This is a genomic window from Streptomyces sp. A0958 (genome assembly GCF_004795035.1).
GTDB lineage: Bacteria > Actinomycetota > Actinomycetes > Streptomycetales > Streptomycetaceae > Streptomyces.
This window is the reverse complement of sequence record NZ_SSBK01000016.1, coordinates 1-57,671: the sequence shown is the minus strand read 5'-3', so window position 1 is coordinate 57,671 and position 57,671 is coordinate 1. Positions and strand designations below refer to the sequence as shown.

Genomic DNA, 57,671 nt, shown 5'->3' with positions numbered 1-57,671 from the left:
CAGCTGGGTGACGGACAGGGCGCCCTGGCGGTGCGCGGTGCCGACGCAGTCGGCGCCGGTGTCGCCGCCGCCGATGACGACGACGTGCTTGCCCTCGGCGGTGATCGGGGAGACCGTCAGGTCGCCCTCCCGCACCTTGTTGGCGAGCGGCAGGTACTCCATCGCGAAGTGCACGCCGTTCAGCTCACGGCCCGGGACGGGCAGGTCGCGCGAGACGGTGGCACCGGCGGCGATGACCACGGCGTCGTAGCGGCGGCGCAGCTTCGCGGCGTCGATGTCCCGGCCGATCTCGGTCTCGGTGCGGAACTTGGTGCCCTCCGCGCGCATCTGCTCGATGCGGCGGTTGATGTGCGACTTCTCCATCTTGAACTCGGGGATGCCGTAGCGGAGGAGTCCGCCGATGCGGTCCGCGCGCTCGTAGACGGCGACCGTGTGACCGGCCCGGGTCAGCTGCTGGGCGGCGGCGAGTCCGGCCGGTCCCGAGCCGATGACGGCGACGGTCTTGCCGGAGAGGCGCTCGGGCGGCTGCGGGGTGACGTCACCGCTGTCCCACGCCTTGTCGATGATCGAGACCTCGACGTTCTTGATGGTGACGGCCGGCTGGTTGATGCCGAGCACGCACGCCGACTCGCAGGGGGCCGGGCACAGCCGCCCGGTGAACTCCGGGAAGTTGTTCGTGGCGTGCAGCCGCTCGGACGCGGCGGACCAGTCCTCGCGGTAGGCGTAGTCGTTCCACTCGGGGATGAGGTTTCCGAGCGGGCAGCCGTTGTGGCAGAACGGGATGCCGCAGTCCATGCAGCGGCCGGCCTGCTTGCTGATGACCGGGAGCAGCGAGCCGGGAACGTAGACCTCGTTCCAGTCCTTGACGCGCTCGCTCACCGGGCGGGTCCGGGCGACCTCGCGGCCGGTGGTCAGGAAGCCCTTGGGGTCAGCCATTGGTCGCCGCCTCCATCATCTTCTCGGTGGTCTCCTGCTCGGAGAGACCGGCGAGCTCAGCGGCGTCCTTGGCGGCGAGCACTGCCTTGTAGGTGGACGGGATGATCTTGCTGAAGCGGGCCACCGCGGTGTCCCACTCGGCGAGGAGCTTCCCTGCGACGGTGGAGCCGGTCTCCTCCTGGTGGCGGCGCACGACGTCGTGCAGCCACTGCTCGTCGGTGTCGGTGAGCTCCTCGACGGCGCCGAGGTTGCCGGCGTTGACGTTGTCGCGGTTCAGGTCGATGACGTATGCGACGCCGCCGGACATGCCGGCCGCGAAGTTGCGTCCGGTCTCGCCGAGGACGACGGCGTGGCCGCCGGTCATGTACTCGCAGCCGTGGTCGCCCACGCCCTCGGAGACGACGGTGGCGCCGGAGTTGCGGACGCAGAACCGCTCGCCGGTGCGGCCGCGCAGGAACAGTTCGCCGCCGGTGGCGCCGTAGGCGATGGTGTTGCCCGCGATGGTGGAGTACTCGGCGAGGTGGTCGGCGCCGCGGTCCGGGCGGACGATGACGCGGCCGCCGGACAGGCCCTTGCCGACGTAGTCGTTGGCGTCGCCCTCCAGGCGCAGGGTGATGCCGCTCGGCAGGAAGGCGCCGAAGGACTGGCCGGCGGAGCCGGTGAAGGTGACGTCGATGGTGTCCTCGGGCAGGCCCGCACCGCCGAACTTCTTCGTCACCTCGTGGCCGAGCATGGTGCCGACCGTCCGGTTGATGTTGCGGACGGCGATCTGCGCGCGGACCGGCTGGGCGGCCTCGGGGCTGTCGGCCTCGATGGCGTCGGCGGCGAGCTTGATCAGCTCGTTGTCGAGGGCCCTGGCCAGGCCGTGGTCCTGCTCGGTGTTCCGGTACCGGACCGCGCCTTCGGGCAGTTCGGGGACGTGGAACAGCGGTGTGAGGTCCAGGCCCTGCGCCTTCCAGTGCGTGATGGCCCGGTCGGTGTCGAGCAGTTCGGCGTGGCCGACGGCCTCCTCGATCGTACGGAAGCCGAGTTCGGCGAGGAGTTCGCGGACCTCCTGGGCGATGAACTCGAAGAAGTTGACGACGTACTCGGCCTTGCCGGAGAAGCGACTCCGCAGGACCGGGTTCTGGGTGGCGATGCCGACGGGGCAGGTGTCGAGGTGGCAGACGCGCATCATGACGCAGCCGGAGACGACGAGCGGGGCGGTCGCGAAACCGAACTCCTCGGCGCCCAGCAGTGCGGCGATGACGACGTCGCGGCCGGTCTTGAGCTGGCCGTCGGTCTGCACGACGATGCGGTCGCGCAGGCCGTTGAGCAGCAGCGTCTGCTGGGTCTCGGCGAGGCCCAGCTCCCAGGGGCCGCCCGCGTGCTTGAGCGAGGTGAGCGGGGAGGCGCCCGTACCGCCGTCGTGGCCGGAGATGAGGACGACGTCCGCGTGGGCCTTGGAGACACCGGCGGCGACCGTGCCGACGCCGACCTCGGAGACCAGCTTCACGTGGATGCGGGCCGCCGGGTTGGCGTTCTTGAGGTCGTGGATCAGCTGAGCCAGGTCCTCGATGGAGTAGATGTCGTGGTGCGGCGGCGGGGAGATGAGGCCGACGCCCGGGGTGGAGTGCCGGGTCTTGGCGACCCAGGGGTAGACCTTGTGGCCGGGCAGCTGGCCGCCCTCTCCGGGCTTGGCGCCCTGGGCCATCTTGATCTGGATGTCGTCCGCGTTGACCAGGTACTCGCTGGTGACACCGAAGCGGCCGGAGGCGACCTGCTTGATGGACGAGCGGCGGGCCGGGTCGTAGAGGCGGTCGGCGTCCTCGCCGCCCTCGCCGGTGTTGGACTTGCCGCCCAGCTGGTTCATGGCGATGGCGAGGGTTTCGTGCGCCTCGCGGGAGATCGAGCCGTAGGACATGGCGCCGGTGGAGAAGCGCTTGACGATGTCCGCGACGGACTCGACCTCGTCGATGTCGATCGCCTGGCGGTCCGACGTGAAGCCGAACAGGCCGCGCAGCGTCATCAGCCGCTCGGACTGCTCGTTCACCCGGTCCGTGTACTCCTTGAAGATGTCGTACCGGCGGTTGCGGGTGGCGTGCTGGAGGCGGAAGACGGTCTCCGGGTCGAACAGGTGCGGCTCGCCCTCGCGGCGCCACTGGTACTCGCCGCCGATCTCCAGCGCGCGGTGCGAGGCGGAGATGCCGGAGGCGGGGTAGCCCTTGGTGTGCCGGGCGGCGACCTCCTTGGCGATGACGTCGAGCCCGGCGCCGCCGATCTTGGTGGCGGTGCCGTTGAAGTACCGGTCGACGAAGGCCCGGTCGAGGCCGACGGCCTCGAAGACCTGGGCGCCCCGGTAGGAGGCGACGGTGGAGATGCCCATCTTGGACATGACCTTCAGGACGCCCTTGCCCAGGGCGTGGATGAGGTTGCGGATGGCCTGCTCGGCCTCGATCCCCTCGATGAAGGTGCCGGCGCGGACCAGGTCCTCGACGGACTCCATGGCCAGGTACGGGTTGACCGCGGCGGCGCCGTAGCCGATCAGCAGGGCGACGTGGTGGACCTCGCGGACGTCACCGGCCTCGACCAGCAGGCCCACCTGGGTGCGCTGCTTGGTGCGGATGAGGTGGTGGTGGACGGCCGAGGTGAGCAGCAGCGAGGGGATCGGCGCGTGCTCGGCGTCGGAGTGCCGGTCGGACAGGACGATCAGGCGGGCGCCGTCCTCGATGGCGGCGTCGACCTCGGTGCAGATCTCGTCGATCCGCGCGGCCAGCGCCTCGCCGCCGCCGCTCACCCGGTAGAGGCCGGAGAGCGTGGCGGCCTTCATGCCCGGCATGTCGCCGTCGGCGTTGATGTGGATGAGCTTGGCCAGCTCGTCGTTGTCGATCACCGGGAAGGGCAGCGCGACGCTGCGGCAGGAGGCGGCGTTCGGCTCCAGGAGGTTGCCCGAGGGGCCCAGCGTGGAGCGCAGCGAGGTGACCAGCTCCTCGCGGATGGCGTCCAGCGGCGGGTTGGTGACCTGCGCGAACAGCTGGGTGAAGTAGTCGAAGAGCAGCCGGGGGCGGGCCGAGAGCGCGGCGATGGGCGAGTCGGTGCCCATGGAGCCCAGCGGCTCGCCGGCGGTGCGGGCCATCGGGGCGAGGATGACGCGCAGCTCTTCCTCGGTGTAGCCGAAGGTCTGCTGGCGGCGGGTGACGGAGGCGTGCGTGTGCACGATGTGCTCCCGCTCGGGGAGGTCCTCCAGCTCGATCTCGCCGGTCTCCAGCCACTCCTGGTAGGGGTGCTCGGCGGCGAGGGACGCCTTGATCTCGTCGTCCTCGACGATGCGGTGCTCGGCGGTGTCGACGAGGAACATGCGGCCGGGCTGCAGGCGGCCCTTGCGGACGACCTTGGCGGGGTCGATGTCCAGGACGCCGACCTCGGAGGAGAGCACGACGAGGCCGTCGTCGGTGACCCAGTAGCGGCCGGGGCGCAGGCCGTTGCGGTCGAGGACCGCGCCGACCTGGACGCCGTCGGTGAAGGTGACGCAGGCCGGGCCGTCCCAGGGCTCCATCATCGCGGAGTGGTACTGGTAGAAGGCGCGGCGGGCCGGGTCCATGGAGTCGTGGTTCTCCCACGCCTCGGGGACCATCATCAGCACCGAGTGCGGCAGCGAGCGGCCGCCGAGGTGGAGCAGCTCCAGGACCTCGTCGAAGGAGGCGGAGTCGGAGGCGTCGGGGGTGCAGACGGGGAAGAGCCGGTCGAGCGGCGCGTCGCCGAAGAGGCCGGAGGCGAGCTGGGACTCGCGGGCCTTCATCCAGTTGCGGTTGCCCTTGACCGTGTTGATCTCGCCGTTGTGCGCGACGAAACGGTACGGGTGTGCGAGCGGCCAGCTCGGGAAGGTGTTCGTCGAGAAGCGCGAGTGGACCAGTGCGACCGCGGTGGCGAAGCGGGGGTCGGAGAGGTCGGGGAAGAAGGGTTCCAGTTGCCCGGTGGTGAGCATTCCCTTGTAGACGATCGTGCGGGCGGAGAGCGACGGGAAGTAGACCCCGGCCTCGCGCTCCGCGCGCTTGCGCAGCACGAAGGCCTTGCGGTCCAGGGCGATGCCGGTGATCTCGCCTCCCCCGGACTCCGTCCGGGAGGCGCCGCCGGCGACGAACAGCTGGCGAAACTCGGGCATGGTGGCGCGGGCGCCGTTGCCGAGGATGCCGGGGGTGACCGGGACCTGGCGCCAGCCGAGGACGTTCAGGCCCTCCTCGCCGGCGATCCGTTCCAGGGCGGCGACGGCCGCGGTGGAGTCGTCGGCGGGCAGGAAGGCGATGCCGACGGCGTAGGCACCGGCGTCGGGGAGGGCGAAGGGGGCCTCGGCGCGCAGGAAGGCGTCGGGCACCTGGAGCAGGATTCCGGCACCGTCACCGGAGTCGGGCTCCGATCCGGTGGCGCCGCGGTGTTCGAGGTTGCGCAGGACGGTCAGCGCCTGCTCGACCATCTCGTGGCCGGGCACACCGGTCAGTGTGGCTACGAAGCCCACGCCACAGGCGTCGTGCTCGTTGCGGGGGTCGTACATCCCCTGCGGGGCGGGGCGACCGTCCATGGGCGACCAGGCGTCGGTGCGCATCGGCTCTCCCGTCGTCGTCGTGGCATATGCGTTGCCGAGGGACGACGTTGGCCCTCTGCGAAAAGTTGATGCAGATTACATGATGGGTCGCTTCTCACAAAGCGGATGGATCGATCCAACATACGGACACCGTCGATGACGGTGGGAGGGGTCGCTGTCGGAGGATCGGCGCCCGGGACCCGCGGAGCACAGGCCTCGTTGCCTATGGCGTCTACGGCTCTTGCCCGGTGGGAGAGAAAGCGAAACCGCCGGGTAATGGCTACTTATGTGCAGCCCTGCATAGGGACTCATTTTACGACGTGTGTGGCCGCCCCGCCCAGTGGCGCGGACCAAGACGTACGTCACACGGACGGCACACAGGGAAACGGGCCGATCGCGTGACCGCGGGCCGCCTCAGCCCCCGACGGCCACACCGAACAGCGAGCCCAGACCGTAGGTGATCGCGGCGGCCGCACCGCCGAGCGCCAGCTGCCGCAGACCGCTGAACCACCAGCTGCGGGCCGTGACCCGGGCCACCACCGCGCCGCAGCCGAACAGCCCGGCCAGGGCGAGCAGCACGGCCGGCCACAGCGTGTCCGCGCCGAGCAGGTAGGGCAGCAGGGGCAGCAGGGCGCCCAGCGCGAAGGCGCCGAACGAGGAGACGGCGGCCACCAGCGGGGAGGGCAGGTCGCCGGGGTCGATGCCCAGCTCCTCGCGGGCGTGTATTTCGAGCGCCTGCTCCGGGTCGCGCGAGAGCTGCCGGGCGACCTCACGGGCGAGCATGGGTTCCACCCCCCGGGTCACGTAGAGCTCGGCCAGCTCCCGTTCCTCGTCCACGGGGTGCTTGCGCAGCTCCCGCCGCTCGACGTCCAGCTCCGCCTCGACCAGCTCGCGCTGGGAGGCAACGGAGGTGTACTCGCCGGCCGCCATGGAGAAGGCACCGGCGGCGAGACCGGCCAGACCGGTGATCACGATGGTGCGGTGCGAGACGGCGCCGCCCGCGACACCGGTCATCAGGGCCAGGTTCGAGACGAGCCCGTCCATCGCACCGAAGACCGCGGGACGCAGCCAGCCGCCGTTGACATCACGGTGGGTGTGGTTGTCCCGGTGCGCCTCGTGCAGTACGGCGTCGGTCTCGATGATGGCCACAGCTGTCCCTCTCCCCTTCTCCGGGACCGGAATTCACCCGCTCCGCCCCCGCTCGACACCATCGAAAGTACGCACGAAAAACGGCCCCCGCCAGCAAGGCAGGCCGTACTTACCACCCTGCGTAACCGGATAGGTACGGCTTGCCTTGCTGTCCGGAGGGGTTCATCCGAGTGGCCCTTTTGTGGCGATTACCGGCCTTCGTACCGGCTCCGCGTGGCACAGATCCCACAGGGACGAGAACTGGCTCGGTACGAGCGAAGGGTCGACGCGATGGAGACGGTCGCAGGAAATCCGACGGCACCGCGGGCGGGCGGCACACGGACGGCCCGGTCTCCGGCCGACCCGGACCGGGGCGGGCCCGGCGACCGGGCCAGGGGCGCGCTGCTCGGCCTCGCGGTCGGCGACGCGCTCGGCGCCCCGGCGGAGAACATGCGGCCGTCCGAGATCCGCCGCCGCTGGGGCCGGATCGAGGGCTTCGTCAGCGACGACCCGGCGGGCACCGACGACACCGAGTACGCGATCTTCTCCGGGCTGCTGCTGGCCCGGCACGGTTCGGCGCTCACCGTCACCCACGTGGAGCGGGCCTGGCGGCTGTGGATCGCGGACCTGGACGAGGGGCCGTTCCGGGGCGCCGGGTTCAGCGAGCGCGGCACGCTGGAGAACCTGCGCCGGGGCCTGGCCGCCCCCATCTCCGCCCAGCACCGGCACGCCTGGAGCGACGGCCTGGCGATGCGGGCCGCGCCCTTCGGCGTCTTCGCGGCCGGGCGCCCCGCCGAGGCGGCCCGACTGGTGGCGGTCGACGGCCGGGTCAGCCACGAGGGCGAGGGCATCTACGGCGGCCAGGCGGTGGCCGCCGGGGTGGCGGCCGCGATGACCGGGGCCGGGGTCACCTCCGTGATCGCCGCCGCGCTCTCCGTCGTCCCCATGGACTCCTGGACGGCCCGCTCGCTGCGCCGCGCGGTGGCGGCGGCGCGGCGCCCGTACCCCGACCGGCTCACCGGGGAACGCGCGGTGCGCTCGGCGGTGGTGGTCGGCGGCTACCCGTGGACGGACCTGGCGCCGGAGGCGGTGGGCCTGGCGTTCGGCGCGTTCGCGGCGGCGCGCGGCGACTTCCGTACGGCGGTGCTGACGGCGGTCAACATGGGCCGGGACGCCGATACGACGGCCGCGGTGGCGGGGGCGCTCGCCGGGGCGCTGCACGGGGCGTCGGCCGTCCCGCGCGTCTGGGCGGACGCGATCGGCCCGGTGCGCGGGAGCTGCCTGCCCTCGATGCGCGGCTACCACGTCCTGGACATCGCGGATCTGCTCGCGCCGGACGGGGCGCGAAGAGAGACGGGCGGCGAGGGCCCCCAGCGGCCGGACGCCCCGGCGGTGCGGCGGTGAGCGGCGTGCGGCGGGCCCGGATCGAGGGGCTGCTGATCGGGCTGGCCGCAGGGGACGCGGCGGGGTGGCCGGCCGCGCGGCACCGGGCGGCCCGGATGCCGGAGTGGACCCGGCGCCTGACCCGCGAACTGGACACCTTCGCCGAGCAGAACGCGACGACCACGCTGCCCGTGCCCATCGCGCTCAACCAGCCGCCCGAGCCGCTGCGGCTCGGCCCGTCCGACGACGCCGAATGGGCGGCGTTCGCGGCGGGGACCGTGCTCGCCTCGGCCACCGGCCCCTGGGGCGGCCTCGACCCGGGCCGCCGGATGCGGGCCGCCGTGGACAGCGCCTGGAACGCCCTGGCCGCCGAGGTCGCCGCTGCCGCCGCCCGGGCGCCCGAGGTCGAGTCGGCGGTGCTGCCGCTGCGCGCCCGGATCTCGGTACGCGCCGGACTCGGCAACCTCGCCGCCGGACTCCGCCCGCCCGCCACCGGCCACGACAACCCGCACTACTTCGACGACGCGGCGTGCGTACGGGCGGCCGTGCTCGCCGTCGTACACCCCGGGGACCCGGTCGCGGCGGCCGGCCTCGCGGAGTTCGACGCGCGCTACACGCAGGACGGCGACGGGGTGCACGGGGCGCGGGCCATGGCCGCCGCGAGTGCCGAGGCGCTGGGTGGGGCGGATGTCGACACCGCGGTGAACGCCGCGCTCGCCCAGCTCCCCGACGGCACCGAGATCGCCCGCAACGCGGCCCACGCGGTCCGGATCGCCCGGGAGTTCGCCGGTGAGCGGGCCGGTGCGTTCGCCCTGGTCCCCGTGTTGGAGCACCAGATCGTGGACCACGTCTACAGCTACGGGATCGCCGCCGCCGAGACCGTCCCGGTCGCCCTGGCGCTGGCCACCGCGGCCCGGGGCGACCTCGCGCAGGCGGTGCCCGCCGCGGCCTGCCTGTCCCGGGTCGCGGACTCGGCGCCCGCCCTGGCCGGGGCGCTGACCGGCGCGCTGGGGTCGCTCGGCTCCGTGCCCGACGGCTGGCGCGAGGCGTGCCGGACGCTGGCCGGGTGCGCGCTGCCCCGTCTCGCGGACACGGATCTGATCGAACTCGCCGGGCTGCTGGCAGACACGGAACCGGCACTCGCGGGTGGACAATTCGGACATGACATCCACAGTGCCCCTGGCGCCCGCGACGCCCGCGTCCCCCACGACACCCACGCTCGATGAACGGATCGCGGGCGCCCTCGTCGGCGCCGCGGTCGGCGACGCGCTCGGCGGCCCGGTCGAGGGCCGCCCCCCGGAGCAGATCGTCGCGCGCCACGGCGGCCGGGTCACCGGTGTCGTCGGCCCGTGGGACGGCGACGACTGGCGCACCGCCCGCCCGATCGCCCCGTACCACAAGGGGGATGGCCACGTCACCGACGACACATTGATGACCCATGCGCTGGTGCGGGTGTACGGGAAGGTGCGCGGCCATCTCGACGCGTACGCAGTGGCCGACCACCTCGTACCGGAGCTGATCGGCCGGCCGCGCTGGATTCCGGAGCTGGAGGCCGAGGCGCTGCCGCTCCAGCGGGTCTTCCTCGCCGAGAAGTGGATCGTCGCCCGGCTGCACTACGGGCACGTCGACCCGCGCGAGGCGGGCTGCGGAAACATCGTCAACTGCGGGGCGGCGATGTACATGGCGCCGGTCGGCCTGGTGAACGCCGCCCATCCGCACGCCGCGTACGCCGAGGCGCTCGATGTGGCGGGCGCCCATCAGGCCAGTTACGGCAGGGAGGCGGCGGGCGTCTTCGCGGCGGCCGTCGCCGCGGCCTGCGCGCCCTGGGCGACGCCCGCCACGGTCGTGGAGACCTGCCTGTCGCTGGCCAAGGACGGCACCCGGGCCGCCATCGAGGCCGTCTGCGAAACCGCCGCCCGCTACCAGGACTTCGAACCGGCGCTCGGCCCGCTGCGGGAGGCCGTCGCCCCCTTCGACACCGTCGGCCCCGACTACCGCGCCCCCTCGCTCGGCGCCCGCCGCCCGTCACGGCTGCACGCCATCGAGGAACTTCCCGTCGCGCTCGGCATGCTGCTCGTCGCCGGCGGGGACTACAGGCGGGCGGTGCTCGGTTCGGTCAACTACGGGCGCGACTGCGACTCGATCGCCACCATGAGCGGCGCGCTCGCGGGCGCCCTGCACGGCGAGCGGGCCGTCCCCGCCGACTGGACGGCAACGGTGGCCGAGGCCAGCCGCCTCGATCTGCACGCCCCGGCCCGGACCCTGGCGGAGGTGGCCCGCGAGGTGTTCGCACAGGACACCGCCCGCCGCCGGGCCCACGAGGCCGCCTTCGCCGCGCTGGCGGGCACACCGTGACCACGGCGGTGCGTGTGACCTGGGTGCAGCCGGAGGACCTGGTGGGCCACGAGCTGCGGCAGGCCGCCGAGGACGGGCGCGACGCACGCGACATCGCACGCCGGTGGTACGAGGCCGGCGGCTCCCCCGCCCCGGAGCGCGCCGGCGCCTCCACCCCCGGCGCCCCGCCCGGGCTGCGCGCGGTCGCCGAGCGGCTGCTGGACGAACTCGCCCTGCTGGAGTCCCCGTCGGCGGACGACGAACCGACCAGCCTGGACGCGATCCGGGCCGCCTGCCCGCAGTGGCCGTATCCCCGGGCCGGGCAGGCGGCGGCCGGCCGCGAACGGCTGCACGCGGCGTGGCTGGGGCGCGCCGCCGGCTGCCTGCTGGGCAAACCGGTCGAGAAGCTGCCGCTGGAGGGCATCCGCGCCCTCGCCCGCGCCACCGGGAACTGGCCGCTGAACACCTGGTTCACCGCCCGGGGCCTGCCCCCGGCACTGGCCGCCACCTACCCGTGGAACCGGCGCTCCGCGGCCACCTCGCTGGCCGAGAACATCGACGGGATGCCCGAGGACGACGACCTGAACCACCCGCTGCTCACCCTGCTGCTGCTCCAGCGGCACGGCAGGTCGTTCACCACCGCCGACCTGGCCCGGCTGTGGCTGGACGAGCTTCCGGCAGGGCGTACGTTCACCGCCGAGCGGGTCGCGTACCGCAATCTGCTCGACGGTGTGGAGCCGCCGGACACCGCCCGCCACCGCAACCCGTTCCGGGAGTGGATCGGGGCGCAGATCCGGGCCGACGTGCACGGCTGGACCCGCCCCGGCGACCCGGCCGGGGCGGCGGAGCAGGCGTACCGCGACGCGGTCCTCACCCACACCGGCAACGGCGTCTACGGTGCGATGTTCACGGCGGCGGCCCTGGCCGAGGCCGCCGCCGGCGAGACCGATGTGCACGGCTGCCTGGCCACCGGCCTGCGGGTGGTGCCGCCGCGCTCGCGGTACGCCCGCGCGGTACGGGACGGCATCGCGGCCGCCCGCGATGAGAAGGACTTCGACACGGTCGTCGACCGGCTGCACGCGGCGTACGGCAGGTATCACTGGGTGCATGTGCTGCCCAACGCGGCCCTGCTGGCCGCCGCCCTCACCCATGCCGACGGCGACTTCACCGGTTCCGTCTGCCGGGCGGTGTCCGGCGGCTGGGACACCGACTCCAACGGCGCGACCGCCGGTTCGCTCGCCGGACTGCTCTCCGGGCGTCCCGACGCGCTGCCCGACCGGTGGACCACCCCGCTCAAGAACCGGCTCGCCACATCCGTCCCCGGTTTCGACTCGGCCGGCTTCGACACCCTGGCCGACCTGACCCACCGGCTCACCCACGAGGAGGCACTCCGCCCATGACCAGAGTCGCGGTGCTCGGCAGCACCAATATGGATCTTGTGGCCTACGTCGACCGGGCCCCGGAGCGCGGCCAAACCGTCACCGGCCGGGAGTTCCGCACCATCCCCGGCGGCAAGGGCGCCAACCAGGCCGTCGCCGCGGCCCGTGCGGGCGGTGAGGTGCTGATGATCGGAGCGGTCGGCAACGACGAGTACGGCGTACGGATGCGGGAAAGCCTGGAGCACTCGGGCGTCGACACCGATCTGCTGCACACCGCCGAGGGCCCCAGCGGCACCGCGCACATCGTGGTCGACGCCGAGGGCTCCAACGCGATCGTGGTCGTCCCCGGCGCCAACGGCACCGTCACCTCGCTCGGCCCGGGCGAGATCGCCGCCATCGCCGAAGCCGATCTGCTGCTGCTCCAGCTGGAACTGCCGCTGTCCGCCGTGACCGAGGGGGCCAGGGCCGCCCACGCCCAGGGCGTACGGACCCTGCTCACCCCCTCCCCCGTGCAGCCGCTGCCCGCCGAACTCTTCGACTGCGTGGACCTGCTCGTTCCCAACGAGCACGAGGCGGCCGAGCTGTCCGGCCACGACGACCCGTACGCGGCGGCGGAGATCCTGCTCAGCCAGGTGCCCGCGGTGCTCATCACGCTCGGCGCGAAGGGCTGCCTGTACGCGGCCCGGGGCGGCCGGACCACCCACTTCCCGGCCCCGGGCGTCACCGCCGTCGACACCACCGGAGCCGGGGACACCTTCGTCGGCACGCTCGCCGTGGCGCTCGGCGAGGGGCGCCCGGTGCCGCAGGCCATCGCCTGGGCCTCGGCGGCCGCCGCGCTGTGCGTACAGAAACCGGGCGCCTCGGTCTCCATGCCGTACCGCAGCGAAATCGACGCCGCGTGAACGCCCCGGAGGCGGCGCCGCTGACCGGGCTGCGCGTCGTCGACCTCGCCACCCTCTTCGCGGGCCCGCTCTGCGCGACGATGCTCGGTGACTTCGGCGCCGAGGTGATCAAGGTCGAGCATCCGACCCGCCCCGATCCGTCCCGGGGCCACGGGCCCGCGAAGGACGGCATCGGCCTGTGGTGGAAGCTGCTCGGCCGCAACAAACGCAACCTGACGCTGGACCTGTCCTGCCCGGACGGCCGCGATCTGCTGCTGCGGCTCGCCGCCGGCACCGATGTGATCATCGAGAACTTCCGGCCGGGGACGCTGGAGCGCTGGGGGCTCGGACCGGAGGAGCTGCACGCCGTCAACCCGCGCCTTGTGCTGGTCCGCGTCACCGGCTTCGGCCAGTTCGGTCCGTACGCCCACCGGCCCGGCTTCGGGACGCTCGCCGAGGCGATGAGCGGCTTCGCGGCGATCACCGGGGAGCCGGACGGGCCGCCGACGCTGCCGCCGTTCGGGCTGGCCGACTCGATCGCGGCGCTCGCCACCGCGTTCGCGGTGATGGCCGCACTGGCCGGCCGGGACCGCACCGGCGAGGGCCAGGTGGTCGACATGGCGATCATCGAGCCGATCCTGACCGTGCTCGGCCCGCAGCCGCTCTGGTACGACCAGCTCGGATACGTACAGCCGCGCACCGGCAACCGTTCGCGCAACAACGCCCCGCGCAACACCTACCGCACCTCGGACGGGCAGTGGGTGGCCGTCTCCACCTCCGCGCAGTCCGTCGCGGAACGGGTGATGCGCCTGGTGGGGCGGGCGGACCTGATCGACGAGCCGTGGTTCGCCTCCGGCGCCACCCGTGCCGAGCACAGCGACGAGCTGGACGAGGCGGTCGGCCGCTGGATCGCCCGGCACACCCGGGATGACGCGCTCTCCGCGTTCGAGAAGGCGGAGGCCGCCATCGCGCCCATCCACGACGTCCGGGACGTGATGGAGGACCCGCAGTACCGGGCCCTGGACTCCGTCACCGAGGTGGACGACCCGGAGCTGGGCCCGCTGCGGATGCAGAACGTCCTCTTCCGGCTCTCCCGCACCCCGGGGGCCATCCGCTGGGCGGGCCGCCCGCACGGGGCCGACACCGAGGAGATCCTCACCGAGCTGGGGCTGAGCGGCCCGGAGATCTCGGCGCTGCGGGCGGAGCGGGTGCTGTGAGCGCGCCGGCCCCGCTCACCCTGCTGTACGTGCCCGGGGACCGGCCCGACGTGATCCGCAAGGCGGCGGTGTCGGGGGCGGACGTGGTGATCGTCGACCTGGAGGACGCGGTCGCCCCCGACCGCAAGGAGTACGCGCGCTCGGCGACGGCGGAGCTCCTGTCCGACCCGCCCTCCGCCACGGCGGTGCCGGTCCACGTCCGGGTCAACGACGAGGCGGACGTCCTGGCCCTGGCGGGGCTGCCGGGTCTCGGCGGGCTGCGGCTGCCGAAGATCACCCACGCCGCGTCCGTCCACCACATCGCGGCGCTGGCCCCCGGGGTCGCCCTCTGCCCGCTGCTGGAGTCCGCCCTCGGCATCGAGCACGCGTACTCGGTGGCCTCCGCCCATCCCCAGGTCCGCGCCATCGCCCTGGGCGAGGCGGACCTGAGGGCCGATCTGGGCGTACGGGAGGACGCGGGGCTCGACTGGTCGCGCAGCCGGGTGGTGGTCGCCGCCCGCGCGGCCGGCCTGGCACCGCCCGCCCAGTCGGTCTTCCCGGACGTCCGGGACCTGGACGGCCTGTTGTCCTCGTGCGCCCACGGCCGGGCGCTGGGCTTCCTCGGCCGGGCGGCGATCCATCCCCGGCAGCTCCCGGTGATCGAGCGGGCGTTCCGGCCGACACCGCGGGAGGTCGAGGCGGCCTGGCAGATCGTGGAGGCGGCCCGCTCCCAGGCAGGAGCCCAGGCCCTTCCGGACGGCCGCTTCGTGGACGCGGCGGTGGTTGCGCAAGCGCAACGAACGCTCGCGCTGGCCAAACCAAGCCCGTCCGGCGATTGAGGACACCGCACAACGGTGAGGGCCGCCGAGAATCTCGGCGGCCCTCACTCAGCTTGCGCGACGTCAGCCCTTGGCCGCCTCTGCCGTCCCGTCCGCCTTCGGCGCATCCGCAGCCGCATCCGCGTCCGCAGCCTCGACAGGCTCGTCCGCCTCGACCGCATCCGCCTTCTCCGAGCCCTCCGGCGCCTCCGGCGCCCCGGGCTCGACAACCTCCTCGCGCCCCGGCCGGACCTTCGCCGAGACCACGATGTACGTCACCGCCAGCACGAACACGATCAGCGCGGTCCACACGTTCAGCCGCAGGCCCAGGATGTGATGGGCCTCGTCCACGCGCATGTACTCGATCCACGCGCGCCCCGCGCAGTACGCCGCGACGTACAGCGCGAACGCCCGCCCGTGCCCGAGCTTGAAGCGGCGGTCGGCCCAGACCACCAGGAGCGCCACGCCGATGCACCACAGCGACTCGTACAGGAAGGTCGGGTGGTAGGTGCCCGCCACCCGGTTGGGGCCCTCGCTGATCTTCAACGCCCACGGGACGTCGGTCGCCCTGCCGTACAGCTCCTGGTTGAACCAGTTGCCCCAGCGGCCGCAGGCCTGGGCCAGGGCGATGCCGGGGGCGAGCGCGTCGGCCCAGGCGGGCAGCGGAATCCCGCGGCGGCGGCAGCCGATCCAGGCACCGACCGCGCCCAGCGCGATCGCACCCCAGATACCGAGGCCGCCCTGCCAGATCTTGAAGGCGTCGACCCAGTTCTCACCGTCGCTGAAGTACAGCTGGTAGTCGGTGATGACGTGGTAGAGCCGGCCTCCGACAAGCCCGAAGGGCACGGCCCAGACGGCGATGTCGGCAACGGTGCCGGCAGTGCCTCCTCGGGCGACCCAGCGCTTGTTGCCGAACCAGACGGCGACGAAGACACCGATGATGATGCAGAACGCGTAGCCGCGGAGCGGGATCGGTCCGAGATCGATCACGCCGGTCGACGGGCTGGGAATGTAGGCAAGGTCCATGACAGCGTCGACGCTACCTTGCCGGGCGGGAGGTACGGCAACCCGCCCGGCAACTTCTGGGTAACGAGCGGGTCATCGGTTCCCCCGACCGGCCCTGTGGCAAGGCCGGCGACAAGCCCTACGGCGCGGGCGTCGCGGTGCCCGGCTTCTTGCCCTTGTTGGCCTCGGCGACCCACTTCTTCAGGTTGGCCACGCTGATCGCCTCGTCGCCCTTCTTCGGGAAGATCGACTCCCCGTTGAGCAGCGCTGTGGGCGTGCCCTGGAAGCCGCCGTCGCGGAAGGCCTTGTTCGACTTCTCGACCCAGGCGTCGTGCTTGCCGTCCTCGACGCAACTGCGGAATCCGGGGGTGTCGAGCCCGTCGACCTTCTTGGCGAGATCGATCAGCTTGGCGTTGTCACCGAAGGCGTCGTCGGTCTCCTGCGGCTGGTTGCGGTACAGCACGTCGTGGTACGCGGAGAACTTGCCGGCGTCCTGCGCGCAGGCCGCCGCGTTGGCCGCCTTGAGCGAGCCGCTGCCCCCCATGTTGCCGTCGATGATCGTGGCCAGGTGGTAGTCGACCTTGAGCTGCCCCTTCCGCTCCAGATCCTGGATCGTGTCGCGGAACGCGTTCTCGAACTGGGCGCAGACCGGGCAGCGGAAGTCCTCCCAGATGGTGAGGGTGGACGGGGCGTCGTCCGCGCCGACCCGGACCGCCAGGGCGTCCTTGCCGGTCGCGCCCGACGGCGCCACGGCGGGGCCGGACGCCTTGGACTTGTCGCTCTTGCCGTCGGTGTTCGCCGCGATCACGCCGATGACGGCGGCCAGCCCCAGGACCCCCACCACCGCCGTGGACACGATCAGCGTCCGGCGGCGGCGGTCGCGCGCCTTCGCCTGCTCGCGCTGCTGGATCAGCCGGTCTCGCGCGGCCCTCTTACCCTGTTCGTTCTTCTCGCTCACACCGCAGCAACGACCCGGGGAGGCACTCGCGTGCCTCCCCGGGCCGAGGTCCACCCGTTCGGGTTACGCCCGGTGTCAGCGCTTTCGAACACCTTCGGCAAGGTCGGCCGCCAGCGAACGGACGGCCGCGAGGCCCGCCGCCTCGTCGGGGGCGTCCAGCATCCGCTTGACGAAGGCCGAGCCGACGATGACGCCGTCGGCGAAGCCCGCGACCTCGGCGGCCTGGGCCGCGTCGGAGACGCCGAGGCCGACGCAGACCGGCAGCTCGGTGGTGGCGCGGGTGCGCCGCACCAGGTCCTGGGCCTGCGCGCCGACCGAGGCGCGGGTGCCGGTGACGCCCATCAGGGAGGCCGCGTAGACGAAGCCGGAGCCGGCCGCCGTGATGGTGGCGATCCGCTCGTCCTTGCTGCTGGGCGCGACGACGAAGACGGTGGCGAGGCCGTGCCGCTCGGCGTGCTCGCGCCACAGCGCGGACTCCTGGACCGGCAGGTCGGGCAGGATGCACCCGGCGCCGCCCGCCTCGGCCAGCTCGGCGGTGAAGCGCTCGACGCCGTACCGGTCGATCGGGTTCCAGTACGTCATGACGAGGATCGGCGCCCCGGTCGCCTCGTACGCCTCGCGGACCGTGCGCATCACGTCGGCGATCTTCACGCCGCCGCGCAGCGCGATATCGTCGGCGGTCTGGATGACCGGGCCGTCGAGCACGGGGTCGCTGTGCGGCAGCCCCACCTCGACGACGTCGGCGCCGCCCGCGACCACGGCCTTGACGGCCTCGATGCCGCCGTCGACGGTCGGGAAGCCGGCGGGCAGGTACGCGATCAGCGCGGCCCGGTCCTCGGCGCGTGCGGTGGCGAGCGTGGTGCTCAGCAGCTCGGTGTTGCCGCTCACTGGGCGTCCCCCTCGATCTCCGCGTTCTCGCCGTCGGCGTCCGCCTCGACGGCCGCGTCCGTCTCGTACAGCCCGAAGTAGCGGGCCGCCGTGTCCATGTCCTTGTCGCCGCGGCCGGAAAGGTTGACCAGGATCAGCCCGTCCCTGCCCAGCTCCTTGCCGACCTCCAGGGCCCCGGCCAGCGCGTGTGCGCTCTCGATGGCCGGGATGATGCCCTCGGTACGGGAGAGCAGGCGCAGCGCCTGCATGGCCGCGTCGTCGGTGACCGCGCGGTACTCGCCGCGGCCCGCGTCCTTGAGGTACGCGTGCTCGGGACCGATGCCCGGGTAGTCGAGGCCCGCCGAGATGGAGTAGGGCTCGGTGATCTGGCCCTCCTCGTCCTGGAGGACGTAGCTGCGCGAGCCGTGCAGGATGCCGGGCTCGCCCGCGGTCAGGGTCGCCGCGTGCTCCCCGGTCTCCACGCCGTGTCCGGCGGGCTCGCAGCCGATGAGGCGGACGCCGGCGTCGGGGACGAAGGCGTGGAAGAGGCCGATGGCGTTTGAGCCGCCGCCGACGCAGGCCACGGCGGCGTCCGGCAGCCGGCCGGCCCGCTCCAGGATCTGCCGCCTGGCCTCGACGCCGATGACGCGGTGGAAGTCGCGGACCATCGCCGGGAAGGGGTGCGGGCCGGCGACCGTACCGAAGAGGTAGTGGGTGCGGTCCACGTTGGCGACCCAGTCGCGGAACGCCTCGTTGATGGCGTCCTTGAGGGTGCGGGAGCCGGACTTCACGGCGATGACCTCGGCGCCCAGCATCCGCATCCGCGCCACGTTCAGCGCCTGCCGCCGGGTGTCGATCTCGCCCATGTAGATGGTGCAGTCGAGGCCGAAGAGGGCGCAGGCGGTCGCGGTGGCGACGCCGTGCTGGCCGGCGCCGGTCTCGGCGATGACGCGGGTCTTGCCCATGCGGCGGGTCAGCAGTGCCTGACCCAGCACGTTGTTGATCTTGTGGGAGCCGGTGTGGTTGAGGTCCTCGCGCTTGAGGAAGATCCGGGCGCCGCCCGCGTGCTCGGCGAAGCGCGGGACCTCGGTGAGGGCGCTGGGGCGGCCGGTGTAGTGGACCATCAGCTCGCCCAGCTCGGCCGCGAAGGCGGGGTCGGCCTTGGCCTTCTCGTACTCGTCGGCGACCTCGTCCACGGCGGCGACGAGCGCCTCCGGGATGAACTTTCCGCCGTAGGCGCCGAAATATCCCTCGGCGCTGGGGATCAGACCCTCGGGGTCCGGGATGAAGAATTCGGACGACATCTGGGATGTGCTCCTCGTCATGGCATGGGTGGATTCACCGTGTGCGCCGTGGGCGGAGCGCCGCCTCGGCCGGGGGCCGGGGCGGATGCGGACGCACGGAACCGGGCCCTCGCGGGCAGGGGTGTCGCGGCGGCCGGGGCTCGCTCTACTGCGCGGGCCCCGTGCGCCATCGCATGCCGTTGACCTGACCGGGCTCGTCACCGATCACGTACCGCACCCTACGGCCGTGCACGCGGCGTGCCGGGGCCCGGCAGCCGCGGTGCCACGTGGGCAGTGCGCAGCGCATCGGCTCGGGGTGCGGGAGGGACACGGCGCGGCTCAGCCCCGGCCGTGCCGCAGGGCGGGGTGGGCGCCGGCGGCGACCAGGTCGGCGACGGCGGTGCGCGGGTCGCGGCCGGTGACCAGGGACTCGCCGACGAGCACGGCGTCCGCGCCGGCGTTGGCGTAGGCGATGAGGTCGTGCGGGCCGCGGACGCCGGACTCGGCGACCTTGACGATGTGGTCGGGGATCTCGGGGGCGACGCGCTCGAAGGTGGAGCGGTCGACCTTGAGGTCCTTCAGGTTGCGCGCGTTGACGCCGATGATCCTGGCGCCCGCCTCCACGGCGCGCTCGGCCTCCTCCTCGTCGTGCGCCTCGACCAGCGGCGTCAGGCCGATGGACTCGGCGCGCTCGATGAGGGAGACCAGCGCCTCCTGTTCGAGGGCGGCGACGATCAGCAGCACGAGGTCGGCACCGTAGGCGCGGGCCTCCCACAGCTGGTACGAGGTGACGATGAAGTCCTTGCGCAGGATCGGGATGTCGACCTTGGCGCGGACGGCCTCCAGGTCGGCCAGGGAGCCGCCGAAGCGGCGCTCCTCGGTGAGGACGGAGATGACGGACGCCCCGCCGGCCTCGTAGTCCGCGGCGAGCGCGGCCGGGTCGGCGATGGCGGCGAGCGCTCCCTTGGAGGGGCTGGAGCGCTTGACCTCGCAGATGACGGTGACGCCCTCGCCGCGCAGGGCGGCGACGCCGTCCTTGGCGCGGGGGGCGCGGGCGGCGCGTTCCTTGAGCTCGTCGAGGCTGACGCGCGCCTGCCGCTCCGCGAGGTCGGCGCGGACGCCGTCGATGATCTCGTCGAGCACACTCACGCGAGCGGCCCCCTTCCGGAACGGTGACAAGGAACGTAACAGGCCACAGGATCAGCCACTTAGATGGTATCCGCAGGAGGCCGCTGGGCCCGCATCCGGCCGCCGCCTGTCCCACAACCTGGGCATTCAGGGGGCGAGCGCGGTGCCGAACGGCAGGTTCCGGACGACGGTGAAGATCAGCAGTACGGCTCCGATCCCCCACCAGTGGACCGGCCGCAGAGCGAACCGCCAGGGCTTCCCGGTGGCCTCGCGGACCATCCACACCGCCCAGAGCACGGCGAAGATCCCGTAGCCGACGACGGCGAGCGCGTTGGAGCCGAAGGCCGCCGCCAGGTCGCCGTGGGCGAAGGCGTGGGCGCTGCGCAGTCCGCCGCAGCCGGGGCAGTAGATGCCGGTGAGCCGCAGCAGCGGGCAGACGGGGTAGTGGCCCGGCTGGTTCGGGTCGACCGTGGCGACGTAGCCGAAGGCGCCGACGACGGCGGCCAGGACGCCCGCCGGGGTGGCGATCCGGCGCAGCCGCGAGGCGCCGGCGGGGGCGGCGGGAAAGAGCGGCGGGGGGCCCGCCGGTTGGCCGGGGGCGGCCGCCGGGGCCTGCGGGGGGCCCGGAGCGGGCCCGGGGGCCGGGCTCGGGGGCGGTCCGGCGTTCACCGGGCGGGGGCCGGGCGGTGTCGGTGCTGCGGCGGGGGTAGGCGATGCGTCCACCCGGTGATTGTCGCCTCCGACGCGCGAAGGCGCAGCCCGGTCCGGGCTGCGCCTCGTGTGCGTGGGTTCCGCAAGGTCAGGAGGACTGCGCGTGGCCGGCGCGGGCCCTGGCGGACGCCAGGTCCGCCGACTCCTTCGGCATGCCGAGGCCTGCGACCTTCATCGCGAGGCCGACGACACCACCGATGAGGACGACGCCGATGCCGGCCCAGAAGCCGAGCGGGTTGGCCGCGACCATGAAGACGCCCGCGACGCAGAAGCCGATGAAGGCGATGATGACACCGGTCCAGGCGGCCGGGGTGTGTCCGTGGCTGCTGCCCGCCATGAGTTGCTCCTCGTTGGTGTTGCGCTGTTGGAATCGCTCGGGTCGCTGTAGGCACGGCCGGTGCCGCTGTGGGTGCCGCTGTGCTGTGAGCTCAGGGCCATTGTCCCGTACGTGCGGGTAGGACGTGAGCTGGGGGTCATGCCTCGCGCGTCGGGTCCTCGCCGCGGTCCAGGGCCTTCCACAGGTCCTCGGGCCGGTCCGGGTCCGGGGCGCGGGGGGCCTTGCGGGGGCGCGGGGTGCCGTCGCGCTCGTAGCGCCCCGACATCGTGGGCCAGCGGCTGCCGTAACGCAGGGCGAACAGCCCGGCGAGCAGGATCAGCAGGCCGCCCGCGGCCGTGACGTAGGGCCAGGCGGTGTGGCTGAGGGCGGTGATGGTCGCCGCGCTGTCGCCGCTGGTCTGCGCCGCCTTCTCGTCGAGCGCGGCGCTGTCGGAGGCGCCGAGGAAGGCGCTCAGCGCGGCGCCGAGCCCGCTGAGCGCGAGCAGTCCGGCGACCACGCGCCGGCCGGCGGCACGGACGGCGAAGACGGCGACGAGGGCGGCCAGGCCGACGATCGCGAGGGCGGCGGGCAGTCCGGTGACGTCCTGCCCGTCGGCGCTCAGCGGCAGGGTGCCGCCGCCGACCGGGGCCTTGCCCTCGGCCCAGGTCTGCCCGGAGGCGAGCAGGACGACGGTCGCGCCGGCCGCCCCGAGGAGCAGGCCGGCGGCCAGGCTGCGGCGGCTTCCCGCGCTGTCGGGCGCGGCGGCGGCTTCGGCACGTGGCTGGGGTACGGGGACGGCACTCACGTACTCCACTATCCCTTACCGGCCCGCGGTGGCCCACCGCGGGCCGGTAAGGGGGCCGGCTCAGGCGCCGCCGAGCCGGTTGGCGGTGTGGACGGCGCGGAGCACCGCCGCCGCCTTGTTGCGGCACTCGTTGTCCTCGGCGACCGGGTCGGAGTCGGCGACGACGCCCGCCCCGGCCTGGACGTAGGCCGTGCCGTCGCGCAGCAGGGCGGTGCGGATGGCGATGGCGGTGTCGGAGTCCCCGGCGAAGTCGAGGTAGCCGACGCAGCCGCCGTAAAGGCCGCGGCGGGTGGGTTCCAGCTCCTCGATGATCTGCAGGGCGCGGGGCTTGGGGGCGCCCGAGAGGGTGCCGGCGGGGAAGCAGGCGGTCAGGACGTCGAAGGCGGTGCGGCCCTCGGCGACCTTGCCGGTGACGGTGGAGACGATGTGCATCACGTGCGAGTAGCGCTCGATGGACATGAAGTCGACCACCTCGACGCTGCCCGGTTCGCAGACCCGGCCCAGGTCGTTGCGCCCGAGGTCGACGAGCATCAGGTGCTCGGCGCGCTCCTTGGGGTCGGCGAGGAGTTCGTCGGCGAGGGCCTGGTCCTCCTGCGGGGTGGCGCCGCGGTGCCGGGTGCCGGCGATGGGGTGGACCATCGCCCGGCCGTCCTCGACCTTGACCAACGCCTCGGGGCTGGAGCCGGCGACGTCGAAGCCGTCGAACCGGAAGAGGTACATGTACGGCGAGGGGTTCGTGGCGCGCAGCACCCGGTAGACGTCGAGCGCGCTCGCCGTGCAGGCCGTCTCGAAGCGCTGGGAGGGCACGACCTGGAAGGCCTCGCCGGCCCGGATGCGCTCCTTCACGTCCTCGACGGCGTCCTGGTAGGCCCGGCCGCCCCACAGCGCGGTGTACGGGGGCAGCTCGGAGGGCGGCAGGGCGGCGGGGGCGTTCTCGACGGGGCGGCGCAGGTCCTGCTCCATCGCGTCGAGCCGGGCGACGGCGTCCGCGTACGCCTCGTCGACTCCGGTGGCCAGGTCGTTGTGGTTGATGGCGTTGGCGATGAGCAGGACGCTGCCGTCCCAGTGGTCCAGGACCGCGAGGTCGGAGGTGAGCAGCATCGTCAGCTCGGGCAGCTTCAGGTCGTCGCCGCCGCTGTCGCCGATCTTCTCCAGGCGGCGCACGATGTCGTAGCCGAGGTAGCCGACCATGCCGCCGGTGAAGGGCGGCAGGCCGGATTCCCGGTCGTGCGGGGTGTGCAGGGCCTCGATGGTGGCGCGCAGGGCGTGCAGCGGGTCGCCGTCGACGGGGACGCCGACCGGTGGGGTGCCGACCCAGTGGGCCTCGCCGTCGCGGGCGGTGAGGGTCGCGGCGCTGCGTACGCCGATGAAGGAGTAGCGCGACCAGGTGCGGCCGTTCTCCGCGGATTCGAGGAGGAAGGTGCCGGTGCGTTCGCCCGCGAGCTTGCGGTAGAGACCGACCGGGGTGTCGCCGTCCGCGAGGAGGCGGCGGGTGACGGGGATGACGCGCCGGTCGACGGCCAGCTTGCGGAACGTGTCGAGGTCCATGGCGGCAGACCCTACTGTCCGAGCGGGAGGACGTCGGCGTCGAAGCAGGTCCGGTCGCCGGTGTGGCAGGCGGCGCCGGTCTGGTCGACCTTGACGAGGACGGTGTCGGCGTCGCAGTCCAGGGCGACGGACTTGACCTGCTGGATGTGGCCGGAGGTGTCGCCCTTGACCCAGTACTCCTGGCGGCTGCGCGACCAGTAGGTGCAGCGGCCGGTGGTGAGGGTGCGGTGCAGCGCCTCGTCGTCCATCCAGCCCAGCATCAGTACCTCGCCGGTGTCGTACTGCTGGGCGATGGCCGGGACCAGCCCGTCGGCGCCGCGCTTGAGGCGGGCGGCGATGGCGGGATCGAGGTCGCTGGCGGGCCGGGGGGTGCCGGGCGTGGGCGTGCTGGTCATGGGCCCATTGTGCCGTGGTGGTGCGGGGCGTCCGGGCGTACGTCCACTGGGCGGACGGTGGACGGCGGTCGTACGCTGGCGGACATGTCGACCCATGCGAAGCGCGAACGACTTCTGCTCGCCGATCTGTTGGAGGCGGCGGGCCCGCAGGCCCCGACCCTGTGCCACGGCTGGACGGCCCGTGATCTCGCGGCCCATGTGGTGGTGCGGGAGCGGCGGCCGGACGCGGCCGCCGGGAGCATGATCGGCCCGCTGAAGAACCGGAGTGAGCGGGTCCGGGCCGAGTTCACCGCGAAGCCGTACGAGGAACTGATCCAGCTCATCCGTACGGGCCCGCCGCGGATGTCCCCGTTCGGGCTGAAGCAGCTGGACGAGGCGGCGAACACGGTGGAGTTCTACGTCCACGCCGAGGACGTGCGCCGGGCGCAGCCCGACTGGTCGGCGCGGGAGCTGGACCCGGTCTTCGCCGACGTCCTGTGGTCGCGTACGGAGAAGGCGGCGCGGATGCTGGGCCGCAAGGCGCCGGTGGGCCTGGTGCTGCGCCGCCCGGACGGGCAGACCGCGGTGGCGCACCGGGGGACGCCGGTGGTGACGGTGACCGGTGAGCCGGGCGAGCTGCTGCTGTTCGCGTTCGGGCGGCAGGAGGCGGCGCGGGTGGAGCTGGAGGGCGAGCCGGAGGCGATCGGCCGGGTGACGACGGCGAAGCTGGGCATGTAGCCCGCGTACGTGCGCCGGGCTCAGCGCGGGAGTTCCGCGCGGCGCAGCGGGGCGAGGGCGAGGCCGGTGAGGGCGCCGGCCGCGCACAGGGCGGCGCTGGCGACGAAGACCGGGCCGGTGCCCCACAGGGCGACGGCGGCTCCGGTGACGGGGTAGCTGAGCGGTGCGAGGGCGTGGGTGAAGAGCGTGGAGACCGAGGTGACCCGGCCGAGGTAGGCGGGCTCGGCCGCGGTCTGGACCAGCGCCCCGCACAGGGCGCCGCCGAGGCCGGCGAAGAGACCGACGAGGACGGCGACGCCCGCCGCGAGGGGTACGGAGGGTGCGTACGCGAGGGCCCCGATGGCGACCGCGCCGATCAGCACGGTGAGGCACATGGTGAGCCCGGCCCGCGGTGCCCGGCCGCGTACGGCGAGGAGCAGGGCCGAGGCGCCCGCGCCGATGCCGAAGGCGGCGACGACCCAGCCCATGCCCGCGGCGCCCCAGCCGCGTTCGTCGCTGAGCAGGATCAGGCCGAGGTTGAGGGGGCCGACGAAGCCCAGTTCGCTGACGGCCAGGACGAGCATCAGCGGGCCGAGCAGCGGGTGGCGGCGGATGTGGCGCAGCCCGTCGGCCAGTTCGCGCCGGGCGGTACCGGCGGGTTCGGCCGTGTCCGGCACGGGCAGCGGGCTCATCCGTACGGCCAGCAGGAGGGGCAGCGAGACGGCGAAGAGCACCCCGGCCGCGGCGAAGGCGAGGACCGGTCCGCCGAGGGCCACGGCGACGCCACCGAGCGGGGCGCCGACGACGTTGGCGGTGCGGGTGGCGAGGCCGCGCATGCCCTGGACGCGGGCGAGCTGGGAGGTGGCGGTGATCCGGGGCGGCAGGGCGCCGACGGCGGGCAGGAAGAGGGCGTCGACCGCGCCGAAGACGAGCGCGACGGCGACCAGCATCCACACCGTGGGCGAGGTGAGGAGCAGGGCCCCGGCCAGGCCGAGGATGACCAGACAGCGTGCGGTGTCGCTCGCGACCACCACGCGGCGCGGCCCGAGCCGGTCGGCGAGCACTCCCCCGCCCAGCAGCAGCACGGCCCGGGGTATGGAGCCCACGGCGAGCACCAGACCGGTCTGCGAGGCGCTTCCGGTGCGGGCGGCGGCCCAGGCGAGGGCCATGTAGTAGACGCTGTCGCCGATCATGGACGCGGTGTACGCGCCGAGCCAGCGCAGGACGTTGCCGTCGCGGTGGGCCGGGCGGGCGGGCGCCTCGGCGGCGGGCAGGGTGGCGGTCACGGGGTCGTCCTCTCGGGGCGCCGGATCAGGTCCGGAACGGGAAGCCGTACAGGTGGAGGGCGACGTTCTCGCGGTTCTCGGTGTCGCCGGCCTCCTCGCGGGCGCGGCCCCGCTCCTCGTACCGCTTGACGAGCGCGTCCATCTCGCGCTCCAGGGCAGCGAGTTCGTCGGGGGTCAGCCGGGCCAGGTACTCCGAGCTGAAGGAGGCCTTGCGCCACTCGGGCGCCCAGCTGCGGTGCGCGTCGAGGTGGCGGCGGTACATCTCGACGTGCTGGTCGAAGGAGAGCCGGCCGACGGCGGCGTGCGTGGCGACCTTCTCGGGCGCGTCGCTGAAGTCCTCGTCGTGGAAGCGCAGCCCCTTGGACGCGGGCTGCCACCAGCGCTCGCGGGCGTCGCTGCCCCTTCCCTCGGCCTCCTCGATCAGACCGTGGTCGGCGAGCTTGCGCAGGTGGTAGCTGACGAGCGAAACCGCTTCGTCGACCTGCTCGGCGAGCTGGGAGGCGGTGGCCTGCCGGGCGATGTACAGGGCTCGGTACAGCTTCATCCGCAGGGGGTGCCCGAACGCCTTGAGGGTGCCGAGGTCGGACACCCGGCGTGATTCGTTGCTTGCCATGCCTGCGACAGTAGATAGGAAAGGAAAGTTGCGCAATATCTGTTGCGCAATAAAAGTTGTACGAATCCGGGGTGTGTCGTCCCCCATGTCCGCGCCGCCCGCTCGCGGAACGCCGCCCCGGCCCGGGCGCCTGGCCCCCGCCCAGCCGGTGAGCAGGCGGCAGGCGGCCAGGACCCGAACAGGGGCCGGGGGCGGGCGAGTTCGAAGTCGCCGCCCGCCCGGCGAGGAGCGCGGTGGGCGGGAGGCCGTCGCGCAGCACCGGTCGGGGGCGAGGGGCAGGGGGCCAGCCGCGGCACACAGCAGGGCGTGCAGCCCGCTGTGGGGCAGCCACCGCTCGGCGGGGGCGGCGCTGGCGTACAGGGCGGGTCCGGTGCGCCGCTCACGGTGGGCGGCGGCGGTCCGGTGCGCCGCTCACGGTGGGCGGCGGCGGTCCGGTCCAGCAGGGCGGTGCGGCCGGTGCCGGGCGGCGCGGCGAGGACCAGGGCTCCGCCGTCGCGCTGCTGAAGCCGCGTCAGGAGTACCGCGAGGGCAGCGAGTTCACCGCTTCGGCCGTACAGCCGGGGCGGACTGTGCACGTTCGTGGGGGGAAAGTCACGCCCGACACGTCACGTCCGGGTGCGGGGGCTCGGAAGACAGGCGCCGGCCTGCGGGGCGCCCTCCGAAGGAGAGACGCCCCGGGCTGTGCGTCCGCACAACCGGTCCGGGTCAGCGGACCGGGTGCCCGGCCTCCTCCAGGGCGCCCTTGACCTCGGAGATCCGCAGGTCGCCGAAGTGGAAGACGGACGCGGCCAGGACCGCATCGGCCCCGGCGTCGACGGCCGGCGCGAAGTCCGCGAGGCGGCCCGCGCCACCGGAGGCGATGACGGGGACGCCGACGTGTCCGCGTACGGCGGCGATCATCTCGGTGTCGTAGCCGTCCTTCGTGCCGTCGGCATCCATCGAGTTGAGCAGGATCTCGCCGGCGCCGAGCTCGGCGGCCCGGTGGGCCCACTCGACGGCGTCGATGCCGGTACCCCTGCGGCCACCGTGCGTGGTGACCTCGAAGGTGCCGGCGGGGGTGCGCCGGGCGTCCACGGAGAGCACCAGGACCTGGCGGCCGAAGCGCTCGGCGATCTCCCGGATCAGCTCCGGGCGGGCGATGGCCGCCGTGTTGACACCGACCTTGTCGGCGCCGGCCCGCAGCAGCTTGTCGACGTCGTCCGGGGTGCGGACTCCGCCGCCGACGGTGAGCGGGATGAAGACCTGCTCGGCGGTGCGGCGCACCACGTCGTAGGTGGTCTCCCGGTCGCCGCTGGAGGCGGTGATGTCCAGGAAGGTCAGCTCGTCGGCGCCCTCGGCGTCGTACAGCTTCGCCATCTCCACGGGGTCGCCCGCGTCGCGCAGGTTCTGGAAGTTGACGCCCTTGACGACTCGGCCCTTGTCCACGTCGAGGCAGGGGATGACGCGTACCGCGAGGCTCATCGGGCACCCGCCCGGTATGCCTCGACCTCGACCTCGACGACGAGGCCGGGGTCCACGAATCCGGACACGACGACCATGGAGGCGGCGGGGCGCACGGCGTCGAACAGCTCCTTGTGGGCGCGGCCGACCTCCTCCGTGTCCCGGGCGTGCATGACGTACATCCGGGTGCGGACGACGTCCTCGCGGCCGAGGCCCAGCTCCTTCAGCGCCTCGAAGGCGACCCTGAAGGCGGTGACGGTCTGCTCGTAGGGGCCGCCGTCGGCGACCTCACCGCCCACCACCGACGTACAGCCGGCCACCAGCACCAGGCCGTTCGGCAGTTCGACCGCGCGGGAGTAGCCGAACTTCTCCTCCCACGGGGCGCCGGAGGAGACGCGGCGTACGGATTCGGTCATGCGGAGACCGCCTCCAGCGCCTCTTCGAGGGTGAACGCCTTCGCGTACAGGGCCTTGCCGACGATGGCGCCCTCGACGCCCGCCGGGACCAGCGAGGCGATGGCCCGCAGGTCGTCCAGCGAGGAGACGCCGCCGGAGGCGACGACGGGCTTGTCGGTGGCGGCGCAGACGTTCTTCAGGAGTTCCAGGTTGGGGCCCTGGAGCGTGCCGTCCTTGGCGATGTCGGTGACGACGTAGCGGGCGCAGCCCTCGGAGTCGAGGCGGGCCAGCGTCTCGTAGAGGTCGCCGCCGTCGCGGGTCCAGCCGCGGCCGCGCAGCGTGGTGCCGCGCACGTCGAGGCCGACGGCGATCTGGTCGCCGTGCTCGGCGATGACCTTGGCGACCCACTCCGGTGTCTCCAGCGCGGCGGTGCCGAGGTTGACCCGGCGGCAGCCGGTGGCGAGGGCGGCGGCGAGCGAGGCGTCGTCGCGGATGCCGCCGGACAGCTCGACCTTGATGTCCATGGCGCCGGCCACCTCGGCGATGAGCGCGCGGTTGTCGCCGGTGCCGAAGGCGGCGTCCAGGTCGACCAGGTGCAGCCACTCGGCGCCGGCGCGCTGCCAGGCGAGTGCGGCCTCCAGCGGGGAGCCGTAGGAGGTCTCGGAGCCGGACTCGCCGTGCACCAGGCGGACCGCCTGGCCGTCGCGGACGTCTACGGCGGGGAGCAGTTCAAGCTTCGGCATTACAGCGTCTCGATCCAGTTGGTCAGCAGCTGGGCGCCGGCATCGCCGGACTTCTCGGGGTGGAACTGGGTGGCCCACAGCGCGCCGTTCTCCACGGCCGCCACGAACCGTTCGCCGTGCGTGGCCCAGGTGACCCTGGGGGCACGGATCTTCGCGTTGGTGACTTCGAGGCTCCAGTCGTGCGCCGCGTAGGAGTGCACGAAGTAGTACCGGGCCTCCGGGTCGAGTCCGGCGAACAGCTGGGAGCCCTCGGGGGCTTCGACGGTGTTCCACCCCATGTGCGGGACGACGTCGGCCTTCAGCGGGCCGACGGTGCCGGGCCACTCGTCCAGCCCCTCGGTCTCGACGCCGTGCTCGATGCCGCGCTCGAACAGGATCTGCATGCCGACGCAGATGCCCATGACGGGGCGCCCGCCGGCCAGCCTGCGGCCGATGACCCATTCCCCGCGGGCCTTCTTCAGGCCCTCCATGCACGCCGAGAACGCGCCGACGCCGGGCACCAGCAGCCCGTCGGCGTTCATCGCCGTGTCGAAGTCGCGGGTGATCTCGACGTCCGCGCCGACGTGGGCGAGGGCCCGCTCGGCGGAACGGACGTTGCCGAAGCCGTAGTCGAAGACGACGACCTTCTTCTTCGTATCCACGTGTCGGCCCCTAGTCCCAGAGTCCCTGGATGCGCAGGACGCCCGCCACCAGGCACATCAGGGAACCGATGGCGAGCAGGACGATGACGCCCTTGGGCATGCCCTGCTTGGAGAAGGAGTAGACCCCGCCGGCCAGGAAGAGGCCGACCAGGATCAGGATGGTGTTGAGGCCGGTCACAGGGCGCCCTTCGTGGAGGGGAGGATTCCGGCCGCGCGCGGGTCGTGCTCGCTGGCGTAGCGCAGGGCCCGGGCGAGGGCCTTGAACTGGCACTCCACGATGTGGTGGGCGTTGCGCCCGTACGGGACGTGGACGTGCAGGGCGATCTGCGCCTGCGCGACGAAAGACTCCAGGATGTGCCGGGTCATCGTCGTGTCGTAGGCGCCGATCATCGGCGCCATGTTCTCGGGCTCGGTGTGCACCAGGTAGGGGCGGCCGGAGAGGTCGACGGTGACCTGGGCGAGCGACTCGTCCAGCGGGACGGTGCAGTTGCCGAAGCGGTAGATACCGACCTTGTCACCGAGCGCCTGCCTGAAGGCGGCGCCGAGCGCGAGGGCGGTGTCCTCGATGGTGTGGTGGGAGTCGATGTGCAGGTCGCCGTCGGTCTTGACCGTGAGGTCGAACAGACCGTGGCGGCCCAGCTGGTCGAGCATGTGGTCGTAGAAGCCGACCCCGGTCGCCACGTCGACCTTGCCGGTGCCGTCGAGGTTGATCTCGACGACCACGGACGTCTCCTTGGTGGTCCGCTCCACTCGTCCTGTGCGGGCCTCGCGAGTCATGCGTCGTGCTCCTTCTTCAGTCCGCGCACCGCATCGAGGAACGCGTCGTTCTCGGCCGGGGTTCCTGCGGAGACCCGCAGCCACCCCGGTACGCCGTTGTCCCGGACCAGGACGCCCCGGTCGAGGATGTACTCCCAGGCGGTGTGGCTGTCGGCGAAGCGGCCGAACTGGACGAAGTTGGCGTCCGATTCGGTGACGTCGAAGCCGAGAGCGCGCAGCTCGGTGACGATCCGGTCGCGCTCGCTCTTGAGCTGCGCGACGTACCCGAGGAGCGTATCGGTGTGCTCCAGGGCGGCGAGCGCGGTGGCCTGGGTGACGGAGGACAGGTGGTAGGGCAGCCGCACCAGCTGGACCGCGTCCACGACGGCCGGGTCGGCGGCGAGGTAGCCCAGGCGGAGCCCGGCGGCGCCGAACGCCTTGGACATGGTGCGCGAGAGCACCAGGTGGGGGCGGCCCTCGATCAGCGGGAGCAGCGAGGCGTGGTGGCTGAATTCGCCGTACGCCTCGTCCACCACGACCATCGACGGCTTGGCCGCCTGCGCCGCCTCGTACAGCGCGAGGACGGTCTCGGCGTCGACGGCGGTGCCGGTGGGGTTGTTGGGGGAGGTGATGAAGACGACGTCGGGCCGCCGCTCGGCGATGACCGCGCGGGCGGTGTCCACGTCGATGGTGAAGTCCTCGTTGCGCGGCCCGGAGATCCAGCCGGTTCCGGTGCCGCGGGCGATGAGGGCGTGCATGGAGTACGAGGGCTCGAAGCCGATCGCGGTGCGCCCGGGTCCGCCGAAGGTCTGCAGCAGCTGCTGAAGCACCTCGTTGGAGCCGTTGGCCGCCCACACGTTGGCGGTCTCGACCCGGTGCCCGGCGGTGCGGGTGAGGTAGCGGGCGAGCTCGGTGCGCAGTTCGACGGCGTTGCGGTCGGGGTAGCGGTTGAGGTCGCGGGCGGCCTCGCGGACCCGTTCGGCGATGCGGTCGACCAGTGCTTCGGGCAGCGGGTAGGGGTTCTCGTTGGTGTTGAGGCGCACGGGTACGTCGAGCTGGGGCGCCCCGTACGGGGACTGGCCGCGCAGTTCGTCGCGGATGGGCAGGTCGTCCCAGGGGTTGCGGGTGGTGCTGTCCTTGCTCACTGCTGCGGAACCTTCCACCCGAACCTGGCCTTGAGTGCGGCGCCGTGGGCGGGGAGGTCCTCCGCCTCGGCGAGGGTCACCACGTGGTGGGCGACCTCGGCGAGCGCGTCGCGCGTGTAGTCGACGATGTGGATGCCGCGCAGGAAGGACTGCACGGACAGGCCCGAGGAGTGGCAGGCGCAGCCGCCGGTGGGCAGGACGTGGTTGGAGCCGGCGCAGTAGTCGCCGAGCGAGACCGGCGACCAGGGGCCGACGAAGACCGCCCCGGCGTTACGGACCCGGCCGGCGACGGCCGCGGCGTCGGCGGTCTGGATCTCCAGGTGCTCGGCGGCGTACGCGTCGACCACCTTGAGCCCGTCCTCCAGGTCGTTGACCAGGACGATCGCGGACTGGCGGCCGGCCAGCGCGGGCTCGATGCGCTCCTTGACGTGCTTGGTCGCGGCGACCTGCCCGGTCAGCTCGGCCTCGGTGGCGGCGGCCAGCTCCTCGGAGTCGGTGACCAGGACGGCGGCGGCCATCGGGTCGTGCTCGGCCTGGCTGATCAGGTCGGCGGCGACGTGCACCGGGTCCGCGGTGGCGTCGGCGAGGACGGCGATCTCGGTGGGGCCGGCCTCGGCGTCGATGCCGATGCGGCCCTTGAGGAGGCGCTTGGCGGCGGCGACGTAGATGTTGCCGGGGCCGGTGACCAGGTTCACGGGCAGGCAGTCCTCGGTGCCGTACGCGAACATCGCGACGGCCTGGGCGCCGCCGGCCGCGTAGACCTCGTCCACCCCGAGCAGCGCGCAGGCGGCCAGGATGGTGGGGTGCGGCAGGCCGCCGAATTCCTTCTGCGGCGGGGAGGAGACGGCGATGCCCTCGACGCCCGCCTCCTGAGCCGGCACCACGTTCATCACCACGGACGAGGGATAGACCGAACGCCCGCCCGGCACGTACAGACCGACGCGCTCGACCGGCACCCACTTCTCGGTGACGGTGCCGCCGGGGACGACCTGGGTGGTGTGCGTGGTGCGGCGCTGGGCGCGGTGGACGAGGCGGGCGCGGCGGACCGACTCCTCCAGGGCGGCGCGGACGGCCGGATCGAGCTCTTCGAGCGCCCGGGCGAGGGCGGCGGCGGGCACCCGGACCGACTCGATCCGGACGCCGTCGAACTTCTCCCCCCAGTCGATCACTGCCGCCGAGCCACGATGGCGTACGTCCTCGCAGATGGGCCGCACCGTCTCCAGGGCGGCTTCCACGTCGAACTCGGCACGGGGTAGCAGGTCGCGCAGGGCGCCGCCCTCGGGGAGGGCATCGCCGCGCAGATCGATTCGAGAGATCACACCGCAATTCTCGCAGACCGCCGCGAGCGCCCGGACGGCCGTATCACTGGCTGATACATGTCCCTGTTGTGACGGCTGACTATATGCGTTCATCCGGTCACTCAGAGGGAATAACGGGATCACGCCTCCGAACGAAAGGGGCACCGGTGACGGAGCGGCACGACGGGGATCTTCCGGACGGCCTCAGCGCGGCCGAGCTGGGCATGTGGCAGTCCTTCCGGAACGGCACGACCTACGACCTGCGGGTCGGCGACAAGGCCCGCGACGATCCTTTCGCCCCGCACGAGTGGGGGCCCGAGCGCAGTGTGGAGGCCCGGGTCGTCGCCCGGCTGCTGCTGAGCGGTCCGCCGGCCCGGCCCGGCCGGGTGACGGCCCTGAAGCTCAGGGGCGTACGGATCACGGGAAGGCTGGACCTGGCGGGCGGGCGCGTCGATCCGTACGTGGAGCTGACCGGCTGCCGGTTCGACGAGGAGGTGGCGCTCCCCGAGTGCCACTTCACGACCCTGCGCCTGGTGGGGTGCGCGCTGCCCCGCCTGGAGGCGGCACGGCTGCGCACCGAGGGCGATCTGCACCTGCCGCGCTGCCGGGTGGAGCGCGGCATCCGGCTGACGGACGCGCAGATCGGTACGGATCTGCTGCTCAGCCAGATCGACATCGGTCCGGACCGGCAGGGACGGGCCCTGCTCGGGGACGGGCTGACGGTCGCCCAGGACCTCCAGGCCGAGATGATCGAGACGCTGGGCGAGCTGAGCCTGCGCGGGGCGAAGGTGGGCGGTTCGCTGAGCCTGCGCGGCAGCCGGCTGCGCGCCGGCCAGGGCCGCCGCGCGCTGAACGCGCCGCAGCTGAGCGTGGAGCGGACGCTGTACATGAGCGAGGCGTGGGTCAGCGTGGACACGGGGAACCAGGGCACCACTCCCCCCTACGGCATCGCCGCCTCCCCGACGCCGGCCCGCGGCACCCGCTCGCAGGTGTTCCGCTGCCGGGGCGGGGTGCGCCTGGACGACGGCCGGTTCGGTGACGCGGTGGACCTGCACAAGGCGGTCTTCGTGCTGGACACGCACGAGGAGCTTTCGCTGCGCCGGATGGTCACCCCGGAGCTGCGGTTCAACTCCGAGCGCCCGGCCCGGGGGCGGGTCGTGCTCAACGGGGCGAAGGTCGTCACGCTGATCGACGTGTCGACGAGCTGGCCGGGGCCCGGCGGTCTGGCGATGGGCGGGTTCGTCTACGAGAACCTCGTCCCGTACGGGCACTTCCCGCTCTCCCGGCGCCTGGAGTGGGTGGCGGCGGCCACCCCGGAGTACGTGCCGGAGCCGTACGAGCGGCTGGCGGCGGTGCTGCGCAGCAGCGGTGAGGACGCGGACGCCCGGGAGGTGCTGCTCGCCAAGCAGCGCCGCCGCCGCGAGACGCTGCCGCCCGCCGGGAAGCTCTGGGGCTACCTCCAGGACTGGACGGTGGCGTACGGCTACCGGCCGGGGCGGGCGGCGGTGTGGATGGCGGTGCTGTGGGCGGCGGGGACGCTGGCGTTCTCGCGGTACGACCCGGCGTCGCTCAAGGGCGAGGAGCATCCGCAGTGGAACGCGGCGCTGTACGCGCTGGACCTGCTCATCCCGGTGATCGATCTCGGCCAGGACGGCTACTGGCGGATGGAGGGCGGCTGGCAGTGGACGGCGGCCGCGCTGATCCTGCTGGGCTGGATACTGGCCACCACGGTCGCGGCCGGCGCCTCCCGGCTGCTGCGCCGCAGCTGACGGCGGTAGCGGCGGGGGGCGCGCCCTTGCGCGGCGGGCCCCACAGCCTCCCCCGGCGCCGGACAGACCACGGACCTTCTGCCCACCACCGGCGAGTATCAGCCAGAATCCGCACTTTCCTTTACTTCATCTTGACTGGGGCCCGGACAACTCATCCACTCGGCACCAAAGCTTCACAGCGCTCCCCTGGCGCCCACCCCCACCAGCGCTTTTCAATGGTCTGCACCATGCCTTTCCTCCGCGCTCTGCTCCGTACCGCGCGCGTGATCCGGAACACCCCGGCGCTGTCCTCCGGGTTGCCCGCGGACCATGCGGTGCTGCTCGACGCCCCCGACGAGCGGCTGTCGCCCGCGCTGGTGGCCGCCGCCGCCGGGGAGTACGAACCGGCCGCGAAGCTGCTGGCCACCACCCGGGACGGCGCCGAGTGGGAGAGCCGGGACCGCTATCTGAAGCGGCTCGTCGCGTTCGCCCGCAGCCGGGACGGATGGCTCGGCCACTGGCTGTCCGCCGCCCCGCGCGACCCCGACGCCCTGCTGGTCAAGGCCCAGCTCGCCGTCGACCGCGCCTGGGAGTCACCGGCCCGTGCGGAGCAGCTGCGCGAGGTGGGGCCGATGATCACGGCCGCCGCGCACAGCGACCCGCGCGACCCGGTGCCCTGGCGCCTCGCGCTGGACCACGCCCGGGGCACCCAGGCCACGCACACCACGTTCGAGGCGCTGTGGGAGCAGGCCCTGCAGCGCTCCACGCACCACTACGGCTGCCATGTCGCGGCCCTGCAGTACCTGTCGGCCGCCTGGTACGGCTCGCACCGCGAGTGCTTCGACTTCGCCGAGCGGGCCGCCGAGGACTCGCTGCCCAGCTCCCTGGTCCAGGCGCTGCCGCTGCGGGCCGCGTTCGCGATGCTGGCCGAGGGGTCCGGGGCCCGGTCCACCTCGGTGCAGGAAGAACGCGTCGACGCTGCGGCGGACCTGGCGATCGCGCTGTCCGCCGCCTTCGCGCCCGGCGACCCGTGGCCGGCCGAGGTGCGCAACCTCCTCGCGTACGTGCTGGTGGCACGGGGCCGGTGGGACGAGGCGCTGGAGCAGTTCCGGCGGATCGGGCCGCACGCGGCCTCGTTCCCGTGGGCCTCGGTGTCCGGCGATCCGCTGGGCCGGTTCCTCGACGCGCGGGACAGCACACGGCTCCGGGTGGCCTCCGCGACACCACTGCGCCATGGGGCCGGACGAGGACGGACGCGCGGCCATTACGCTTGACCGCTGTGACCACCGCTCGCCTGCCTCTGTTTCCGCTGAACGCGGTGCTGTTCCCCGGCCTCGTGCTGCCCCTCAACGTCTTCGAGGAGCGGTATCGCGCCATGATGCGCGCGCTCCTGACCATCGACGAGGACGAACCGCGCCGCTTCGCCGTGGTCGCCGTCCGCGACGGCCGCGAGACCGCCGCCACGGGCGTCGGCATGCCGGAGGCGGTGCGGGGGCCCGTCGAACGCGGCCCGGCGGACGGCTTCGGCGCCGACCCCGTCCAGGCGTTGCACCGGGTGGGCTGCATCGCCGACGCGGCGACCATCCGGGAGCGCGCGGACGGCAGCTACGAGGTCCTGGCCACCGGCACCACCCGCGTCCGGCTCCTCTCGGTGGACGCGAGCGGCCCGTACCTGACGGCCGAGCTGGAGGAGCTGGAGGAGGACCCGGGCGACGAGGCGGGCCCGCTAGCCGAGGGCGTCCTGCGGGCCTTCCGGGGCTACCAGAAGCGCCTGGCCGGGGCGAGCGAGCAGTCCCTCACCACGGGCGCCGACCTGCCCGACGACCCGTCCGTCGTCTCCTACCTGGTCGCCTCGGCCGTGGTCCTCGACGTCCCCACCAGGCAGCGCCTGCTCCAGGCCCCGGACACCGCGACCCGGCTCCGCGAGGAGCTGAAGCTCCTGCGCTCGGAGACCGCGGTCATCCGGCACCTGCCGTCGCTCCCGGCGGTGGATCTGACCGTCGCGCCGACCCACCCCAACTGACCGAGCGACCGGAGAACCGCGCCCCGTGGCGAAGAAGCAGAAGAAGCGGCCCCAGTCCGGCGGCACCCCCGCCACGGTCGCCCTGACCGCGGCGGGCACCACGTTCACGGTGCACGCGTACGAGCACGACCCCGCCTCCCCCTCCTACGGCGAGGAGGCGGCCGAGGCCCTGGGCGTCTCCCCCGACCGCGTCTTCAAGACCCTGGTGGCCGACGTGGACGGCCGCCTGACGGTGGCGGTGGTCCCGGTGGCCGGCTCCCTGGACCTCAAGGCCCTGGCCTCGGCGGCAGGCGGCAAACGCGCCACGATGGCGGACCCGGCCGCGGCGGAACGCACCACGGGCTACGTACGAGGCGGAATCTCCCCCTTGGGCCAACGCAAGCGCCTCCCCACGGTCCTGGACGCCTCGGCCCGCGCCCACCCGACGATCTGCGTATCGGCGGGCCGCCGGGGCCTGGAGGTCGAACTGTCCCCCGAGGACCTGGCTGCGCTGACGGGGGCGGTCTTCGCGGAGATCGGGCGCCCGTAATCCGAGGGGCCCCGCCCTCCGACGCCCCGGTTCCGTCCTCAAGCGCCGGACGGGCTGGATTTTCCACCCCGTCCGGCGCTTGAGGACCGGAGCCCGGGACGAAGCAACCCGGCCCATCCCAGCCCGCCCGGCACTTGAAAACCCGAGCCCGAGGCGAAGCAACCCGGCCCATCCCAGCCCGCCCGGCACTTGAAAACCCGAGCCCGAGGCGAAGCAACCCGGCCCATCCCAGCCCGCCCGGCACTTGAGGACCGGGGTCCGGGGCGGAGCCCCGGTTTCGGGAAGGGGCGGGTAGGGGAACAAGCCCCGCGCAGCGGCCCCTCAGGCCCCCGCAGGCGGCACCGGCGGCACCGGCGGCCCACCCGACGAACCGGAGGGGGCGGAAGGCTCAGGCGCCCCCCAAGGCGAGGGCCCACCCGGCGCCGAAGGCGCAGGCGCCCCCCAACCCCCCGCGTAGGACCCCCACTCCCCCTCGAAATCCCGCGGCCCGAACACCGCCGTCACCCCCAGATGCACCGCCATCGCCGCCAGCCCCCAAGCCAGCAGCACCCCCTTCGCGTGCAGCTCCAGCGGCGCATCGAAGATCACGCCCTTGCCGACCTCACGCGCGTGGGCCACCACGTCGTCCGTCGGTCCCAGCCGCGCCCCGACCTGCCAGGCCAGCAGGGACCCGAGCACACTGCCCACCCCGAGCGCGACGGACACCCAGATTCCGCCGCGCCGCTGGAACCAGAAGACCAGGCCCGCCGAGACCGCCCCGAACGCCAGCCCGAGCAGGGCGAACGTGCCGTCGGCCCCGATCGCCTCCTCGCCCTCGCTGTCGCTGAGGAAGACGGCCGTGTTGTCGGAGACGAGCGGCACCCGGGGCGCCAGCCACAGCCACAGGAGCCCGAGCAGGACCCCCGAGACGGTCACCAGCGCCGCGACGACGCCCGCCCGGCGCAGATCCGTGGCCAGGTCCTCCTGCGGCTCCTTGTCCGACGCGGCCCAGTGGGAGCCGTGGGGACCGTAGGGCGCGTGGGGCCCGCCCCCGGCCGGCGGCTTCTGCCAGTCGTGGTGGGCGTCGGACGAGGGCCGGTGCGGCGGCGTCAGAGGTGCGGTCACCGTGCCATCGTGCCAGGCGCCGGCGAGCCGCGCCTCACCGGACCGCTGCCCGCCGGTACGCCCAGGTGGCCACGGCGAGCGAGACCACGCCGACGACGGCGCAGACGGCCAGGTCGAGGGCGACGACCGCCCAGTCGGGGTGGGCGTCGAAGGACCGGGAAAGCGCCTCGACCCCGTACGTGGACGGCAGCAGATCGCGCGCCCAGCCGATCGGCCCCGGCAGCCGGTCGGCCGGCAGGACGCCCAGCAGCAGCGCGGCGGACATGCCCAGCTGCCCCAGCAGCGTGGCGAGTTCCTGGCGCGGCGCGAGGAGCCCGAGGGCGGCGCCGAGGCCGGAGAGCGCCGCGCCGGAGAGGGGGACGACGGCGACGAGCACCCAGAGGTGGGTCATCGGCAGCCCGAACAGCACACTGCCGGTGACGGCGGTGACGACCGTGCCGGGCACGGTGAAGGAGGCGTACGCCCCGGCCGCCCCGAGCACCACGGCGGCGGGCGGCACCGGCAGGGTCGCGTAGTGGTCGAGCCCCCCGCCGGCCCGGAGCTGCCCGAAGTACTGGGCGAGCAGGTTCAGGGCGACGAAGGCGACGACCAGGACGCTGGACCCGGCCACGACGGCCCGCGCCTCGGAGCCGCCGTCCACGACCCCGCGCATCAGGATCATGATCCCGACGGACTGGAACGTCGCGACGAACAGCAGCGGAATGCGCGCCACCCGGGCCCGGGAGAGCTGGGCCCGGTAGACGGCGGCGAGCGAGGGGAACAGCCGGGCCCGGGGCGCGAGCGTCGCGGCCGCCCCGGCCACCGCACCGACGGCGCTCATGCCTTCACCAGTCCCTTGGTCGCGCCGCCGCCGAGGGCGAGGTAGACGTCCTCCAGGCTCGGCGTCGCCAGGCTGAAGTCGTCCAGCTCGGCGAAGGCCGCGCCGCCGGTCACCGCGGCGACCGCCGCCCGTGCCTCGTCGGGCGCGAGCCGCAGCGCCCAGCGGCGCCCGGACTCCTGCGCGCACGCGCGCAGGGCCGCGACCTCGGGGATCTCCAGGGGGGCGCGTTCGCGCCACACCAGTTCGACCCGGACCTCGCCGGCGACGCGCTCCTTGAGCCCGGCGGGGGTGTCGCAGGCGATGACCTTGCCGCGTTCGATGACGGCGACCCGGTCGAGGACGGTCTCGGCCTCGATGACGTTGTGGGTGACCAGCAGGACCGTCGCGCCGCGTTCGGCGCGCCGGCGGTCGACGGCGGCCCAGACGGCGCGCCGGGCCACCGGGTCCATGCCTGTCGTCGGCTCGTCCAGGACGAGCACCGGGCGCTCCCCGACGAGCGCGGCGGCGACGCAGGCCAGCCGCCGCTGGCCGCCGGAGAGCTTCTTCAGGGGCCGGCCCGCGATGTCGGCGAGGCCGAGCTCGTCCAGGACGGCGTCACGCTCGGCGCGGGCCTCGCGCGCCGGGAGCCCGCGCAGCCGCCCGGTGGTCTCGGCGGCGAGGGCGACGGTCAGCTCGTCCAGCGCGGTGGACTCCTGCCCGAGGTAGCCGATCAGCCGGGAGGCCCGCTCGGGGTGGCGTACGAGGTCGTGGCCCAGCATGTCGACGCTGCCGGAGTCGGGCCGCATGAGACCGGTGAGCTGACGGACGAGGGTGGACTTGCCGGCTCCGTTGGGCCCGAGCAGCCCGAAGATCTCGCCGCGCCGGACGTCGAGGCTGATGCCGTCGGTGGCGCGTACTTCCGGGGTCGCGGGCGTGCCGCGGCGACCCCGGGCCGGGGGGTAGGTCTTCACCAGATCACGCACCGCGCACACGGTGCCGGTCGCCGTCGGCGCCTGTGCTGTCCCCGTACTCACGAGGTACGAGGGTACGGGGTCCGGGGACCGGCATTACGCCCGGGGCCGCACCGATCGGACATCAACGCGGCAAACAGCGGGCGGGTTGAGCGGCCCGGGAAGTTTCTCGGACACCCCTTGGGTACCTCTCGGACGCCCCTTGGACACCCCCGGGGCATCAGTCCCCGGCGGGGCCCGCTTTCCCGGCCTTCTCCGTCGCCCGCTCCGCCGCCGGGACGTGGTCGGCCGCCGCCCGTACGTCGATCTCGCGCCAGAACCCCGCCCGGATCGCGTACCGGTCGTGCTCGTCGATCTGGTCGTCCTTGTGGGCGAGGAGCCCGAAGCGGGCCGCGTACCGCAGCAGTTCGCCGTCGATGCGGTGCGGGATGCGGGGGTAGAGGGTGGAGAGCTTCTGCAGGTGGCCGGTCTCCGGCAGCCGCTCCATCCAGCGCCGGGCAAAGACCTGTCCCACCTCGAAGGGGTCGCCGCCGACCGTGGTGATGTCCTCCTCGCGGTCGGCCCAGCGCTGTTCGGCGCTGGTGAGCTGGGCGAGCGTGGGCAGGGACGCGGTCTCGGCGGGTTCGCCCAGGGGGCCGCCGCGCTCGACCCAGCCCCGGTCGGACGACCAGCGCAGGGTCGCGCCGGCGGGCTGTGGGGCGGGCTGCCGGTCCGGCTGGCCGACGGGGCCGCGCAGGGTGCCGGCGAGGTCCTTCGGGGTGGGGACGCCCTTGCCGCCGTGGCTGTGCGGGGGCGCGGCGGCGGTGCTCTCGTCGGGCGGCGGGGCGGCCGCCTCGGTACGGGCGGCTTCGGCCCGCGCGGCCCGGGAGGCGCGCTCGGCGGAGGCGGCGAGGGCCGATTCGGGCAGCGGCGCGGACAGGATCGCGGCGATGTCGGGGCGCGTCACGGGCGCCGGGGCGCAGGCGCCGCCGGTCTCCTTGGCGCGTACGGCCTGGGTGATCCAGGCCCGGTCCAGGACGCGGCGCTCGTCGGCCTCGGCGACCAGGTCCTCGGACTGGTTGTAGTCGCCGTCGGCGGCCTGGACGGCCCAGAGGTGTACGGCGACGCCGTGTTCCTTGGCGGACATCAGGCCGGGCAGCAGGTCGCCGTCGCCGGTCACCAGGACCACGTCGGAGCAGGCCCGGTTGCGCGCCAGCTCGGTGAGCTCGGCGTGCATGGCCGCGTCGACGCCCTTCTGCGCCCACCGCCCGTCACTGCGGGTGAGGGCCCCCAGGCGCACCGTGACCCGCGGCATGACGCGCAGCCGGCGGTGTTCGGGCTGCGGTACGCGGTCGGGGGCGCCGTCGAACCAGTAGATCCGCAGCAGCGGCTGTTCGGTGTCGGCCTCGGCCCGCTCGCGCAGCTGCTGGATGAGGGCCGCGTGGTCGACGGTGATGCGGGACCGGGCGGGCTCTCCTGCCAGCAGACTCGCGGCTGCGCCCAGCAAATAGCCGGCGTCCACCAGGACGACGCAACGGTCCACGCGTTCCACCCTCTTCCAGGAATTCGGGAACGGGTTTTTCAAGGGTTCCTTCGAGTCTGCCCGACCGCGCCTGGGTTAACGGCCGGAACTCGATCATCGGCGTGGCGGATCGAGAAAAGCGCGCATCATACCCCGTCACTACGCACGGTAATGCTCCGACATGCGATGTTTATCCGATTATGTGAATCTGACGGTGGTCCTGGCCCCGAGAGTCCTTACAGGAGGAACACCATGGCCAAGAACAAGAACCGCAAGCAGGGCAGCCAGCAGGACCGCGCTTCGCAGTCGGAGCGCGGTGCGCAGGAGGCGCGTTCGACGGCTTTCGAGTCGCAGAACCAGCCGCAGGCGCAGTCCCAGGGCAGCCCTGCCGATGTTGCGCGTAAGCATCAGCGGCGCTTCGGCCACAACTGACCGGACTCTTCCGGTACGGCCACAGGCCGGTACAACCGAGAGGGGCGGCCCCGCGCAAGCGGAGCCGCCCCTCTCGTACGTCTGCGCTCAGCCGGCCAGGCAGGACGGGCCGAGCAGCACCTTCAGGTCCCCGAAGAGCGCCGGGTCTGGCTTCACCCGGTGCCGGTCGAGCCGCAGGACCGTGGTCTTGCGGGGGCCCTGGAGCCGGATGCGCACCTCGGTGTCGCCCCGGTGGCTGCTGAGCACCTCGCCGAGCCGGCTGACCATGGGCGGGGTGATCTTGACGGTGGGGATGGTCAGCACCACCGGCGCGTTGGTGCCGGCCGAGGAGATGTCGGGGACCTGCATCTCCATCGCGACCAGGCGCGGCACGTCCTCGCGCTTGTCGAGGCGCCCCTTGACGAAGACGACGGTGTCCTCGACGAGCTGGGTGGAGACCAGCTGGTAGGTGGCCGGGAAGAACATGCACTCGATGGAACCGGCCAGGTCCTCCACCGTGGCGATGGCCCAGGCGTTGCCCTGCTTGGTCATCTTGCGCTGGAGGCCCGAGATGATGCCGCCGATGGTGACGATCGCACCGTCGCTGTGCTCGCCCCCGGTCAGCTGCGAGATCGCCGCGTCCGACTTGTCGCTCAGGACGTGCTCGATGCCGAAGAGCGGGTGGTCGGAGACGTAGAGCCCGAGCATCTCGCGCTCCTGGGCCAGCAGGTAGGACTTCTCCCACTCGATGTCGGAGAACTCCACGTCGAGCCCGAAGCCCGGCTCGTCGCTGTCCTCCTCGCCGCCGCCGAAGAGGTCAAACTGCCCCTCGGCCTCCTTGCGCTTGACCTGCACCACGTTGTCGATCATGGACTCGTGGTGGGCGACGAGCCCCTTGCGGGTGTGGCCCATCTCGTCGAAGGCGCCGGCCTTGATGAGCGATTCCACGGTCCGCTTGTTGCAGACGACCGCCTCGACCTTGTCCAGGAAGTCGGGGAAGGTGCTGTACTTCCCCTTCGTCTTGCGGCACCGGATGATCGAGTCCACGACGTTCTGCCCGACGTTGCGGACGGCCGTCAGCCCGAAGAGGATGACGTCGTCGCCCTGCGCGGCGAAGTTGGACTCCGACTCGTTGACGTTCGGCGGGAGCACCTTGATGCCCATGCGCCGGCACTCGTTGAGGTAGACCGCGGACTTGTCCTTGTCGTCCTTGACCGAGGTCAGCAGGGCGGCCATGTACTCGGCGGGGTAGTTCGCCTTGAGGTAGGCGGTCCAGTAGGTGACCAGGCCGTACGCGGAGGAGTGCGCCTTGTTGAACGCGTACCCGGCGAACGGGACCAGCACGTCCCACAGCGCCTTGATCGCCGCGTCCGAGAACCCCTTCTTCTTGGCGCCGGCCTCGAAGAGCACGAAGTTCTTCGCCAGCTCCTCGGGCTTCTTCTTGCCCATCACGCGGCGCAGGATGTCGGCCTCGCCGAGCGAGTAGCCGGCGACGATCTGGGCGGCCTTCTGCACCTGCTCCTGGTACACGATCAGGCCGTAGGTGAGGCCGAGGACCTCCTTGAGGGGCTCCTCGAGCTCCGGGTGGATCGGGGTGATCTCCTGGCGGCCGTTCTTGCGCTCGGCGTAGTTCGTGTGCGAGTTCATGCCCATAGGGCCCGGCCGGTAGAGGGCCGAGACGGCGGAAATGTCCTCGAAGTTGTCGGGCTGCATCTGGCGCAGCAGGGAGCGCATCGGGCCGCCGTCGAACTGGAACACGCCGAGCGTGTCACCGCGGCAGAGCAGTTCGTACGTCTTGGGGTCGTCCAGCGGGAGGGCGAGCATCTCCAGGTCGATGCCCTTGTTGGACTTCACCATCTTGATGGCGTCGTCCATGATCGTCAGGTTGCGCAGCCCCAGGAAGTCCATCTTCAGCAGGCCGAGCGACTCGCACTGCGGGTAGTCCCACTGCGTGATGGTGACGCCGTCGGTGTGCCGCACCCAGACCGGGGCGTGGTCGACGATCGGCTCGCTGGACATGATGACGCCGGCGGCGTGCACACCCATCTGTCGGACCAGGCCCTCGACGCCCTTCGCGGTGTCGATGACCTTCTTGACGTCCGGCTCGCTCTCGTACATCCCCCGGATCTCGCCCGCCTCGCTGTAGCGCGGGTGCTTGGGGTCGGTGATGCCGTTGAGGTCGATGCCCTTGCCGAGGACGTCGGCGGGCATGGCCTTGGTGAGCCGGTCGCCCATGGCGTACGGGTAGCCGAGGACGCGGGCCGAGTCCTTGATCGCGTTCTTGGCCTTGATCTTGCCGTAGGTGCCGATCATGGCGACCTTGTCGGCGCCGTACTTCTCCGTCACGTACCGGATCACCTCGACGCGCCTGCGCTCGTCGAAGTCGATGTCGACGTCGGGCATGGAGACGCGCTCGGGGTTGAGGAAGCGCTCGAAGATCAGTCCGTGCTCGATCGGGTCGAGGTCGGTGATGCCCATGGCGTACGAGACGATCGAGCCGGCCGCGGAGCCTCGGCCGGGGCCGACGGCGATGCCGTTGTTCTTGGCCCACATGATGAAGTCGGCGACGACCAGGAAGTACCCCGGGAACCCCATCTGGATGATGATGTCCATCTCGTACTCGACCTGCTTCTGCCGGTCCTCGGGGACGCCGTTCGGGAAACGGCGGTTCATCCCGACCCGGACCTCCTCCTGGAACCAGGTGATCTCCGTGTAGCCCTCGGGGATGTCGAACTTCGGCATCAGGTCGCGCTTCTCGAACATCCCGGTGGTGTCGATCTGCTGGGCGACCAGGAGGGTGTTGGCGCAGCCCTCCTGCCAGGCGTCGGAGGAGTCGACGCCGTACATCTCGTCCGTGGTCTTGAGGTAGTAGCCGGTGCCGTCGAAGCGGAAGCGGTCCGGGTCGGAGAGGTTCTTGCCGGTCTGGATGCACAGCAGGGCGTCGTGCGCGGTCGCCTCGGAGGCGTACGTGTAGTGCGAGTCGTTCGTGACGAGCGGCGGGATGCCGAGCTTCTTGCCGATCTCCAGGAGCCCGTCGCGGACCCGGCGCTCGATCTCGATGCCGTGGTCCATCAGCTCCAGGAAGTAGCGGCCCTCACCGAAGATGTCCTTGTAGTCGGAGGCCGCCTGGACCGCCTCGTCGAACTGGCCGAGCCGCAGCCGTGTCTGGACCTCGCCGGAGGGGCAGCCGGTGGACGCGATCAGGCCCTCGGACCACTGCGCGATGGTCTCCTTGTCCATGCGCGGCCACTTCTGGAGCCAGCCCTCGGCGTAGGCGTCCGACGACAGCTTGAAGAGGTTGTGCAGCCCCTTCGCGTTCGCCGCCCAGATCGTCTTGTGGGTGTAACCACCCGAACCGGAGACGTCGTCGCGCTTCTGGTGCGGCTGTCCCCACTGGATCTTCCGCTTGTGCTTGCGCGACTCGGGCGCGACGTACGCCTCGATGCCGATGATCGGCGTCACGTCCGCCTTCTGCGCCGAGTGGAAGAAGTCGTACGCCCCGTGCAGGTTGCCGTGGTCCGTCATCGCGATGTGCGACATGCCCATGTCGTTGCACGCGTTGAACATGTCCTTGAGCCGCGCGGCACCGTCCAGGAGCGAGTACTGGGTGTGGACGTGAAGGTGCGTGAAGGGCGGCTTGGTCACGGCGCTGTGCCTCCGGAGAAATGGGGACGACGGGGCTGGGGGTGTCTGGGGGGACAGCGTGGAAGTCTACGTCTCCGAGGAGGCGAACGGCGGGCACTCCTGGATACGGTCGCGCGGGGGAAGGGCACCGCCACCCGCCCCTTTTGTCATGTACTTCGTCACGCGGGCCCGGCACCGGGAGGCAGGCCGGAATCCGGGGCTTCAGGACTCGCTTACAGGTTCGCATGCGACACTCCTGGGCGATGGACATATCCGGGACGCAGCTCAGAGCGGTACGCGCGGCGCTTTTCACCGCGCTCGTCGTCACGCTCTCCGCCGCCTCCCACGTGCTGCTCTCGCAGGTCCCGCTGCCGCTGGTCCCCGTCGCCGTGCTGGCCGGCGTCGTCTTCGCCGCCGCCTACGCCCTGGCCGGGCGGCAGCGCGGCTTCGGGGCGATCGCCGGGCTGCTGGTTCCGCTGGAGCTGGCCGCCGACACGTTCTTCACCACCGGCCAGCACCTCTGCTACGGAGCGGCGGGCGGCCCGATAGCCGGACCGCTGCGCTCGGTGGGCGTCGATGTCCTGTGCGGCGGCGGTGACGTCGGCCCCGGCGCCTCGCACCTCGGCGACGTCGGCACCCCGCTGGCCTCGGTGACGACCGGCGGCCAGGGCGCCGCCGCCCTGCTCGCCTCCCCCGGCCCGCTGGTCCCGTGGCTGCTGCTGGCCGCCCATGTGACGGTCGGGCTGCTCGCCGCCGCCTGGCTGCACCGCGGTGAGCTGGCGCTCGCCGGGCTGGTCGGCGCGTGCGCGCTGCTGGCGTTCCGGCCGCTGCTGACCGCGGTGGCCGTGGTGGGCACCGCCCGGCGCCTGACCCCCCGCTCGGCACGGCCCGCGCCCCGGGGCCCGCACCCGCTCGCGCCCGCCCGCCTCCTCGTGCACTCCGTGGGACGGAGGGGTCCGCCGCTCGGCGCCTGTGCCGCCTGAGCACCGCGACCCCGTACCGCAGACCACCCACCCCACGGAGAAGACACCCCCATGAGCAACCGCAACAGCCAGGCCAACAAGTCCGCCGCCCGCGAGCGGCTGCGCGCCGAACGCGAGCGCCAGGCGAAGAAGGACAAGGCCCGCCGGCAGATAGTCGTCGCCGTCTCGGTCGTCGCCGGCCTCGCCGTCGTCGCCGGCATCAGCTACGCCGTGATGGAGATGAACAAGCCGTCCCACTGGGAGTCCGTCAAGGACGAGAAGACGGTGGCCGCGCCCAAGAACACCACGGGCGAGAACGGCACCACCGTCGTCATCGGCAAGGACAGCGCGAAGAAGACCCTGAAGGTCTACGAGGACTCCCGCTGCCCGATCTGCGCCTCCTTCGAGCAGACCGTCGGCCCGGCCCTCGCCAAGGACGTCGAGGACGGCAAGTACAAGATCCAGTACATCGGTGCCACGTTCATCGACGGCGACAGCCTCGGCCGGGGCGTCATCGGCAACCGCGGCGAGGGCTCCAAGAACGCCCTGAGCGCGCTCGGCGCTGCCCTGAACGTCAGCCAGGACGCCTTCCTGAAGTACAAGAGCGCCCTCTACTCCGCCGAGTTCCACCCCGAGGAGTCCGACGACAAGTTCAAGGACGACAGCTACCTGATCAAGATCGCCGACTCGGTGGACGCCCTCAAGGGCAACAAGACCTTCCAGAACGCCGTCAAGGACGGCACCTACGACGCGTGGGCCCTGAAGATGTCCGAGACGTTCGACAAGAACAAGGACGACGTGACCGGCACGCCCTCGCTCGTCATGGACGGCAAGAAGCTCACCGAGGAAGGCAGCGACAACGCGCCGATGAGCGTGGAGTCCTTCAACAAGGCGATCACTGCCGCCCTGAAGGACTGATCCGCCCCGCACCTCCCGAAGGGCTCCGCGCGGCCGCCGCGCGGAGCCCTTCGCGCGTCACAGCGTGGCGAGGAACCCGATCGCGACCTTCCAGGCCAGCTCCGCCGCCGCCTGGTCAAAGTCCGGCAGCTCCGCGTCGGTGAACAGGTGCCCGGCGCCCGGGTAGCGGTAGACCTCGACGTCCGCCCCGGTGCGCTGCATCTCCAGGTACCACGAGTTCAGCCAGTCGTGCGTCTCGTACGGGTCCGGGTCGGCGACGTGCAGCTGTACGGGCAGCTCGTCCACGGAGGCGTTCTCGGCGATGTCCGACGTGCCGTGGAAGAGCAGCAGCCCGCGCGCCTTCGCGTCACCGAGGGCCAGCGTCTGCGCGACCGAGGCGCCGAGCGAGAAACCGGCGTACACCAGGCCCTGGTCGGAGTAGGGCGCGGCGGCCAGCACGGCCCGCTTCAGCAGCTCCTCCTTGCCGGTCTCCTCCCGGAACGCTTCCGCTTCCTCCACCGATTCGAAGGTGTGGCCCTCGAAGAGATCGGGCACGCGCACCTCGTGCCCGGCGGCGCGCAGCCGGTCGGCTGCCGCGTGGACCGCAGGGCGCAGTCCGTACATCGAGTGGAAAAGCATGATGTTCATGAGGCCCATGGTGCCAGTTGCGTTCGAAGGGATGGAGAGCGACAGCATGGAAAACGTTCTGCGGCCGCTGATCGTCCTCGGCGGTTCGATCGTGATCACGGTGGCGGCGGGCTGGCTGCTCGACCGGCTGCTCAGGCGCGCCGACGCCCGGCACCACGAGACCCCGCTGTGGGGTCTGCTGCGGCGCTGCCGGATACCGTTCCAGCTGGTCATGTGCGCGGCGCTGCTGCGCGGCACGTACGCCCACACCGGGCTCGGCGCGGTCAAGGACCACCGGGTGGGCATCGGCCGGCTGCTGACGCTGGTGCTGATCGGCGCGTCCGCCTGGCTGGTGGTACGGATCGCCGTCGCGGTGGTGGACTCGGTGTACGCGCGCTACGCGACGGCCCACAACCGGGACGCGGCCCGGGTGCGCCGGGTGCGCACGCAGGTGACGCTGATCCAGCGGGTGGTCGTCGCGGTGGTGGCGACCGTCGCGGTGGCCGCGATGCTGCTGACGTTCCCCGCGATGCAGACGGTCGGTACCTCGATGCTGGCCTCGGCCGGCCTCCTCGGCATCGTCGCCGGTGTCGCCGCCCAGTCCACGCTCGGCAACCTCTTCGCCGGCCTGCAGATCGCCTTCGGCGACATGGTGCGGATCGGGGACACGGTGGTGGTGGACGAGGAATGGGGCACCATCGAGGAGATCACGCTGACCTTCCTCGCCGTGCGGACGTGGGACGAGCGGCGGATCACGATGCCGGTCTCGTACTTCACGGGCAGGCCGTTCGAGAACTGGTCGCGCGGCGGTGTGCAGATGACCGGGGCGGTGTTCTTCCACCTCGACCACGCGGCGCCCATCGAGGCGATGCGCGACCAGCTGCGGGACATCCTCGGCGAGTGCGCCGCGTGGGACGGCCGGGACTGGTCGCTCGCGGTCACGGACACCACGCCCACCACGATCCAGGTGCGCGCGGTGGTCACGGCTAAGGACTCGGGCGACCTCTGGACGGCGCGCTGCGTGGTCCGCGAGCAGCTGATCGGCTGGCTGCGCGACCACCACCCGTACGCGCTGCCGCGGGTGGCGACGGCCCCCGCGGCGCTCCCGCCCGGTGACACGTGGCCGTCCGTGAACGGCCGGGCCGAGAAGCCCGCGAGCTGGGCCAAGGCCCCGCGCACGGGACGCGGCTGACCCGCCCGCGCCGAGCGGCGGGATCAGCGCAGGCTGCGTACGTCCAGCTGCCGCAGTACCCGGTCGACGATCTCGGGGTCCGCGCCGGGCTCGCTGCGGGCGGAGAGCACCGCGTGGCGGGCGGCCGACATCATCTCGCGCTGGATGCGGCTGACCGCCTTGAAGCGTTCGGCGCGTGTCGCGTAGGCGTCGCGCCGCTCCTCGTCGACCATGTCGGGGCTGATCCTCGCGCCCACGTCGTAGGCGAGCCGGTGCAGCCGCTCGGTCACCTCCTCGGGGAAGTCCTCGGTCTCCTCGATCTCCTTGAGCCGCTGCCTGGCCGCCTTGGCCGCCCGGATCGCGAGGTCCTTCTCCAGGGCCGCCTCGGCGTCCGTGTCCGTGCGCACGCCCAGTCGGCGCACCAGCCACGGCAGCGTCAGGCCCTGGAAGACCAGGGTCACCATGATCACGGCGAAGGCGATGAAGACGATCTCGTCGCGGCCGGGGAAGGGCTTGCCGTCGTCCGTCTCCAGCGGGATCGCGAGCGCCAGGGCGACCGAGGCCACCCCGCGCATCCCGGCCCACCACATGACCACCGTCTCGCGCCAGCTGGTGGGGATCTCCTCGCTGACGTCCCGCCGGGTGTGCAGCCTCTTGGCCAGCCAGGTCGCCGGCAGCAGGTACAGCAGCCGTACGCCGACGACGACCGCGATGACGACGAGGCCCCAGCCGGCCATCCGCAGCTCGTGTCCGTGGGCCGTACCGAACACGTTGTGCAGTTCCAGGCCGATCAGCCCGAAGGCGACGCCGGTGACGAGGGTGTCGACGATGTTCCAGAAGGTGCGCCCGGTGAGCCGCCCGAGAACGTCGTCGGCGTCCGCGGTGTGCTCGGCGAGGAAGAGCGCGGTGGTCAGGACGGCGAGCACGCCGGAGCCCATCAGCTCCTCGGAGAGCACGTAGCTGACGAACGGCACCAGCAGGGTCAGGCCGACCTGGAGGGTGGCGTCACCGAGCAGCCCCATGAGCTTGATGGTGAGCCAGCCGAGCGCGACGCCCACCACGACGGCGACGACGGCGGACAGGATCAGCAGGCCGAACGCCTCGGGCAGCGAGAAGGTGCCGCTGACCGCCGCCGCGATGGCCACGTGGTACAGCACGATCGCGGTGACGTCGTTGAAGAGGCCCTCGCCCTCCAGGATGGAGACGAGCCGGCGGGGCAGCCCGACCGAGCCCGCGACGGCGGTGGCGGCGACCGGGTCGGGCGGTGCGACGAGCGCGCCGAGCGCGACGGCGGCGGCGATCGGCAGCCCGGGCACGATCGCGTTGGCCACCGCGGCGACGGCCGCCGTCGTCAGGAAGACCAGCGCGACGGCCAGCAGGAAGATGGGCCGCTTGTTGGCGGCGAACTGCCGCCAGGAGGTGCGCTGCACGGAGGCGTAGAGCAGCGGGGGCAGCAGCGCGGGGAGGATGATCTCCGGCGGGATGTCCACGTTCGGCACGAAGCTGGCGAAGGCCATCAGAACGCCCAGCAGCGTCATCAGCACCGGTGCGGGCAGTTTGAGACGGTCCCCGAGCGGAACCGTGACCACGGCTCCGAGCAGCAGCAGGAGCAGCAGGGTCATCTGGTCCACGGGGTGCCTTCCGAAGCGCTCCGGCCGGGCCCGGTCTCCGCTCGGCCGTTGCCCCTCACCCTGCCATGTGCCCCGTCCGCACCGGGTTCAGGGGGTGCGGCGGGGCGTCAGATCGTCCGGCGCATCGCCCGGTGCGGGATGCCCGCGTCGGGGAACTCGGGGCCGTACGCCACGTAACCGAGGCGCTCGTAGAAGCGGAGCGCGTGCGTCTGGGCGTGCAGGTCGACGGCGGCCAGGCCGTTGTCCCGGGCCGCGTCCTCTATGGCCCGCACCAGCGCCGCGCCGACGCCGAGGCCGCGCGCGTCCTTGCTCACCGCGAGCCGGCCCAGCGAGCCGACCGCCGGGTCCCCGCCGGTCTTCGCCGCGGCGGCCGGGCCGTGCAGCAGCCGCCCGGTGCCGAGCGCGGTGCCGTCGGCCGCGACCGCGATCACGTGCACCGCGTCCGCGTCGTAGGCGTCGTACTCGATCTCCTCGGGCACGTTCTGCTCACCGACGAAGACGTCCTTGCGGAGCTGGAAGCACGCGGCGCGGTCCTGCTCGCCGGTGACGGTACGCGTGACGTACCAAGGGGGCCTGGGGGTCATTCGCTCTCCGCCGCGATGCGGTCCAGTGCCTGCTGGAGGTCGTCCGGGTAGGAACTGGTGAACTCGACCCAGCGGCCGTCCGAGGGGTGCTCGAAGCCCAGCTTGACCGCGTGCAGCCACTGCCGGGTCAGCCCGAGGCGCTTGGCCATGGTCGGGTCGGCGCCGTAGGTGAGGTCACCGACGCAGGGGTGCCGGTGGGCGGACATGTGCACCCGGATCTGGTGGGTGCGGCCGGTCTCCAGCTTGATGTCCAGGAGGCTGGCGGCCCGGTACGCCTCGATCAGGTCGTAGTGCGTCACCGAGGGCTTGCCGTCCGCGACGACCGCCCACTTGTAGTCGTGGTTGGGGTGGCGGCCGATGGGCGCGTCGATGGTGCCGCTCATCGGGTCCGGGTGGCCCTGGACCAGCGCGTTGTACTTCTTCTCGACGACCCGGTCGCGGAACTGGGCCTTCAGCAGGGTGTAGGCGCGCTCCGACTTGGCGACGACCATCAGCCCGGAGGTCCCGACGTCGAGGCGGTGGACGATGCCCTGGCGCTCGGCGGCGCCCGAGGTCGAGATCCGGTACCCGGCCGCGGCGAGGCCCCCGATGACGGTGGTCCCGGTCCAGCCGGGGCTGGGGTGCGCGGCGACGCCGACCGGCTTCACGATCACGACGATGTCGTCGTCGTCGTGCACGATCTCCATGCCCTCGACGGGCTCGGCGACGACCTGCACGGGCGCGGGGGCCTGCGGCATCTCCACTTCGAGCCAGGCGCCGCCGTGCACCCGCTCGGACTTCCCGACCACCGAGCCGTCCACCTGCACCTTCCCGGCGGCGGCCAGATCGGCGGCCTTGGTGCGGGAGAAACCGAACATCCGGGAGATGGCGGCGTCGACGCGCTCGCCTTCCAGGCCATCGGGGACGGGCAGGGTGCGGACCTCGGGTTGCGTACTCACCTGTCGAGTATGCCTTGCCCTTACTAGTCCTTGTGCACGGTGCCGTCGGGGTCCAGGCCCCTGAAGGAGAGGAGGACGATCAGGATGCCGCCGCAGACGATCGCGGAGTCGGCGAGGTTGAAGACGGCGAAGTGGGCCGGGGCGATGAAGTCCACCACCGCGCCCTCGAACACGCCGGGCGCGCGGAAGATGCGGTCGGTGAGGTTGCCGAGCGCCCCGCCGAGCAGCAGGCCGAGCGCGATGGCCCACGGCAGGCTGTACAGCTTTCGCGCGAGCCGCGCGATCACCACGATGACGGTCGCCGCGATGACGGTGAAGATGATCGTGAAAGCCTCACCGAAGCCGAACGCGGCTCCCGCGTTGCGGAGCGCGTCGAGCTTGAGCCAGTCACCGAGGAGCTCGACCGGCTCCTGGTGCTCCAGCTTCGCCACGACGAGCATCTTGCTGCCGAGGTCGAGCAGGTAGGCGACGACGGCGACGCAGAAGAGCAGGATGATCCGACGCCGGCGGGTGGCCGGCGACCGGTCGACCGCCGCCTCCGCCTCCGCGTCGACGTCGGCCGCGGTCGCGCCGGTGTCCTGCCCGTCCGGCGTGACGGCCTCCGGAGAAGCAGCCTCCGGGGAGGCGGCCTCGCCACCGCGCTCCGGCTCGGCCCCTTCGCCGCTCTCAGCCCCGGTGATGTCCGGCGTACCGATGATGCGCTCCGCCTCTGCCACGTGAGTCCCTCAACCTAGTTCCCGACTGACGACGAGGGTACGACACGCGGGCGCGGATCAGCCTCGCCGCTCCTGCTTCTGTTTGTCCTCGACGCAGAGGGTCGCCCGGGGGAACGCCTGCATCCGCGCCTTGCCGATCGGGTTGCCGCAGATCTCGCAGAGCCCGTACGTGCCGGCCTCCAGCCGGGCCAGGGCGCGCTCGGTCTGGTCCAGCATCTCCTGGGCGTTGGCGGCGAGCTGCATCTCGTGCTCGCGGGTGATGTTCTTGGTGCCGGTGTCGGCCTCGTCGTCGCCCGCCCCGTCGCCGGAGTCCCGCATCAGCCCGGCCAGCGCCAGACCGGAGGCCTCCAGCTCGCTGCGCAGCCGGGTGACCTCGCCGGTCAGCTCGCTGCGCGCGGCCGAGACCTCCTCCGGCGTCCAGGGGTCCTCGCCGGGCCGTACGGCCAGCTCCCCGGGCGCCGTGGCGATCCGGGCCGGCGGCACGGGTGCCGCGCTCCCGCCTGCGGTCCGGGTACTGGCCGCGCTCTTCTTGGCTACCACCGTGTGGGCTCCCGTCTGCTCGGCGGCCTCTGCCGCCCCCGTGGTCTTCGAACCCTCCCCCGCCGGAGGCCCGGACGAGGTCTTCTTGGCTGCGGCTTTCCCGGCGTCCTTCTTCGCGGGCGCCTTCTTGGCGGGCGCCTTCTTCGCCGCGGCCTCCTTGGCGGGCGCCTTCTCGGCCGCCGCCGTCTTCCGTGCGACTGCCTTCTTCTCCACCATGGCCGCGGCCCCTTCACGCAGTGTGATCTTGCTCGCGAGTCGTGCTGGGACGATAAGTCGACCCCAGCCCCGCGGCAACGGGGCACGCCGCCGCATCGCCCCTCCCCGTGTCCGGATCACCGCGCGCCTCCATCCGTTGTGCCCAGCTCCCCGCCGGGTAATCCGGCTTTCCGCCCCGCGCCCGGCCGCGCCGGAACCCGGTACGGCCCGTCTGGCCATTCGGGTCACGTGGGGGCCGGTCCGGGGGCCGGTCCGTAAACGGGTCGGCCGCCGTCCGCCGGGCCCGTACACTGGGCCCAGCGAGAGGCGTGGATGGGACGAGTAGCGTCGTACGCAGCCAGGAGCGACCCGGGGACGGTGGAAGCCCGGGGGCGAGCGCGTCGTGAAGATCACCCGGAGCCGTCGGAAGAAAGCTCGGGACAGTGGGCTCCGCCCACGGGCCCCAGGGCCAGTAGAACCGGCATCGCACCCCAATGAGGGGGCCCGGGGCGCACGCCCGGGGCCAAGGAGGGTGGTACCGCGGGGACCGGCGTCGGTTCTCGTCCCTCCGACGGAAGTGGAAGACGTCCGCCGGAGGAAGCCCGCACATGACATCGCCGCAGTACCGCCAGGTACCCGCCCAGGTCGACCTGCCCGCGCTGGAGCACGCCGTGCTCGACTTCTGGCGTGAGAACAAGGTCTTCACCAAGACCCTCGACCAGTCCGAGGGCCGCCCCGAGTGGGTGTTCTACGAGGGCCCGCCGACCGCCAACGGCATGCCGGGCGCCCACCACATCGAGGCCCGCGTCTTCAAGGACGTCTTCCCCCGCTTCCGGACCATGCAGGGCTACCACGTGGGCCGCAAGGCCGGCTGGGACTGCCACGGCCTGCCGGTGGAGCTCGCGGTCGAGAAGGAGCTGGGCTTCAACGGCAAGAAGGACATCGAGGCGTACGGGATCGCCGAGTTCAACGCCAAGTGCCGCGAGTCCGTCACCCGGCACACCGACGCCTTCGCCGAGCTCACGACCCGTATGGGCTACTGGGTCGACCTGGACGACGCGTACCGCACGATGGACCCCGAGTACGTCGAGTCCGTGTGGTGGTCGCTGAAGGAGATCTTCAACAAGGGCCTTCTGGTCCGGGACCACCGCGTCGCCCCCTGGTGCCCGCGCTGCGGCACCGGCCTGTCCGACCACGAGCTGGCGCAGGGCTACGAGACGGTCGTCGACCCCTCGGTCTTCGTCCGCTTCCCGCTGACGAGCGGCCCGCTGGCCGGCGAGGCGGCGCTCCTGGTCTGGACGACGACCCCCTGGACCCTCGTCTCCAACACCGCCGTCGCCGCGCACCCGGACGTGACCTACGTCGTCGCGGCGAACGGCGAGGAGAAGCTCGTCGTCGCACAGCCCCTGGTCGAGAAGGCGCTCGGCGAGGGCTGGGAGCTGACCGGCCAGTCGTTCACGGGCCGCGAGATGGAGCGCTGGACGTACGAGCGCCCGTTCGCCCTGGTCGACTTCCCGGCGGAGGCCCACTACATCGTCAACGCCGAGTACGTGACGACCGAGGACGGTACGGGTCTGGTCCACCAGTCCCCCGCCTTCGGCGCCGACGACCTCCAGGTCTGCAAGGCGTACGGGCTGCCGGTGGTGAACCCGGTCCGCCCCGACGGCGCCTTCGAGGAAGACGTGCCGCTGGTGGGCGGGGTCTTCTTCAAGAAGGCCGACGAGGCGCTGACCGAGGACCTGAAAGACCGCGGGCTGCTGTTCCGCCACGTCCCGTACGAGCACAGCTACCCGCACTGCTGGCGCTGCCACACCGCGCTGCTGTACTACGCGCAGCCGTCCTGGTACATCCGCACGACGGCGGTCAAGGAGCGGCTGCTCCAGGAGAACGAGAAGACCAACTGGTTCCCGGACTCGGTCAAGCACGGCCGGTTCGGCGACTGGCTGACCAACAACGTCGACTGGGCGCTGTCCCGCAACCGCTACTGGGGCACCCCGCTGCCGATCTGGCGCTGCGAGGACGGCCACCTCACCTGCGTGGGCTCGCGGGCCGAGCTGAGCGAGCTCACCGGCGCCGACCTCTCCGGCCTGGACCCGCACCGGCCGTTCATCGACGAGATCACGTTCACCTGCTCGCAGGAGAGCTGCCAACTGGAGGCGTACCGCGTCCCGGAGGTCATCGACGCCTGGTACGACTCGGGCTCGATGCCGTTCGCGCAGTGGGGCTACCCGTACAAGAACAAGGAGATCTTCGAGAGCCGCTACCCGGCGCAGTTCATCTCGGAGGCCATCGACCAGACGCGCGGCTGGTTCTACACGCTGATGGCGGTCGGCACCCTGGTCTTCGACAAGTCGTCGTACGAGAACGTGGTCTGCCTGGGCCACATCCTCGCCGAGGACGGCCGCAAGATGTCCAAGCACCTGGGCAACATCCTCCAGCCGATCCCCCTCATGGACCAGCACGGCGCCGACGCGGTCCGCTGGTTCATGGCGGCCGGCGGCTCCCCCTGGGCGGCTCGGCGCGTCGGCCACGGCACGATCCAGGAGGTCGTCCGCAAGACGCTCCTCACGTACTGGAACACGGTCGCCTTCCAGGCCCTGTACGCCCGTACGTCGAACTGGGCGCCCTCGGCCGCCGACCCGGCCCCGGCCGACCGCACGGTCCTGGACCGCTGGCTGCTCAGCGAGCTGAACGCGCTGGTGGACCAGGTCACGCAGGCGCTGGAGGGCTACGACACCCAGCGCGCCGGCAAGCTGCTGTCCGCGTTCGTCGACGACCTGTCCAACTGGTACGTACGCCGCTCCCGCCGCCGCTTCTGGCAGGGCGACAAGGCGGCGCTGCGCACGCTCCACGAGGTCGTCGAGACGGTCACGCGGCTGATGGCCCCGCTGACCCCGTTCATCACCGAGCGGGTCTGGCAGGACCTGGTCGTGCCGGTCGCCCCGGACGCCCCGGAGTCGGTCCACCTGTCCTCCTGGCCGAAGGCGGACCTGGCGGCGATCGACCCCACCCTCTCGACGCAGATGGCGCTGGTGCGCCGCCTGGTGGAGCTGGGCCGGGCCACGCGCGCCGAGTCGGGCGTCAAGACCCGCCAGCCGCTCTCCCGCGCCCTGGTCGCGGCCTCGGGCTTCGAGAACCTCTCCCCCGAGCTGCACGCCCAGATCACGGAGGAGCTGAACGTCTCCTCGCTGGCCTCTCTTTCCACGGGAGGCGGCTCGCTGGTCGACACCACGGCCAAGGCGAACTTCCGGGCGCTGGGCAAGCGCTTCGGCAAGGGCGTCCAGGCGGTGGCCAAGGCCGTGGCGAACGCGGACGCGGCGGCCCTGTCCCTGGCCCTGCGCGAGGGCACGGCGTCCGTGGAGGTCGACGGCGAGCAGGTCACCCTCTCGCCGGACGAGGTGATCATCACGGAGACCCCGCGCGAGGGGTGGTCGGTGGCCTCCGACTCGGGCGCGACGGTCGCGCTTGACCTGGAGATCACCCCGGAGCTGCGACGCGCGGGCCTGGCCCGTGACGCGATCCGGCTGATCCAGGAGGCCCGCAAGAACAGCGGCCTGGACGTGGCGGACCGCATCGCCGTCCGCTGGACCTCCACCTCCCCGGCGACGACCGAGGCCCTGACCGAGCACGCGGCGCTGATCGCGGACGAGGTGCTGGCGCTGGACTACGCGGAGGGCGGGGCGGACGACACGTACGGCACCCCGTTCGAGGACGAGGGCCTGTCCCTGACGTTCCGCCTCCGCAAGACGGAGCGGTAACCCGCAGGACCCCTGGGGCCCGACCGGACAGCAGCTTCCGGCCGGGCCCTTGCTACTGCGTTTCCAGCCACGCCGGCGCTTGAGGAGCGGCGCCCGGGACGAAGCCCCACCACCCAGCCCCTCCGGCACTTGAGGAGCGGCGCCCGGGACGGAGCCCCACCACCCAGCCCCTCCGGCGCTTGAGGAGCGGGGTCCGGGGCGGAGCCCCGGTTTCGGGAAGGGGCGGGTAGGGGACAAGCCCCGCGCAGCGGCCCACCGCTCCCCACACCCCGCCCCGGCCGGGCCCCGCCGTCCCCGGCC

51 protein-coding genes (1 of these 51 running past the window's edge) are annotated in these 57,671 nt (G+C 72.6%); 17 read left to right on the top strand and 34 right to left on the bottom strand.

Going from position 1 to position 57,671, the window contains the following annotated elements:
- The 3 genes from E6P78_RS17830 to E6P78_RS17820 all read right to left on the bottom strand — a co-directional run.
- Window positions 1-936, bottom strand: the 5' portion of a protein-coding gene (locus E6P78_RS17830) for a glutamate synthase subunit beta (protein WP_136204590.1). It extends 525 nt beyond the left edge of the window; 936 of the gene's 1,461 nt are visible here — the first part of the coding sequence; the start codon lies at window positions 934-936; its stop codon lies beyond the left edge, outside the window.
- Window positions 929-5,515 (bottom strand): glutamate synthase large subunit, encoded by a 4,587-nt coding sequence (gene gltB, locus E6P78_RS17825; RefSeq protein WP_136204589.1) that lies wholly within the window; start codon window positions 5,513-5,515, stop codon window positions 929-931. Before gltB ends, E6P78_RS17830 begins: the two co-directional genes overlap by 8 nt.
- Before the next feature lie 393 nt (window positions 5,516-5,908).
- On the bottom strand, window positions 5,909-6,643 hold the full coding sequence (locus E6P78_RS17820) for a VIT1/CCC1 transporter family protein (RefSeq protein ID WP_136204588.1): 735 nt from the start codon (window positions 6,641-6,643) through the stop codon (window positions 5,909-5,911).
- Between the two features lie 270 nt (window positions 6,644-6,913).
- Here E6P78_RS17820 and E6P78_RS17815 point away from each other — a divergent pair, with 270 nt between their 5' ends.
- Genes E6P78_RS17815 through E6P78_RS17785 form a run of 7 tightly spaced genes read left to right on the top strand, consistent with a single transcriptional unit; the run spans window position 6,914 to window position 14,634 of the window.
- Window positions 6,914-8,026 (top strand): ADP-ribosylglycohydrolase family protein, encoded by a 1,113-nt coding sequence (locus E6P78_RS17815; RefSeq protein ID WP_136204648.1) that lies wholly within the window; start codon window positions 6,914-6,916, stop codon window positions 8,024-8,026.
- Window positions 8,023-9,231 (top strand): ADP-ribosylglycohydrolase family protein, encoded by a 1,209-nt coding sequence (locus E6P78_RS17810; RefSeq protein ID WP_136204587.1) that lies wholly within the window; start codon window positions 8,023-8,025, stop codon window positions 9,229-9,231. The genes E6P78_RS17815 and E6P78_RS17810 overlap by 4 nt, the downstream gene beginning before the upstream one ends.
- A complete protein-coding gene (locus tag E6P78_RS17805; RefSeq protein WP_136204586.1) occupies window positions 9,167-10,360 on the top strand; it encodes an ADP-ribosylglycohydrolase family protein in 1,194 nt (397 codons plus the stop codon). The genes E6P78_RS17810 and E6P78_RS17805 overlap by 65 nt, the downstream gene beginning before the upstream one ends.
- Window positions 10,357-11,739 carry an ADP-ribosylglycohydrolase family protein gene (locus tag E6P78_RS17800; RefSeq protein ID WP_136204585.1) on the top strand — a complete coding sequence of 461 codons (1,383 nt, stop codon included), beginning with the start codon at window positions 10,357-10,359 and terminating at the stop codon, window positions 11,737-11,739. Before E6P78_RS17805 ends, E6P78_RS17800 begins: the two co-directional genes overlap by 4 nt.
- On the top strand, window positions 11,736-12,620 hold the full coding sequence (gene rbsK / locus E6P78_RS17795) for a ribokinase (protein ID WP_136204584.1): 885 nt from the start codon (window positions 11,736-11,738) through the stop codon (window positions 12,618-12,620). Before E6P78_RS17800 ends, rbsK begins: the two co-directional genes overlap by 4 nt.
- Entirely contained in the window at window positions 12,617-13,816 is a 1,200-nt protein-coding gene (locus E6P78_RS17790; protein WP_136204583.1) for a CoA transferase, read from the top strand. Before rbsK ends, E6P78_RS17790 begins: the two co-directional genes overlap by 4 nt.
- Entirely contained in the window at window positions 13,813-14,634 is an 822-nt protein-coding gene (locus tag E6P78_RS17785) for a CoA ester lyase (RefSeq protein WP_136204582.1), read from the top strand. Before E6P78_RS17790 ends, E6P78_RS17785 begins: the two co-directional genes overlap by 4 nt.
- A 63-nt stretch (window positions 14,635-14,697) precedes the next feature.
- Here the strand turns inward: E6P78_RS17785 and lgt are convergent, their stop codons facing one another.
- The 10 genes from lgt to hisI all read right to left on the bottom strand — a co-directional run bounded on the left by lgt (window position 14,698) and on the right by hisI (window position 23,629).
- Window positions 14,698-15,639 (bottom strand): prolipoprotein diacylglyceryl transferase, encoded by a 942-nt coding sequence (gene lgt, locus E6P78_RS17780; RefSeq protein ID WP_136204581.1) that lies wholly within the window; start codon window positions 15,637-15,639, stop codon window positions 14,698-14,700.
- Between the two features lie 118 nt (window positions 15,640-15,757).
- Entirely contained in the window at window positions 15,758-16,576 is an 819-nt protein-coding gene (locus E6P78_RS17775; RefSeq protein ID WP_136204580.1) for a thioredoxin domain-containing protein, read from the bottom strand.
- A 75-nt stretch (window positions 16,577-16,651) separates the two neighbouring features.
- Window positions 16,652-17,464, bottom strand: coding sequence for a tryptophan synthase subunit alpha (gene trpA / locus E6P78_RS17770; protein WP_136204579.1), 813 nt, complete (start codon window positions 17,462-17,464; stop codon window positions 16,652-16,654).
- A complete protein-coding gene (gene trpB, locus E6P78_RS17765; RefSeq protein WP_136204578.1) occupies window positions 17,461-18,747 on the bottom strand; it encodes a tryptophan synthase subunit beta in 1,287 nt (428 codons plus the stop codon). Before trpB ends, trpA begins: the two co-directional genes overlap by 4 nt.
- 318 nt (window positions 18,748-19,065) lie before the next feature.
- Window positions 19,066-19,875, bottom strand: coding sequence for an indole-3-glycerol phosphate synthase TrpC (trpC, locus tag E6P78_RS17760; protein ID WP_136204577.1), 810 nt, complete (start codon window positions 19,873-19,875; stop codon window positions 19,066-19,068).
- A gap of 126 nt (window positions 19,876-20,001) precedes the next feature.
- Entirely contained in the window at window positions 20,002-20,577 is a 576-nt protein-coding gene (locus tag E6P78_RS17755; RefSeq protein ID WP_240799248.1) for a DUF2752 domain-containing protein, read from the bottom strand.
- A 76-nt stretch (window positions 20,578-20,653) separates the two neighbouring features.
- Window positions 20,654-20,902: an HGxxPAAW family protein gene (locus E6P78_RS17750; protein WP_136204576.1), complete on the bottom strand. Its 249-nt coding sequence runs from the start codon at window positions 20,900-20,902 to the stop codon at window positions 20,654-20,656.
- Window positions 20,903-21,038: 136 nt separating this feature from the next.
- Window positions 21,039-21,695 (bottom strand): TIGR02234 family membrane protein, encoded by a 657-nt coding sequence (locus tag E6P78_RS17745; protein ID WP_136204575.1) that lies wholly within the window; start codon window positions 21,693-21,695, stop codon window positions 21,039-21,041.
- A gap of 51 nt (window positions 21,696-21,746) precedes the next feature.
- Entirely contained in the window at window positions 21,747-23,234 is a 1,488-nt protein-coding gene (locus E6P78_RS17740; protein WP_136204574.1) for an anthranilate synthase component I, read from the bottom strand.
- A gap of 11 nt (window positions 23,235-23,245) precedes the next feature.
- A complete protein-coding gene (gene hisI / locus E6P78_RS17735; RefSeq protein ID WP_136204573.1) occupies window positions 23,246-23,629 on the bottom strand; it encodes a phosphoribosyl-AMP cyclohydrolase in 384 nt (127 codons plus the stop codon).
- An 84-nt stretch (window positions 23,630-23,713) separates the two neighbouring features.
- Between hisI and E6P78_RS17730 the strand changes: the two genes are divergently transcribed.
- The gene (locus tag E6P78_RS17730) at window positions 23,714-24,346 is read left to right on the top strand and encodes a TIGR03085 family metal-binding protein (protein WP_136204572.1); all 633 of its coding nucleotides are present in this window, start codon (window positions 23,714-23,716) and stop codon (window positions 24,344-24,346) included.
- A 20-nt stretch (window positions 24,347-24,366) separates the two neighbouring features.
- Here E6P78_RS17730 and E6P78_RS17725 read toward each other — a convergent pair whose 3' ends face one another.
- The 10 genes from E6P78_RS17725 to hisD form a co-directional block, all read right to left on the bottom strand.
- Window positions 24,367-25,611 (bottom strand): MFS transporter, encoded by a 1,245-nt coding sequence (locus E6P78_RS17725; RefSeq protein WP_136204571.1) that lies wholly within the window; start codon window positions 25,609-25,611, stop codon window positions 24,367-24,369.
- Window positions 25,612-25,636: 25 nt separating this feature from the next.
- The gene (locus E6P78_RS17720; RefSeq protein ID WP_136204646.1) at window positions 25,637-26,224 is read right to left on the bottom strand and encodes a helix-turn-helix domain-containing protein; all 588 of its coding nucleotides are present in this window, start codon (window positions 26,222-26,224) and stop codon (window positions 25,637-25,639) included.
- A 705-nt stretch (window positions 26,225-26,929) separates the two neighbouring features.
- A complete protein-coding gene (gene hisF, locus E6P78_RS17710; RefSeq protein WP_136204570.1) occupies window positions 26,930-27,685 on the bottom strand; it encodes an imidazole glycerol phosphate synthase subunit HisF in 756 nt (251 codons plus the stop codon).
- On the bottom strand, window positions 27,682-28,080 hold the full coding sequence (locus tag E6P78_RS17705; protein WP_136204569.1) for a RidA family protein: 399 nt from the start codon (window positions 28,078-28,080) through the stop codon (window positions 27,682-27,684). The genes hisF and E6P78_RS17705 overlap by 4 nt, the downstream gene beginning before the upstream one ends.
- A complete protein-coding gene (gene priA, locus E6P78_RS17700) occupies window positions 28,077-28,802 on the bottom strand; it encodes a bifunctional 1-(5-phosphoribosyl)-5-((5-phosphoribosylamino)methylideneamino)imidazole-4-carboxamide isomerase/phosphoribosylanthranilate isomerase PriA (RefSeq protein WP_136204568.1) in 726 nt (241 codons plus the stop codon). Before priA ends, E6P78_RS17705 begins: the two co-directional genes overlap by 4 nt.
- Window positions 28,802-29,443, bottom strand: coding sequence for an imidazole glycerol phosphate synthase subunit HisH (gene hisH, locus E6P78_RS17695; protein WP_136204567.1), 642 nt, complete (start codon window positions 29,441-29,443; stop codon window positions 28,802-28,804). The genes priA and hisH overlap by 1 nt, the downstream gene beginning before the upstream one ends.
- A 10-nt stretch (window positions 29,444-29,453) precedes the next feature.
- Window positions 29,454-29,621, bottom strand: coding sequence for a hypothetical protein (locus tag E6P78_RS32800; protein ID WP_168712641.1), 168 nt, complete (start codon window positions 29,619-29,621; stop codon window positions 29,454-29,456).
- Entirely contained in the window at window positions 29,618-30,220 is a 603-nt protein-coding gene (gene hisB / locus E6P78_RS17690; RefSeq protein WP_136204566.1) for an imidazoleglycerol-phosphate dehydratase HisB, read from the bottom strand. The genes E6P78_RS32800 and hisB overlap by 4 nt, the downstream gene beginning before the upstream one ends.
- Entirely contained in the window at window positions 30,217-31,344 is a 1,128-nt protein-coding gene (locus E6P78_RS17685) for a histidinol-phosphate transaminase (protein WP_136204565.1), read from the bottom strand. The genes hisB and E6P78_RS17685 overlap by 4 nt, the downstream gene beginning before the upstream one ends.
- A complete protein-coding gene (hisD, locus tag E6P78_RS17680; protein WP_136204564.1) occupies window positions 31,341-32,663 on the bottom strand; it encodes a histidinol dehydrogenase in 1,323 nt (440 codons plus the stop codon). Before hisD ends, E6P78_RS17685 begins: the two co-directional genes overlap by 4 nt.
- A 146-nt stretch (window positions 32,664-32,809) precedes the next feature.
- Between hisD and E6P78_RS17675 the strand changes: the two genes are divergently transcribed.
- The 4 genes from E6P78_RS17675 (at window position 32,810) to ybaK (ending at window position 36,942) form a co-directional block, all read left to right on the top strand.
- Window positions 32,810-34,411 carry an oxidoreductase gene (locus tag E6P78_RS17675; RefSeq protein ID WP_136204563.1) on the top strand — a complete coding sequence of 534 codons (1,602 nt, stop codon included), beginning with the start codon at window positions 32,810-32,812 and terminating at the stop codon, window positions 34,409-34,411.
- A 215-nt stretch (window positions 34,412-34,626) separates the two neighbouring features.
- Window positions 34,627-35,664 (top strand): hypothetical protein, encoded by a 1,038-nt coding sequence (locus tag E6P78_RS17670; RefSeq protein WP_136204562.1) that lies wholly within the window; start codon window positions 34,627-34,629, stop codon window positions 35,662-35,664.
- A 5-nt stretch (window positions 35,665-35,669) separates the two neighbouring features.
- On the top strand, window positions 35,670-36,413 hold the full coding sequence (locus E6P78_RS17665) for an LON peptidase substrate-binding domain-containing protein (protein WP_136204561.1): 744 nt from the start codon (window positions 35,670-35,672) through the stop codon (window positions 36,411-36,413).
- A gap of 25 nt (window positions 36,414-36,438) precedes the next feature.
- Window positions 36,439-36,942, top strand: a complete 504-nt coding sequence (gene ybaK, locus E6P78_RS17660; RefSeq protein ID WP_136204560.1) for a Cys-tRNA(Pro) deacylase — start codon at window positions 36,439-36,441, stop codon at window positions 36,940-36,942.
- Window positions 36,943-37,263: 321 nt separating this feature from the next.
- Here the strand turns inward: ybaK and E6P78_RS17655 are convergent, their stop codons facing one another.
- From E6P78_RS17655 to E6P78_RS17640, 4 genes are all read right to left on the bottom strand, one after another.
- Complete coding sequence (locus E6P78_RS17655) at window positions 37,264-38,046, bottom strand: ABC transporter permease (RefSeq protein ID WP_136204559.1); 783 nt, start codon at window positions 38,044-38,046, stop codon at window positions 37,264-37,266.
- 34 nt (window positions 38,047-38,080) lie between these two features.
- Entirely contained in the window at window positions 38,081-38,866 is a 786-nt protein-coding gene (locus E6P78_RS17650; RefSeq protein WP_136204558.1) for an ABC transporter permease, read from the bottom strand.
- Window positions 38,863-39,837: an ABC transporter ATP-binding protein gene (locus E6P78_RS17645; protein ID WP_136204645.1), complete on the bottom strand. Its 975-nt coding sequence runs from the start codon at window positions 39,835-39,837 to the stop codon at window positions 38,863-38,865. The genes E6P78_RS17650 and E6P78_RS17645 overlap by 4 nt, the downstream gene beginning before the upstream one ends.
- Window positions 39,838-40,036: 199 nt before the next feature.
- Window positions 40,037-41,347: an NYN domain-containing protein gene (locus E6P78_RS17640; RefSeq protein WP_136204644.1), complete on the bottom strand. Its 1,311-nt coding sequence runs from the start codon at window positions 41,345-41,347 to the stop codon at window positions 40,037-40,039.
- Window positions 41,348-41,569: 222 nt separating this feature from the next.
- Between E6P78_RS17640 and E6P78_RS17635 the strand changes: the two genes are divergently transcribed.
- Entirely contained in the window at window positions 41,570-41,749 is a 180-nt protein-coding gene (locus tag E6P78_RS17635; protein ID WP_136204557.1) for a hypothetical protein, read from the top strand.
- An 87-nt stretch (window positions 41,750-41,836) separates the two neighbouring features.
- On the opposite strand, the gene dnaE is transcribed toward E6P78_RS17635, so the two are convergent.
- Window positions 41,837-45,373, bottom strand: coding sequence for a DNA polymerase III subunit alpha (gene dnaE, locus E6P78_RS17630; RefSeq protein WP_136204556.1), 3,537 nt, complete (start codon window positions 45,371-45,373; stop codon window positions 41,837-41,839).
- Window positions 45,374-45,615: 242 nt separating this feature from the next.
- Between dnaE and E6P78_RS17625 the strand changes: the two genes are divergently transcribed.
- Together E6P78_RS17625 and E6P78_RS17620 are read left to right on the top strand one after the other, a co-directional pair.
- Entirely contained in the window at window positions 45,616-46,335 is a 720-nt protein-coding gene (locus E6P78_RS17625) for a hypothetical protein (RefSeq protein WP_206307832.1), read from the top strand.
- Window positions 46,336-46,386: 51 nt separating this feature from the next.
- Complete coding sequence (locus E6P78_RS17620; RefSeq protein ID WP_136204554.1) at window positions 46,387-47,232, top strand: thioredoxin domain-containing protein; 846 nt, start codon at window positions 46,387-46,389, stop codon at window positions 47,230-47,232.
- A 57-nt stretch (window positions 47,233-47,289) separates the two neighbouring features.
- Here E6P78_RS17620 and E6P78_RS17615 read toward each other — a convergent pair whose 3' ends face one another.
- Window positions 47,290-47,868, bottom strand: coding sequence for a dienelactone hydrolase family protein (locus tag E6P78_RS17615; protein ID WP_018555542.1), 579 nt, complete (start codon window positions 47,866-47,868; stop codon window positions 47,290-47,292).
- A gap of 37 nt (window positions 47,869-47,905) precedes the next feature.
- Between E6P78_RS17615 and E6P78_RS17610 the strand changes: the two genes are divergently transcribed.
- Entirely contained in the window at window positions 47,906-49,030 is a 1,125-nt protein-coding gene (locus E6P78_RS17610) for a mechanosensitive ion channel domain-containing protein (protein ID WP_136204553.1), read from the top strand.
- Window positions 49,031-49,053: 23 nt separating this feature from the next.
- Here E6P78_RS17610 and E6P78_RS17605 read toward each other — a convergent pair whose 3' ends face one another.
- The 5 genes from E6P78_RS17605 to E6P78_RS17585 form a co-directional block, all read right to left on the bottom strand.
- The gene (locus E6P78_RS17605; protein WP_136204552.1) at window positions 49,054-50,640 is read right to left on the bottom strand and encodes a Na+/H+ antiporter; all 1,587 of its coding nucleotides are present in this window, start codon (window positions 50,638-50,640) and stop codon (window positions 49,054-49,056) included.
- A 107-nt stretch (window positions 50,641-50,747) separates the two neighbouring features.
- Window positions 50,748-51,224, bottom strand: coding sequence for a GNAT family N-acetyltransferase (locus E6P78_RS17600; RefSeq protein ID WP_136204551.1), 477 nt, complete (start codon window positions 51,222-51,224; stop codon window positions 50,748-50,750).
- A complete protein-coding gene (locus tag E6P78_RS17595; protein ID WP_136204550.1) occupies window positions 51,221-52,162 on the bottom strand; it encodes an RluA family pseudouridine synthase in 942 nt (313 codons plus the stop codon). Before E6P78_RS17595 ends, E6P78_RS17600 begins: the two co-directional genes overlap by 4 nt.
- Window positions 52,163-52,185: 23 nt before the next feature.
- Complete coding sequence (gene lspA, locus E6P78_RS17590; protein ID WP_136204549.1) at window positions 52,186-52,878, bottom strand: signal peptidase II; 693 nt, start codon at window positions 52,876-52,878, stop codon at window positions 52,186-52,188.
- Window positions 52,879-52,935: 57 nt separating this feature from the next.
- Window positions 52,936-53,634 (bottom strand): TraR/DksA C4-type zinc finger protein, encoded by a 699-nt coding sequence (locus E6P78_RS17585; protein WP_136204548.1) that lies wholly within the window; start codon window positions 53,632-53,634, stop codon window positions 52,936-52,938.
- A 587-nt stretch (window positions 53,635-54,221) separates the two neighbouring features.
- Here E6P78_RS17585 and ileS point away from each other — a divergent pair.
- Window positions 54,222-57,371, top strand: a complete 3,150-nt coding sequence (gene ileS / locus E6P78_RS17575) for an isoleucine--tRNA ligase (protein WP_136204547.1) — start codon at window positions 54,222-54,224, stop codon at window positions 57,369-57,371.
- The last annotated feature ends 300 nt before the right edge of the window (window positions 57,372-57,671 follow it).

Bases quoted from the DNA above. Each gene is read 5' to 3' on its own strand.
- gltB (WP_136204589.1), bottom strand. From the start codon at position 5,515: ATGCGCACCGACGCCTGGTCGCCCATGGACGGTCGCCCCGCCCCGCAG.
- E6P78_RS17815 (WP_136204648.1), top strand. From the start codon at position 6,914: ATGGAGACGGTCGCAGGAAATCCGACGGCACCGCGGGCGGGCGGCACA.
- E6P78_RS17805 (WP_136204586.1), top strand. From the start codon at position 9,167: ATGACATCCACAGTGCCCCTGGCGCCCGCGACGCCCGCGTCCCCCACG.
- rbsK (WP_136204584.1), top strand. From the start codon at position 11,736: ATGACCAGAGTCGCGGTGCTCGGCAGCACCAATATGGATCTTGTGGCC.
- lgt (WP_136204581.1), bottom strand. From the start codon at position 15,639: ATGGACCTTGCCTACATTCCCAGCCCGTCGACCGGCGTGATCGATCTC.
- trpB (WP_136204578.1), bottom strand. From the start codon at position 18,747: ATGTCGTCCGAATTCTTCATCCCGGACCCCGAGGGTCTGATCCCCAGC.
- E6P78_RS17750 (WP_136204576.1), bottom strand. From the start codon at position 20,902: ATGGCGGGCAGCAGCCACGGACACACCCCGGCCGCCTGGACCGGTGTC.
- E6P78_RS17740 (WP_136204574.1), bottom strand. From the start codon at position 23,234: ATGGACCTCGACACGTTCCGCAAGCTGGCCGTCGACCGGCGCGTCATC.
- hisI (WP_136204573.1), bottom strand. From the start codon at position 23,629: ATGACCAGCACGCCCACGCCCGGCACCCCCCGGCCCGCCAGCGACCTC.
- E6P78_RS17730 (WP_136204572.1), top strand. From the start codon at position 23,714: ATGTCGACCCATGCGAAGCGCGAACGACTTCTGCTCGCCGATCTGTTG.
- E6P78_RS17720 (WP_136204646.1), bottom strand. From the start codon at position 26,224: ATGGCAAGCAACGAATCACGCCGGGTGTCCGACCTCGGCACCCTCAAG.
- hisF (WP_136204570.1), bottom strand. From the start codon at position 27,685: ATGAGCCTCGCGGTACGCGTCATCCCCTGCCTCGACGTGGACAAGGGC.
- E6P78_RS17705 (WP_136204569.1), bottom strand. From the start codon at position 28,080: ATGACCGAATCCGTACGCCGCGTCTCCTCCGGCGCCCCGTGGGAGGAG.
- priA (WP_136204568.1), bottom strand. From the start codon at position 28,802: ATGCCGAAGCTTGAACTGCTCCCCGCCGTAGACGTCCGCGACGGCCAG.
- hisB (WP_136204566.1), bottom strand. From the start codon at position 30,220: ATGACTCGCGAGGCCCGCACAGGACGAGTGGAGCGGACCACCAAGGAG.
- E6P78_RS17670 (WP_136204562.1), top strand. From the start codon at position 34,627: ATGGTCTGCACCATGCCTTTCCTCCGCGCTCTGCTCCGTACCGCGCGC.
- E6P78_RS17650 (WP_136204558.1), bottom strand. From the start codon at position 38,866: ATGAGCGCCGTCGGTGCGGTGGCCGGGGCGGCCGCGACGCTCGCGCCC.
- E6P78_RS17635 (WP_136204557.1), top strand. From the start codon at position 41,570: ATGGCCAAGAACAAGAACCGCAAGCAGGGCAGCCAGCAGGACCGCGCT.
- E6P78_RS17625 (WP_206307832.1), top strand. From the start codon at position 45,616: ATGGACATATCCGGGACGCAGCTCAGAGCGGTACGCGCGGCGCTTTTC.
- E6P78_RS17620 (WP_136204554.1), top strand. From the start codon at position 46,387: ATGAGCAACCGCAACAGCCAGGCCAACAAGTCCGCCGCCCGCGAGCGG.
- E6P78_RS17615 (WP_018555542.1), bottom strand. From the start codon at position 47,868: ATGGGCCTCATGAACATCATGCTTTTCCACTCGATGTACGGACTGCGC.
- E6P78_RS17610 (WP_136204553.1), top strand. From the start codon at position 47,906: ATGGAAAACGTTCTGCGGCCGCTGATCGTCCTCGGCGGTTCGATCGTG.
- E6P78_RS17600 (WP_136204551.1), bottom strand. From the start codon at position 51,224: ATGACCCCCAGGCCCCCTTGGTACGTCACGCGTACCGTCACCGGCGAG.
- E6P78_RS17585 (WP_136204548.1), bottom strand. From the start codon at position 53,634: ATGGTGGAGAAGAAGGCAGTCGCACGGAAGACGGCGGCGGCCGAGAAG.
- ileS (WP_136204547.1), top strand. From the start codon at position 54,222: ATGACATCGCCGCAGTACCGCCAGGTACCCGCCCAGGTCGACCTGCCC.